Source organism: Corynebacterium sp. 51B, assembly GCF_008930785.1.
In the GTDB taxonomy this organism is placed as follows: Bacteria; Actinomycetota; Actinomycetes; order Mycobacteriales; family Mycobacteriaceae; genus Corynebacterium; species Corynebacterium megadyptis.
This window is the reverse complement of the sequence record NZ_PQMK01000002.1, coordinates 114,616-172,286: the sequence shown is the minus strand read 5'-3', so window position 1 is coordinate 172,286 and position 57,671 is coordinate 114,616. Positions and strand designations below refer to the sequence as shown.

Sequence of the window (57,671 nt, the reverse complement as noted above, 5' to 3'; positions counted from 1 at the left end):
GCCGCCGTTTTCGATATTGCGGGCAGCGCCGAGGAAACGCTTCGGCGGGTAGAGAGCATTGGAGTCCACACCACCGGAGAGGATGCGGCCCGAGGCTGGGGAGGAATTGTTGTAGGCGCGGCCCAAACGAGTGATGGAGTCCAGCAACACCACCACGTCCTCGCCCTGCTCCACCAGGCGCTTGGCGCGCTCGATGGCAAGCTCGGCGACCGCGGTGTGCTCGCTCGGCGGGCGGTCGAAGGTCGAGGCAATAACCTCACCCTTGACGCTGCGCTGCATGTCCGTGACTTCCTCGGGACGCTCGTCCACCAGCACCACCATCAGGTAGCACTCCGGGTTATTGGTGGCGATGGCGTTCGCAATGTTTTGCAGAATCGTCGTCTTACCGGCCTTCGGCGGGGAGACGATCAGGGCGCGCTGGCCCTTACCAATGGGCATGATCAGATCGATCACACGGGTGGTGAGGATCCGCTGCTCGGTTTCCAGACGCAGACGCTGGTTCGGATAGAGCGGGGTGAGCTTGGAGAAGTCCGGGCGCTGCCGAGCCTCGTCCACGCTCATGCCGTTGACGGTATCCACGCGGACCAGCGGGTTGTACTTCTGGCGGCGGTTATTGCCGCGGTTATTCCCGCCGACCTTGGCCTGGCCGGTAATGGCGTCGCCGCGACGCAGGCCGTTTTTGCGAATCATGTTCTGATTGACAAAAACGTCCTGGGTGCCGGCCTGGTAGCCGGTGGTGCGCACGAAGGCAACGTTGTTATCCACGATGTCCAGGATGCCGCCTACCGGCTGCAGCTGGTCATCATTGCGGTTGTCATTATCGTCCTGGCCGTCGTTGCCGCGATCGTTATTGCGATCATTATTCCGGCCACGGCGGTTGTTGCGATCACGACGATTGCGGCGACCGCCCCTGTCATTGCGGTCCCGGCGATTGCGGCGGTTACCGCCCTGATCGTCGTTGTTATCGTTGTCATCCCGACCGGAATCATCGCCATCGCGGTTATCGCGGTTTTTATTCCTACCGCGGTTATCGCGGTCGCGGTTGCGGTTGTCGCGGTCGCGGTCGCGACGATCACGATTGTCGTTGGAGGAGTTGTCCTCGGAGTCACCGCGCTCATTGTCGTCCTCGCCGCGGTCATTATCGCGACGCTCGCGCTGAATCTGGCGCTGCTTGTGGCGGCGGGCGCGGCGGGCCGCGGAGCGAGACTCGTAGTACACCGGCTCGTCGTCAGTCTCGGAAGACTGGGAGGAGGACTCGGCGGCCTTCTCCGCCTTCTCGTTCTTCTCGCCCTTATCGGAGTTCTTCTCGGCCTTGTGCTCGGCCTTGTTCTCATCGGCAGCGTCGTGCTGCTCTGGAGTGTGGGCCTTGGCAGTAGCGCGACGACGTCGCGAACGCGGCGAGTGATCCTCTGCCTCAGCGGAGGAATCGGAGGCGTCCTTCTTCGCCGCAGCGCGCTGAGAGCCCTGTCCCCCGTTGCCTCCGGCCGCGCCGTTCTGGGCGGCCTTAATGGCGTCGACGAGCTCAACCTTGCGCTTACCGGAGAGACCACGCAGACCCAAGTCGCGGGCCATCGCGCGGAGTTCCGGCAGCCGCAGGGAGTTCAGGTCCTTAGCGGAAGTGTCCTTGTCGGTCACAGAGTTCCTTTCATCGCTTTTCTTCATCCCCCGTGATCGCCGCGGCTGTGCAGGAAACACGCCGTATGCAGCGGATACGAACACCTGCCCTAGTCGCTAGGGCACGCATGGGCATTCGAGGTTAAAAGCTACTGTGGAGTTTGATATGGGGACTACCTGTGGATCATGATTACCCAGCGGTGAAATGTCGGCAGATAGTCTATACGCGTGGCGTAAACGCGAGGCGTCACGGAGTGCAGGCTCACGGCCGTCGACGCAACGTCGATAAGCAGTGGCGGTCAGCCGCCTCCTACAAGGGCGATCAAACAATGTGATGTGAGCCACACCACACGCACCGCAGTCTTCAATTAGCCACCGCGAAGTAGCAAAGAGTGTGCGGGGAGTGTGCGACTTCTAAAGCCTCGTTGACGCCTGTGTTCGCACCAAGAGCGTAGAGCACGATCCTCAATCATTCTTAAGTTGCGTGCTACTGACTCCCGATCATAACAGAGCTGTAACTCTCCTGCGAAGAGGCATCGCCCGCATTGTGCCATGTGGGGTTGAGCCCGCAATCAGACACAAGAGTGTCGCGGCAAGCAGTTAAGCTAGACCCTATGCGCAGCACCATGCACGATATTCCCCTGTCCTTGGCGCGAATCCTCACCTATGGCTCCACCGTGTTCGGCGACACCACAGTGACCACGTGGACGAACAATGGCCCCGAGACCACGACCTTCGCGGACATCGGTTCCCGTGCCGCCGCATTCGCCCATGCCCTGCGCGATGAGCTGGGCATCGATGGCGACCAGCGCGTGAGCACCTTCATGTTTAACTGCGCTGAGCATCTCGAGGTGCTCTTCGCCACATCCTGCATGGGGGCGGTATTTGCGCCGCTGAACAAGCAGCTGATGCACGATCAGATTCGTCACATTATTAATCACGCCGAGTCGCGGGTGATCGTGGCGGATCCTTCTCTCGCCGCGCCGCTGGGCTCTATTCTGCGTGGCTGCCCCACCGTGAGCGCGGTAGTGTTTATCGGGCTTGAGGACCACGAGCGGCTGCGCGCGCTCATTCCGGAGCATCTGCCCGTGTACTCCTATGAGGCGCTGCTCGATGGGCGCTCGGCGCACTATGACTGGCCGGAATTGGATGAGACCACGGCAGCGGCCATGTGCTATTCCACCGGCACCACGGGTGCGCCGAAGGGCGTGGCGTATTCGCACCGTTCCCTGTATATCCAGACCCTGGAGTTGCGCTCTTCCGATGCGATGGCGATTGCCCACGGCGTGCCCTTTTTATGCTGCGTGCCGATCTATCACGTGTTGAGCTGGGGTGTGCCCGTCACGGCCTTTATGTCTGGCACCCCGCTGATCCTGCCCGGCTCCGACGTCTCGGCCCCGCGGCTGGCAGAGATTATCGAGACCTGCCACCCGCGCATGGCGCATGGGGTGCCCACCCTGTGGATTTCCCTCATGGTGCATTATCTTTCCCATCCGCCGCAGCGCATGAGCCTCACCGAGCTATTCGTTGGCGGCTCCCCTGTGCCGCCGGTGCTGATCCAGCTGTGGGAGGAGCGCTATGGCGTGGATGTGGTGCACGTGTGGGGCATGACGGAAACCTCCACGGTCGGCACAGTCTCGCGCCCGCCGGTGGGCGCCTCCGGCGAACGGCGCTGGCTCTACCGCACCTCCCAGGGGCGCTTCTCGCCCTCGGTGGAATTCCGGGTGGTCAACGATGGCGCTATCCAGTCCTCCACGGACCGCAACCAAGGCGAGATTCAGGTGCGCGGCAATTATGTGACCGAGCGCTACTATGACTCCCCCACCGAGCACGGCGAAAACCCTGCCTCGGTCTTTCGCGGCGAACCGGTGGATCATGCCGCGGAACAGTTCACCGAGGATGGCTGGTTAAAGACGGGCGATGTGGGCTCGGTGACCAAGGATGGCTTCCTCACCATCGAGGACCGCGCCCGAGACGTGATTCGCTCCGGTGGCGAGTGGATTTACTCGGTGCAGCTGGAAAACATGGTGATGGAACACGACGATGTGGTCGAAGCCGCAGTGATCGGCTACCCCGACGATAAGTGGGGCGAGCGCCCCCTCTCGGTGACGGTGCTGCACCCAGGCGTCGATCCGACCCGAGAGACGGCGGAGCGGCTGCGCGATAGCCTGCGCGAGCGCCTGCCCCGCTGGATGCTGCCCGAGTATTGGACCTTTGTCGAACGCATCGACAAAACCAGTGTGGATAAGTTCGACAAGAAGGATCTGCGCATGCACCTGCGCGATGGAGATTATTCGGTGATCAAGCTGATCGGTCCCGGCGCCTCCACCCCGCAGGACAGCACACACCGCGCGGAGAACACGGAGGATAGCGGGACCAACGAGGGCCAGGATCCCGCAGTGCAGCGGTGACCGCATTGGTGGCCGCAGCATAAAACCCACGGGGCGTGCTGGCATCAGAGTCGGTGTATCTATACTCTTGTCTGCACCATGAACAATGACGCTGCCCCTCTCTCCCCTCAGCGCGAGGCCGCATCCGAGCCAACCACTCTGCTCTTGCAGGATAGGTTCGGCCGCACGGCCCGCGATCTGCGTGTGTCGTTGACCGATAAATGCAATTTGCGGTGCACCTATTGCATGCCCGCCGAGGGGCTGAATTGGTTAGCTCAGGAAAAAACGCTCACCGATGAGGAGCTGTGTCGTCTCCTGCGCATCGCGGTGGAACGCCTCGGTATTCGTCAGCTGCGTTTCACCGGCGGCGAGCCCCTGCTGCGCCGCTCCCTGCCGGAGATCATCGCTTTTGCCACCAGCTTGCGCACCGATGAAGGCCGCGCCCCGATCACCGCGCTGACCAGCAATGGACTCGGGCTAGATAAAAGGGCCGCTGAGCTTGTCGACGCTGGCCTGAATCGGGTGAATATCTCCTTGGATTCGCTCGATCGCCACCGCTATCACACCCTGTCGCGGCGCGACCGTCTCGATGACGTGCTGGCCTCCATCGATACCGCGCTCAAGGTCGGGCTCACTCCGGTCAAGATCAATACCGTAGTGATGCCTAACTCGAACGAAGGCGATATTCTGCCCCTCGCCCACTTCGCGGTGCGCACCGGCGCTCAGCTGCGCTTTATCGAGCAGATGCCCCTCGGCCCGCCCGAGAAATGGGACCGCAACATCATGATCACCGCCCAGGACATCTTGGACACCCTCGCCGAAGACTTCGAGCTCACCGCCTCCTCCACACCCCGCGGTTCCGCCCCAGCCCAGCTGTGGCATGCTGTAGAGCGCCAGCACCCGCACCACTCAGGGCAGATCGGGGTGATTGCCGCGGTGACGCATCCCTTCTGTGGCGACTGCGATCGCTCGCGACTGACCGCCGATGGCTTCATGCGTAATTGCTTATTCTCTCGCAGCGAAACGGACTTGCGGACGCTGCTGCGCTCGGGGGCGAGCGATGAAGAAATCATGGCCGCCTGGGCCGCGGGCATGGCCGAGAAGAAAGCCGGCCACGGGATTGATGATCACAGCTTCATCCAGCCCCAGCGCCTCATGTCCGAAATCGGCGGCTAAAGATACGCCGCCGCCCTGACCCAAATCGTGTGATTGTCTCAGAGGAGAACCCGCCCGTGATGTCTGATGTGAATGTTCAGGTTCGTTTCTTCGCCGCCGCCGCTGATGCTGTGGGCCGCGAGCACATTACCCTGCACCTGCCGGCAGAATCGGCGGTAGCCGATGCGCTTGCCGCGCTGCACCGCCGTTTCCCCACCGCAGCGCCCGTGCTGGCAAACTGCGCGGTGTTCATCGACGACCACCTCGAGGCGGATGAATCCCGCCAGCTGGCGACCGTAGAGAGCATGGATCTGCTGCCGCCTTTCGCCGGCGGCTAAAGTAGTGCCGCTGCCGAGTTAAGGCTTAAGCGCAGTTCGACCACTCATAGCTGCCATCGGCGAAATACTGTTTCTTCCACACCGGTAGCCGCAGCTTGACGGCGTCGACAAGCGCCGCGATGGCGGCAAAAGAGTCCTGCCGGTGCGAGGAGGATACCGCCGCGGCGAGTGCCACGTCCCCGATGCGCAAGGAGCCGGTGCGGTGATAAACGGCCAGCGCGTGCAGATCGAAGCGCTCGGCGATGTCGTCTGCCACCTCGGCAATGATGCGTGAGGCGGCCGGATGCGCGGAATATTCGAGCGCACTCACACTATGGCCGTGATCGTGATTGCGCACCCGCCCATCGAAGGTGACCACCGCACCCGCCTCGGGGCACGCGACCGACGCATGAAGCTCGGCCATATCGATCGGCTCGGTGCACATTCCGGAACTGGTGACGGCCAAGGGGCATCCTTTCTGCACTGCGGCTGACTCCGCTGCTCATCGCTACTCGCTAGACTTGCCTACTATGCCACAGATTCGCAATGTCGACGATCACCTGCGCGCCGTCGTCGAACTCGGCCAGCGCTACCTCAACGACACTGCTGCATCCACCGAGACGCGGGCGACGGAAGACTGTCGCGGCCGGGTGCTCGCCACGGACCTCCCCGCCCGCTACCCCATCCCGGTGTTTCATAACTCGGCGATGGACGGCTTCCTGGTGCATCACGCAGATCTCAGCGACGGCACCACCACCCTGCCAGTGGTCGCGGATGTGCCCGCCGGCAGTGCCCCGCAGAGCCCGCGCCCAGGCGAGGCAGTACGCATCATGACTGGCGCCCCCATCGATCTCAGCGGCTCGCCCGCAGAGTCCCCGCTGGCCGTGGTGCCGGTGGAGGCCTCGGATATGCCCATCGGGCGCAGCGACTGCCCCGCCGAGGTGCGGCTGAACGGCACGGCCGCACCTGGCCAACACATCCGCGCCGCCGGCGAAGATGTCAGCGTCGGACAGCTCGTACTCACCGCGGGCACAGTGCTCGATGCCGGCGCGATCGCCACCGCGATCTCCATCGGCTACGCCGAACTCAGCGTCTACCGCCTGCCCACCGTGGCAGTACTGTCTACCGGCGATGAGCTCCGCGGCCCCGGCGAAGAACTCGGCCCGGGCCACATTCCCGATTCCAATGGGCCGATGCTGGCGGCGCTAGTTTCCGCCCTCGGCGCCGAATGCATCCGCGTGCACAGCAGCTCCGATTCCCCCGCGGAGTTCGAAGACACCCTGCGGTCGCTGAGCGAGCGCGCCGATCTGATCATCACCTCCGGCGGAGTCTCGGCGGGCTCCTTCGACGTGGTCAAGGAGGTACTCAGCCGCCACGGAGTATGGTTCGGCCCCATCGCCCAACAGCCCGGCAAGCCGCAGGGCCTCGGCACGATCCACGACACCCTCATCACCTGCCTGCCGGGCAACCCGGTGAGCGTCTACGCGTCCTTCCACCTCTACGTAGCTCCGCTCATTCGGCTACTACGCAGCAGAGCGAGCACCCCGGATCACTGGGATCTTCCCATCATTCACGCCACCGCTGGTGGGCATTTCCCCAGCGATGCCCGGCGCGCCCGGTTCGTGCCCGTGTGTCTGGAGCGCGAGGGCTCCATCACCGATGCGACCGTGCGGGCGGTACCCGCCCATGATCGCGGCCTCGGCTCACATCTCATTAGCTCGCTCGCGATCGCCGATGGTCTGGCGATCGTCCCACCCGGGGCAGGCGAAATCACCGACGGCGCAGCTGTGTCGGTGCTCAGCACCCGGCTCTAAAGGGCTATGTGCCGGTGGCGGGTGCCGGCGAGTACGATTCGGGCGCGCGCCACCAAAGTCCACCTTCGGGCGCGCGCCACCGTGCTTTTATCCACGACTCACGTATTTTCCAAGGACGTTTCATGAGCAAAGATCTGACTTTCACCCACCTCAACGAGGCGGGCACCGCCTACATGGTGGATGTGACCGCCAAGAACCCCACCGTGCGCGAAGCTACCGCCTATGGCGAGGTGGCGTGTTCGGCCGAGGTGATGAGTGCGCTGAGGGATAACCGCGTCCCGAAGGGCGATGTGCTCGCCGTGGCCCGGATCGCCGGGATCTCGGCGGCAAAGAAAGTGCCCGAGCTTCTCCCGCTGGCCCACACCATCGGCGTGCACGGCTGCTCGGTGGAGCTGCAATTGCAGGACGATCACGTGGCCATTACCGCCACGGTGCGCACCGCTGATCGCACCGGCGTGGAGATGGAGGCACTCACGGCGGTGTCGGTGGCGGCACTCGCGGTGATCGACATGGTGAAGGGCGTGGATCGTTCTGCCTATATTCGGCGCAGTGCGATCATCGCCAAGTCAGGTGGGCGCTCCGGCGACTGGTCCCGTGAGATCCCCCAATGAGCACCCAGGTCGATGTGATCCTGCTGGCCGGGGGCCGCGGCAGTCGCATGGGTGGCCGCGATAAAGCCACCGTAGAGGTAGCGGGCCGCCGGCTGATCGATCATTGCCTCGCCGCCATCGAGGCGAGCATAACCCCCACGGCCATCTGCGCGGTCACTACCCGCCCGGTGGAGCTGCCGGAGACTATTCTGCGCGCCACCGAGCGTCCCGCCTTCGCTGGGCCGGTCGCCGCCATCGCTGCGGGTGTGCAGCGGCTACGGGCGGATCGCACGCCGAGTCCCACCACGCTTGTTCTCGCGGTGGATGCGCCCCACTCCGCCCAGCTCTATCCAGAGCTGGCCGCGGCACTCACGGCCCCCGCAGCCGGTGGCGAGAATGTGGCAGAGCACGCGCACATAGCCCACAGCGCTGAGACAGCGGGCGGCGATGTCGCTCTGGTGCGTAGTAGCGATGGCCACCGCCAGCCTTTGTGCGCTTTGTGGCGCACCGCGGCATTAGAGCAGGCGGTAGCGGCGCTAGAGGAATGTGCCGGGGCTGCCGTATCGGCGTTAATGAAGAATCAGCGCATCATTACTGTGGCGGGCGATGGCTCCGAACGCGACTATGACACGCTCGCCGCGTTGGCGGACTTTCCGCCGGCGACCACCCAGCGGCACGACTAGCGCGCGGCCAGCACGCGGCAAGTGTGGAGCACGCACAGGCAGCGCAGCGCCGATAGACGCAAGCGGCTAGTGGTGCTCCTGGTTTTCGTGCTCGCTGCTGCCATCCATTTGATCCACAATGTGGCTCAGCAGCGGGCCCACCACGGCCAGCACATCCTTCACTCCACCGCGCGAACCCGGCGCGTTGACGATCACCGCGGGACGCTGCCCAGAGCGGCGGGCGATGCCCACCAGCCCCCGCGACAATGCCGCCAGCGGAGTCTTCTCTAGCCCGCGCAACAGAATCTGGGTGGAGATTTGGCGCAGTTCCACATCGAGCAAGGGTGCCGTCGCCTCGGGGGTTAGATCCCGCGGCGATACCCCGGTGCCGCCGGTGGTCAGCACCACCCGCGCGCCTGCCTCGATCGCCGCGATGATCGCGCCCTGTACCGACTCCACGCCGTCTTCGACGACCGTGATCTCCTCCACTGTCACCCCATGCGAGCGCAAACCCTCGCGAGCGATGGGGCCCGAGAGATCCTGCCGCTGCCCGCGGGCGCAGCGATCGGAGACGGTGATCACCGCGCCGGGGATATCCGGCATGGAGGCAATGGGCTGGGGGCTGTGGTGGGTGTGCTGGTGGGCAGTGTGTTCAGTCACGATAGGGTGGCTCCTCATGCGTGTCGACGGCGGCGGTGGCAGGCGGTGTTCAGGCTGCTGCGTAGTGCCACTGTAGGTGATGCCTCAGGTGTGCGGGCAGCGCGGTCGCCCGCGGGACGCTGTGTACCATATGTGCATGCGTAAAATCCTGACGACGTTGAGTAGTGTGTTCGTCGCAGCCGGCGTGCTCAGCGCCTGCTCCTCCTCCCCCACAGATGTTCCCGGCGGAGACGCCACCCAACTCGATGTCTTCGCTGCTGCCTCGACGCGCGTGCTCAATGATGACTTCGCGAATCTCGGCTCCGAGCTGGATAACCCGGCCGAGTTGGTGATCCACAACGCGGGCTCCTCGGCGCTGGTACAGCAGCTGGTCGATGGGGCGCCTGCGGATGTGCTCATCACCGCCGATGAGCGCACCATGAACCGCGCCGTCGAACAAGGCGTAGTCGATAGCCCCGAGGTCATCGCCAGCAACTATCTGGTGTTGGTCGTCCCCGCGGATAATCCCGGCAAGATCACCGGTTTCGATGAGTCGCTGCTCGATGCCACCGTCGTGCTCTGCGATGAGCAGGTGCCCTGCGGGGCGGCATCAAAGACGCTTATCGACGCCACCCTGCCCTCTCTTCAACCTGCATCGCTGGAGTCGAATGTGACCGACACTCTGGGCAAGGTCACCTCGGGCGGGGCCGATGCCGCGTTGGTTTACGCCTCTGATGCGATTGCCGCCGGCGATGCCGTGCGCACCTTCGAGATCCCCGGCGCCGAGGCGAGCCCTAACCGCTATCTGGCCGCTGTGGTTGCGCGGAGCGAGAAGAAGCCAGAGGCCGCCGCCTTTGTCCAGGCGCTGCATAGTAGCGACGCCGATGAGGCGTGGTCCCGCCACGGCTTTAGCCCCGCCAGCTCCTAGTTTTTCTCGCAGAAGTCATCGCGATGCCTGCCGCACTCACCCCTGCCCGCACCCGCCAAACCCTTCCCATCATCGTGGCCGCGTGGTGTGGGCTCTGCGTGATTATTGCCCCTGTGCTCACCCTGCTGTGGCGGGTGCCGTGGAGCCGGGTGCCGGAGATTGTGCGTGAACCCGCCACCCAGGAATTGATCGGGGTGACTATCTCCTCGGCGCTCTGGGCCACGCTGATCTCCACTGTCCTCGGCCTGGCGGTGGCGCTGTGGGTGCACACCTTGCGGGCTGGGCGCACGATCACCCGACTGCTGGTGCTGCTTCCCTTGGCGTTGCCGCCGGTGGTGGGCGGCATGGCGCTGACCACGCTGCTCGGGGTCTACGGGGTGGGCGCACCGCTATTGAATCTTTTCGGTCTGCGCTTCGCGTTCGCCTTCCCGGGCGTGGTGGCCTCGCATGTGTTTATCGCTATGCCCTTCGTGGTGATCACCATCGAACAAGCGCTTGCCCAGCTGAGTCCCCGAGTACAGTCCTCGGCCCGCTCGGTGGGGATGAGCACGGGTGCGATCAACCGACACATCCTCATCCCCACGGTGCTGCCGGCGCTTGCTAGCGGGGCCGGTTTGGCCTGTGCCCGCTCCCTCGGCGAGTTCGGCACCACCCTCACCTTCGCCGGTTCTTATCCTGGGGTGACCCGCACCCTGCCGATCGGTATTTATCTCGAACGAGAAATCGACCCCGAACGCGCCCTCGTGCTGGCAGCGGTGCTCATGCTGCTGGCCGTGGCGGTGCTCGGGGCGGCACTGGGCGGGGCGGCTCTATGGCTGCGGCCCCGCAGCGCCGGGAAGGCCCACCAGGCGACGGTCGGCCCGATCGATGCCGCTGCCCTCTCCAGCCTCACCGCCCCCACCGAGACAGCCGCAGCGCTGACGATCGGCGAGGGCGTACACAGCACCACCTTCCCCCAGGCCCGCACCACCGCGCTGGTCGGAGAAAATGGCGCGGGCAAAACCACCCTGGCGCGCATGATCGTCGGCGAGCTCCATGGCACCCGCATCCAGCTGGGCGAGCGGATCCTCGGCCCCGCAGGTACCGCGGGCACGGTGGTACCGATGCAGCAGCGCGGCATCGTGCTCCTCACTCAGGATCCCGCGCTGCCGCCCCGGATGCGGGTGCACCGAGCGCTCACAGTAGTCTGTGGCAGCGCCGAGACCGCCACCCAGCTGCTTGCCGCGGCAGGGCTTGCGGAGCTCGCGGAGCTGCCCATCGCCGAGCTCTCGGGCGGCCAACAAGCCCAGGTGGCTCTGCTGCGCGGCCTGGCGGCTCGCCCGCATACGCTCATCTTGGACGAGCCCATGGCCGCCCTCGACGCCGCGAGCGCCAGCCGCTGGCGGGCAGTACTCGAGGCCTGCGCCCAGCAGCGCACCGTGCTCCTCATTAGCCACAACGTGGTCGATATCGCCACCTTGGCGCACTACGCAGCAGTCCTCGAGGCCGGCGAGGTCACCGCCTTCGGCCCCGTGGAAGAGATGATGCACCAGCCACCGACCGAGTTCATGGCGTATCTCGCCGGACTCAACCGGCTGCATGCCACGGTGGTCTCGCACAGCTCGGGGCTGGTGACGGTGCGCTGTGCCGGGCAGCTGATCGACGCCACCACCCAGGACCACACAGCCTCCATGCCCGAGAGCCACACCAGCCCGCTATCTCCGAATAGCGATGTCGCCGTGCTGCTCGCCCCCACTGCCGTGAGTATCGCCCCCAGCGACACCACCGCGCGCACCTCGGCGCGCAACTGCCTCCACGGCAGCGTCGTGGCCTTGGAACACAGCGGCGAACAGGTCAGTGTGCACGTGCGCGTAGCCGAGAGCACCCAGCTGCTGCGGGCCGCGGTGACCGCGCGCAGCGTCGCCGAGCTGGGGCTGAAGGTGGGCAGCACGGTCTGCTGCACCTTCAAAGCACTGGCCACCTCGGTGCACCCCATGCCCCGCACCGAGCGTTCTCAGCGCCGGCGAGCCGAGTAAACTACTCCACCATGCCCACCCCGCACGCCGAGTCGTCCCGCCCTGCGAGCAGCCCGTCACCAGGTCCCGCGCCCACGCGCGCGCTTTTCGACGATTCCCTGCCCCTGAGCGCCAAACAACGCCTCGTCCTCGAGGCGGTGCGCGCCCACACCGATGGCGCAAGCATCTCTGCCTTGGCATCCGATACCGGCATGCACGTCAATACTGTGCGCGGCCACATCGATGAATTGCTCGCCCGCGGCGCGGTGCGTAGTAGCACCACCCCAGCGACGGGCGGGCGGGGCCGGCCCAGCTTGGTGATCCACGCCCGTATCCCCGATTCCGCAGAGATCAGCACCGAGCAGATCGAGCTCGTCAATGAACTCGCCCAGCTCTTGGCCTGCACCACAGATAGCGCTGCCGCCCACCGCAATGCGGTGCAACTAGGACACCGCTGGGCGCAGCGAGTCGGCTACGGCGGCGAGCACTGCACGGACTACGCAGAACAGGTAGCAGCGCTAGTGACCCTGATGCGTCGCACCGGCTACGACCCCGATGAACCGCAGGAGGATCCCGCCGCGCCCGAGAGGCGGATCATCTCCTTGAACCGCTGTCCCTTTGTTTCCGAGTCCACCCAGCCCGATCCGCTGGTCTGCTCGATCCACCACGGCTTCGCCCAAGCCGCGCTGGGCACAGTGGCCGATCACCACACCACCTTGACCTTGGTTCCCTATGTGCGCCCAGGCCAATGCGATATTCGGCTGGACTGCGCTGCTACGCAGCAGAGTTAAGCTCCCACTGACGCAGCGAGCCCCGTTGTTGCCGCGTCTGCCGCGCAGACACAGATAACAACGGGGCTTTATGGCGCTTCTAGCAAGCTACCAGCGGCCTACAGCAAGGCTTTAGGAGCGCTCGACGCGCACCGGACCGGCTACCGGCAATTCCATCACTTTCAGCCCAGAGGCGCGGGCGTCATCGAGGATGGCGGCTTCGACCGGTTCGGTGGAGAGCACCATCACGGTCGGGCCGGCACCGGAGAGGTAGGCGGCATAGCCGCGGTTGCGCAACCGGTTGACCCATTCGGCGGTCACGGGCAGCACATCGGCCCGGTAGGGCTGGTGCAGTCGGTCGCGGGTGCCCTCCCAGAGCAGCTCGGGGTGGTGCTGCAGAGCCATCACCATCACCGCGGTACGCGAAACATTAAAGCGGGCGTCAATGTGAGTGACATCCGAGGGCAGGACCTTACGCACAGCATCGGTGGAGGCGTGGAAATCCGGTACCAAGGCGGTGGCCTGGATGGACTCGTGCACTGGCAGCGACACCGCATGATATTGCGGCTGGGTGCGCCCGTCCACGGGAATATCGGTCCACGACACCACCGCGGCGCCCAGCACGGAGGCCGCGGCGTTATCTGGATGGCCTTCGAAAGCGGAGGCCAGTTGCACAATCTCGGCGGCGCTGAGCGGCTCGCCGGCAAGCCCATTGGCGGCACACACTCCCGCGACGGCGGCGGCCGCAGAGGAGCCGAGCCCACGCGATTGCGGAATGTTGTTATGGCAGCTCACCTTCAGCCCAGGCGCACTCATCCCCGCGGCGGAGAGACCGCTGCGCAGCGCCTTCACCACCAAGTGGGTTTCGCCGCGCGGCAGATCGTCCTGGCCTTCGCCGAAGATCTCCACCTCGAGGCCTGAGGAGGTGACCTCCACCTCAACGGTGTCGTACAACCCCAGCGCCACGCCGAGCGTGTCGAAGCCCGGGCCGAGATTGGCCGAGGAGGCGGGAACGGTGACGCTGACCCGAGTGCCGGGAACCAAGTCCGTCGCCATGGTTTTTAGCGTCCTTCCAAACGGATCACGCTGCGGATGGTACGCACAGCGTCGAGTTGCTTGATGGCATCCACGGTGGCCGCCAGATCCGCCTCGGTGGCGGAGTGAGTGACCACGATCAGACGTGCATGGTCCTCGAACTCTTCCTGGCGCACGGTGCGGATCGAGATCTTGCTCTCGGCGAACTTGGTAGCGATCTCGGCGAGCACGCCCTCCCGATCCTGGACTTCCATATCCACGTGATAGCGGGTGCGCACATCGCCGAAGCTGGCGATGGGCAGATTGGCGTAGGTGGACTCGCCCGGGGCACGACCGCCGTGCACCTTGTTTCGGGAGGCGCCCACGAGATCACCCAGCACCGCGGAGGCGGTAGGCGCACCGCCGGCACCATTGCCATAGAACATGAGACGACCAGCGGCCTCTGCTTCGACGAAAATGGCGTTGAAAGACTTGTTCACACTGGCCAGCGGGTGCGAACGCGGGATCAGCGTGGGGTGCACGCGGGCGGCGATCTCCTCCACGCCCTTATCGTTGGTGAATCGCTCACACACGGCCAGCAGCTTGATGATGTAGCCGGCATCCTTGGCGGCCGCGATATCGTCAGCGGAGATATCGCTAATACCCTCGCAGTACACGTCATCCGCGGTGACGCGGGTGTGGAAAGCCAGGGAGGCCAGGATGGCGGCCTTGGAGGCGGCGTCGTGGCCCTCAACATCAGCCGTGGGATCGGCCTCAGCATAGCCCAGGCGGGTGGCTTCGGCGAGCATATCGTCGTAGTTCGCTCCCGTGGAGTCCATGCCATCGAGGATGAAGTTGGTGGTGCCGTTGACGATGCCCATCACCAGCTCCACCTGGTCGCCGGCGAGCGAGCGACGCAGCGGGCCCACCACGGGGATAGCGGCGGCCACAGCGGCCTCGAAGTACAGATCCACGCCAGCGGCATCGGCGGCCTCGGCGAGCTCGGCCGAGTGGGCGGCGACGAGCGCCTTATTGGCGGTCACCACGGACTTGCCGGCACGCAGCGCGGCGAGAACCAGCTTGCGGGGGTAGTCGATGCCACCGATAACCTCCACCACAATGTCCACATCGTCTCGGTTGATCAGAGACATAGCGTCGGTGGTGAGCAGATCCCGGGAGACGGCGTCGGCGTGCTTCTCAATATCAGAGACGGCCACGCCCTTCAGCTCCAGCGGGCCGCCGATGCGGTGCTCGAGAGCATCTGCGTCCTGCTGCATAATGCGCAGCACTTCGCTTCCGACGGTGCCGTGCCCCAGAATCGCGACGCCGACCGGTGAGCCAGCGCCCTTCCCAGGCTTGAAGGTTACGGGTGCGTTCTCAGACATGGATCGATATTCCCCTTAAGAATTATTTCTGTCTGTGGTCGGTGTTGGGCGGGTAGCTACAGCATCCGCGCTGGGCGGGCGCAGCGTGAGGCAAGTATAAACCTCCGCCGCCGCGATCGCCGTGGGTGTGTCCCAGGCCTCAAGGCCGCTGGGTGGGACGCTGCGGGCTAGACGCCGGTGGTATTTTCCAGCGCCAGGATGTCCTCCACGGTCTCACGGCGCACCATGAGCTTGGCTTCGCCGCCGCGCACGCTCACGATCGGCGGGCGCAAAAAAGCGTTATAGCGGCTGGACATCACATAGCAGTACGCGCCAGTGGCGGCGATGGCGAAGAGATCGCCACGACGCAGGTCATTCGGGTAGGAGGCTTCATTGATCAGGATGTCGCCCGACTCGCAGTGCGCGCCCACAATGCGGGTGCTGGTGTTCTCCCCCTCGGCGAAGCGGTCGACCAGGCGGCCATCATAGGCGGCGCCATAGAGAGCGGGGCGAATATTATCGCTCATCCCGCCATCGACGGCCACATAGCGGCGGGTGGTGTCCGTGTCCACGTGCACGTCCTTGACCGAGCCCACCTCATAGAGGGTGACGGTCGACGGTCCCGCGATAGCGCGACCCGGCTCCACCTTCACCGAGGGCGCAGGGATTCCCAGCTCGTCGGCGCACTCGGCCACTCGACCGATCAGGTCGGCGGCCACCTCGCGCACATTGAGCGGCTCCTCTTCTTCGGTGTAGGCGATGCCATAGCCGCCGCCGAGATCCAGCACGCGCAGCTCTGCGGTGTCCGCAGCGGGCAGCTCATCATGCAGTTGCTTGAACAGCCCCAGCACGCGCTCGGCCGCCACGGAGAAGCCATCGGCGTCGAAGACCTGGGAGCCGACATGGCAGTGCAGGCCGATAAGGCGCAGGTTTTCGGCGCGCACGGCCGCACGGGCCGCCTCCATGGCGGAGCCGGAGGCGAGGGAGAAACCGAATTTCTGATCCTCGTGAGCGGTGGCGATGAACTCGTGGGTGTGGGCCTCCACGCCGGGCTTCACGCGCACCAACACATCCTGGACGTGGCCGGAGGCGGCGCTGAGCTCATCGAGTAGTTCCAGCTCATCGGCGTTATCCAGCACCACGGAGCCCACCTTCTCGCGAATAATGGCGCGCAGGAAGGCCACAGACTTGTTATTGCCGTGGGCGGTGATCCGCGCGGCGGGGAATCCGGCTGCGAGCGCGATCTGCAGCTCTCCGAGGGAGGCCACGTCCATGCACAGCCCCTCCTCATCGACCCAGCGCGCCACGGTGGCGGTAAGTAGCGCCTTCGATGCGTAGTGCACGTTATGGCCGCCGCCGAAAGCCTCGGCCATATCGCGGCAGCGGCTCCGGAAATCGTCCTCATCGATGACATAACACGGGGTGCCATAGGTCTCCGCGATCTCGGGAAGCGGCACACCAGCAATGGTGACCACGCCGTCGTCTTGGCGCATGGCATTGCGCGGCCACACGTGGGAGGGAATGCTGTTGAAGTCGTTCATCAAGGGGGCTCTTTTACTTAAGTAGTTTGATCAGCGGCATTCACGCCCACCCCACCACCACGCCGGCGCCCCACCGCGAGGTGGGAGGCAGCGAGGTGGCGTCGATAAGCGATCGCGGCCACCTGCGGTCGGGAGTTCGTGGTGAACGAGATTACCCTACGCTACATGCGCTCCGGCGCGGTGACCCCGCACAAACCGAGCGCATTGCTCAACACCTGGCGGCTGGCGGCGGCCAGGGCCAGACGCGCGATGTGCAGCTCGGTGGTCTCCTCGCCGGCCTTAGGCAGGATCTGGCAGGTGTCATAGAAACGGTGGAAGGTGCCGGCCAGCTGCTCGGCATAACGGGCGATTCGGTGCGGTTCGCGCAGGTCAGCGGCCGAGGCGATCGCGGCGGGGAACTCACCCAAGGTGCGGATCAGATCACCCTCGCGCTCGCTATCGAGCACCGAGTAATCGATATCGGCGCCCTGCAGACTCACACCCAACTCGGCGGCCTTGCGCGCAATCGAGCACAAACGCGCGTGGCCGTACTGCACATAGTACACCGGGTTATCCGAGGAGCGGGAGGCCCACAACGCGAGATCGATGTCGAGGCTCTGATCCACCGAGGAGCGAATCATCGCATAGCGGGCAGCATCCACGCCCACGGCCTCCACCAGATCATCGAGGGTGATCACGGTGCCGGCGCGCTTAGACATGCGCACGGGTTTGCCATCGCGCACCAAGTTCACCAGCTGACCGATGAGCACTTCCACCTGCTCGGGGCGATAGCCCAAAGCGGCAGCGGCGGCCCGGAGCCGGGAAATATACCCGTGGTGATCAGCGCCCAGCATGTAGATGCACAGGTCATGGCCGCGATCAATCTTATCGGCCACATAGGCGATATCACCGGCGATATAGGCGGCATCGCCATCGGATTTGATGACCACCCGGTCCTTATCGTCGCCATAGTCGGTGGACTTCAGCCACCACGCGCCATCGGCCTGGTACAGGCTGCCATTATCCTTCAGCGTCTGCACCGCGGCATCGACTGCCCCAGATTCGAAAAGGGAGTTCTCGTGGAAGTAGACATCGAAGGTGGTGCCGAACTCCGCCAGCGAGGACTTGATGTGCGCGAACATCATCTCCACACCATGAGAGCGGAAGGTTTCCTTCATCTCCACCTCGGGCAGCTCGAGGGCACCGGGCACGCGGCGCAGCACCTCGGTCGCGATCTCGGTGATGTAGTCGCCGGCATAGCCGTCCTCGGGGGCGGGCTCATTCTTAGCCGCGGCGATCAAGGAGTTGGTGAAACGATCGATCTGGCGACCGTGGTCATTGAAGTAATACTCGCGGGTCACCTGGGCGCCGCTGGCCTCGAGCACACGGCCCAAAGAATCGCCCACGGCCGCCCAGCGGGTTCCACCCAAGTGGATGGGGCCGGTGGGATTGGCCGAGACGAACTCGAGATTCACGCGCTCACCAGCGAGGGTATCGGCGTGGCCATAACGCTCACCTGCGGCGAGGATCTCGGCGATGATCGCGCCCTGGGCAGCGGCGTTGAGGCGGATATTAAGAAAGCCCGGCCCGGCGATCTCAGCCTCGGAAATGCCCTCGTGCTGTGCTAGAGCCTCGGCCAGCCAGTGGGCAAGCTCGCGAGGATTGGCCCCCGCACGCTTGGCTACCTGGAGGGCGAGGTTCGTAGCGTAGTCACCGTGCTCCGGATTGCGCGGACGCTCGACAGTCACTGTCTCAGGAAGGACAGAGGAATCGAGGTCGTGCTCGGCAAATACGGATTCCGCGGTGCGTCGGATTAATGCAGCAAGATCGGCAGGTGTCATAGCGGATCAGTGTATCGCATACCCCCATTTGCTCCACCAATTTCTCCACGAACCCCCAGCGTAATCTTAAAAAATCCTGAATTGAGACACAGAGCACCTCAGCTTATTTTTGGATTCACGACATCCTACGTAAGAATGGTTGTGAACATCACATCCCACCTGTGGGTGTCTCATAGAACCAGTATCGGTGTGCAGAACTTCACACTGCGAGTGCACTACTGGCCCACACAGGAACACGCGCCGCACCACCCCTCAGCGGCACGGGCCAGCAGCAGAGAGGCATTTTCTGAAGCGATACAGCAGACAGACACAGGTCCACCACACTTAAGGAGTTGCGGTGAACAATACATTTACCGTGGTCACTGATGCAGTGGGAGGCAGTCTTGGCCTCTCTGCGTTAGTCGCAACCATCCCCCTAGTCACCTTTTTCGTATTGCTCCTCGGCTTCAAGGCCCGAGCACACGTCTCCGCAGCGGCAGCCACCCTCGCTGCGATTCTGGTCGCCATCTTCGGCTTCAGCATGCCCACCGAACTCGCCCTCATGTCCGCGCTCCGCGGCGGCATCTTCGGCCTCCTGCCCATCGTCTGGGTCATCGTGATGGCCATCTGGTTCTACCAGATCACGGTGGCCTCGGGCCGTTTTGAAGACCTGCGCCGCACCTTTGACAAGCTCGGCGATGGCGACGTGCGCATCCAAGCCATCCTCATCGCCTTCTGCTTCGGCGGCCTGCTCGAGGCCCTCGCCGGCTTCGGTGCCCCCGTGGCCATTACCGCCACCATGATCCTCGCCCTCGGCGTGAAGCCGCTGCGTGCCGCCACCGCCGTCCTGCTGGCCAATACCGCACCGGTGGCCTTCGGCGCCGTGGCCATTCCGATCACCACCGCCGGCGATGTGGCCGGCCGTACGGCGGAGCAAACCGCCAACATCGCCGCCATCGTCGGCCACCAGGCCCCGCTGATCGCCGTGTTCGTTCCCGTTATCCTGCTCTTCATCCTCGACGGCATGCGTGGTGTGCGCGAAGCATGGATCCCCGCTTTCGTTATCGGCGGCGCCTTCGCTATCGCCCAGTGGGCCACCTCGAATTTCTTCGCCTACCAGCTCACCGACGTGGTCGCCTGCATCGTCTCCCTCGGCGTGGCCTTCGTCTTCCTGCAATTCTGGACCCCGCGCGGCATCGAGGAGCTGCGCGAGCGCATGGATCTTCCTCCGGCCGCCGTGGCCGAGGAGCTGCCGGCTCGCCGCGTCGGAATGGCACTGCTGCCCTATGGCGTGGTCACCCTCGTCTTCGGTATCGCTAACTTGGGCTCCACCATCCCCGAGGCCCTGAAGTCCATCGCCATCAGCGTGGAGTGGCCGGTGCTGGCCGATCGCCTGGTTAATGCCCAGGGCGATCCGATCAAGTCCACCTATACTTTCGCGATCATCGCCAATCCCGGCAGCCTGATGCTAATCTCCGGCCTGATCGTGGCCGTGGTCTACGCCATCTTCGACGAGAATGGCACCTATCCGCTCAAGGCTGGCCAGGTGCTGCAGGCCTTCACCGACACCGCCTATCGTATGCGCTGGTCTGCCCTGACCATCGTGCTCGTGCTGGGGCTGGCCTATGTGATGAACTACTCCGGCCAGACCATCGCTATCGGCGAGTTCGTTGCCTCACTGGGCGGCGCCTATGCCTTCCTCGCCCCCACCTTGGGCTGGGTGGGAACGGCCGTGACCGGCTCCGATACCTCTGCCAATGCCCTCTTCGGCAAGATGCAGGTCACCGCCGCGCAGCACGCTGGACTGAACCCAGATCTCATGCTCGCGGCCAATACCTCCGGCGGCGTGGTGGGCAAGATGATCTCCCCGCAGTCGCTGGCGATTGCTGCCACCGCCGTGAAGATGGAAGGTCGCGAGTCCGACATTTTCAAGTCCGTGGTCCTGTGGTCCTTCGGCATGCTCATCGCCGTGTGCACCATTGTCTACCTGCAGACCAACGTGCTCTCCTTCATGGCACCCGTAGTCCCCTAGTACGACCGCGGCGCTTATCGACGCCGTCCCGCTGCCCCCTATTCCCCATCGGCACCTGCGCCCGCCGCGCTGGTGGTGGGGCCAGGAGTGGGCGTCGATAAGCCCCAGCACCCCATGTAAGTTAGGTAACGCTCAGCTTCCTACCCCCGTTGTCCTGTACTCGGCCACGGGGGTTTTCTCCATCCCCCTCTCCCCCACCTTGGGGTCAGCCCGGCCATCACAGCTCCAATTAGGAAACACGAGTGTTTCTTAAATATATGCAGGTGGACCGGCTTTTTTAGAAGCGCGATCGGTTCACATTCTGAGCAGATTTCGGGTAGATTAGACATATCCGAACGTAGGATGTGTCGGTGAAAGCTGGCACCGCCGTCGTTCGTTCGCGACGTGCAACTACCCCCTCACCGCGTCGGCCTCTTGACTTTGGCACGTCAGGCAGTCCAGAGCGGTAGCCCCGCCGCGAGCTCGACCTCATGCCACTCGATGTAATCGCCATTGTGCGCCAACAATAGTTAGCCAACATTAGTTAAAGGAGCGTCCGTGCGAGTCGCGATCTTTACCACCTGTATCGGTGACATTCTCGGGCCGGACATCGCTAAGGCGACCGCCCTGATTCTGTCCCGCCTCGGCCACGATGTTGTGGTCCCCGATAAACAAACCTGCTGCGGCCAGATGCACATTAACACTGGTTACCAGCGCGAAGCCGTGCCACAGATTGAAAATTATGTGGACGCCTTCTCCGATCCCTCCATCGACTGCATTGTCAGCCCCTCCGGTTCCTGCGCGGCTGCGGTGCGTCACGAACACGAGCGGATCGCGGATCGCTACGGCTCTGCAGCGCTGCGCGATGGAGCCGCAAGCACCGCCAAGAAAACCTATGAGCTCTGCGAGTTCCTCACCGACGTGGAACAGCTCGAAAACGTGGGCGCGTTCTTCCCGCACCGCGTCACCTACCACAGCTCCTGCCACTCGCGCCGCCTGCTCAAGCTGGGCGATCGTCCCTATCGGCTCTTGCGCGCCGTGGAGGCCATTGACTTGGTGGAGCTGCCCTTCTCCGAGGAGTGCTGCGGCTTCGGCGGCACCTTCTGCGTGAAGAACGCCGAAACCTCGGCCGCGATGGTCAATGACAAGACCCGCAATATCAAGTCCACCCTCGCCGAATACGTCACCTCCGCGGATTACTCCTGCCTGATGAACATCTCCGGCACCCTCTCGCGCCAGCACAGCGGTATCCGCAGCGTGCACATCGCCGAGATTCTCGCCTCCACCAAGGAGCACCCGTGGACCCCGGATTCCGCCGCTTATACCAAGGAGTTCATGCTGTGACCACCTTCCTCGGAAACCCCACCGTTCCTCCGACAGCGCCCGAAGGTGTCGGCTATCTGCGCGGCTCGCGCAGCTTCCAAAAAGGCGCCCACGATGGCCTCTACAACGCCACCCAGCGCCGCAACCTCTACAACGCCACCCACACCATCCGCAATAAGCGCGCCCAGGTCGTGGAGGAGCTTGACGACTGGCAGGATCTGCGCGAGGCCGGCTCCGGTATCAAGCGCGATGTTGCCTCCCGCATGCCGGAGCTGCTCGAGCAGTTCGAGGCAGCCGTCACCGCCCACGGCGGCCACGTGCACTGGGCCCGAGATGGCGTCGAGGCCGGGCAGATCGTGACCGATCTGATCAAGGAAACCGGCGAAACCCACGTGGTCAAGATCAAGTCCATGGCCACCCAGGAGATCGGGCTCAACGATCAGCTGCGCGATGCTGGCATCACCGCCCGCGAGACCGACCTCGCCGAGCTTATTGTGCAGCTGGGACACGACTTCCCCTCGCACATTCTGGTGCCCGCCATTCACCGCAACCGCGCCGAGATCCGAGATATCTTCGTCCGCGAGATGCCCCACACCGACGACTCTTTGCCGGCTAACCCGCCGGAGCTCGCCGAGGCCTCCCGCGTGTTCCTGCGCAAGCAGTTCATGGAAGCCAAGGTGGCCATCTCTGGCGCCAACTTCGGTGTAGCCGAGACCGGAACCGTGAGCATCGTCGAATCTGAAGGCAATGGCCGTATGTGCCTCACCCTGCCCGAGACACTCATCTCGGTGATGGGTATTGAAAAGCTGCTGCCCACCTTCCAGGACTTCGAAGTATTCCTGCAGCTCCTGCCGCGCTCCTCCACCGGTGAGCGCATGAACCCCTACACCTCGCTGTGGACGGGCGTGACCGAGAATGACGGCCCGAAGAACTACCACATCGTGCTGCTGGACAATGGCCGTACCCACGCGCTGTCGAACGAGATCGGCCGCGAGGCGCTGAAGTGCATCCGCTGCTCGGCCTGCCTCAACGTCTGCCCGGTGTATGAGCGCGCCGGCGGCCACGCCTATGGCTCCACCTACCCGGGCCCCATCGGCGCGATCCTCTCCCCGCAGCTGACCGGCATCATCGACCACAACGACCCGAATGCCTCGCTGCCCTACGCCTCCTCTCTGTGCGGCTATTGCTTCGAGGTATGCCCCGTTAAGATCGACATTCCGGCCGCGCTGCTGGAGCTGCGCCACCAGAAGATCGAAACCGATAAGCCAAAGATCGAAGGCGCCATCTTCGGCGCCATGGGCCTGGTGTTCGGCAACGCCAAGATTTGGAGCCTCGCCACCAAGTCGGCCTCTCTGGGACGAGTCCTCGGCGGCTTCAATAAGAAGATCACCCACATGCCGAGCTTCCTCGCCGGCTGGACCGATGTGCGCGATACTGCCGTGCCCGCCAAGACCTCCTTCCGCGACTGGTTCAAGTCCGAGGAGGCCCAACAGTTGCTCAAGGACGCCAAGCGCGAGGGGCTGCCCGCCGCCGCTCACGCCGGCACCGACGAAGAGGAGAAGTAGCCATGTCTACGCGTAACGACGAGGCCAAAAAGGACATCCTCAACCGCATCCGCAACGCCCAGAAGCTCTCCAATGTGCAGACCGGCGGCTACGATGTGGTGCGCAACTACATCACCGAGCACGACTATCCGCGCGAGGAAATCAAAGAAGTGCTCATCGATCGCCTGCTGGACTACAAGGCCATCGTGGAGCAAAGCAGCGAGGACGAACTCGGTGCCACCATCGTGCGCCTGCTCGAGGAGCGCGAGGCCAAGGACGTGCGCTATGCGCCCGGCCTCGACGCCAGCCTCTTTGAGGGCTTCTCCGGCAGCGCCACCCCCGACGATGTGACAAGCGATCCCCGCCTGCTCGATTCTGTGGACGTGGTGGTCACCGACTCCCACACCTCCTCCGCCCAGACCGGCACGATCTGCCTGGAATCCAATGAGACCAACGGCCGGCGCGCCCTCACCCTGGTTCCGGACTGCCACATCTGCATCGTGCGCATGGACACCGTGGTCTACGGCGTCCCCGCCATGATCAGCCGCCTCGACCGCCACCGCCCGATCACGATGATCTCCGGGCCCTCGGCCACCTCCGACATCGAGCTCAGCCGTGTCGAAGGCGTGCACGGCCCCCGCACCCTGATCGTGGTGCTGGTGGAATAGACGCACCACCCTGGGGCTCAGCGGAACGTCTGAGAGCGCCACCCGCTGCGCCCCACTCTGCTGCGTAGTAGCACCTCCAACCCGTGTTTTATCGCACGGCAGGGATAGTGCTAACATACGTACGGTGCATAGCAGCGGATAACTGCTACTACGCATATTTTTGCCCCCGTAGCTCAGGGGATAGAGCATTGGTTTCCGGTACCAAAGGTCGCACGTTCGAATCGTGTCGGGGGCACAGAAAAAGGGAGGGGCCGCAGCGATATGCTGCGGCCCCTCCCTTGTGGTCTTTTCCGCTGCCGCAGGGAAGCGGCGCGCGGCGCTCCCACACTCGCGCCCATGGCGGGTTTAGGGAGTGGGCTGAGCCTGGAGTACGTGCTTGAAGAACACCTCGAGGTGGTGGGCTTGATCATTGCTCATGTGGTCGAAGATCAGCCGGTTGACGGACTCCACGTGCATGGGCACTGCCTGCTTGAGGCGCCGCTTGCCCTCCTCGGTCATGATCACGACAACACCGCGGCCATCACCGACGCATTTAGTTTTTTCGATCAGCCCGCGGCGTTGCATGCGGGAGAGCTGGTGCGAAGCGCGGCTGCGATCCCAATTCAGGTGGGTGCAGATTTCGCGGATCCGAGCTTGTTCATCCTCCGACTCGGACAACACGACCAGCACGGCGAATTCGGGCGAGGTCAGCTCGGCTTCAGCTTGCAGAGTGTCCTCTATATCGCGCTCGAGTTTGCGTATCGCATCGAGCATGAGGCGCCAGAGTGCTTGCTGATTGTCATTTAGCCAGCGTGGCTCGTGCTGAATCACTATCCCTTATCTTCCTTAACTTTTCCGCGCGCGAGATATCTGCGCTACCGGCTTGGTGCGGACGGTCGCGGCTGTAGCCAGCCTTGATGCGACCGCAGTGGCCCGCTGCAGAGTGTGAGTGACGGCACCGCACTAGCGGCGCCTCACCCCGTAACGGGAGATGAGGGAATAGCTCGTGACGCGTAGAACACCTGCACTGCTCACGTCACTGAGTTCTTCTAAGACTAGCGTGTCACAGCAGTCACGTCATCTTTGCTTAGCTGGAACAAACTGGCTCCGCGCCGTGGCATGCGCCAGCGAACACGCGAGGAGCAGATACTCCGGACCTCGCGTGCTCCGCTGCTGCCGCGGGCCGCCTGCTGCCACACTCAGCGGTTGCTCAGCGGCGTCTCATTGGCAGCGCGCTTCAACTCCTCAACGCGATACTCTTTGCGCTTGCCAATGGCGGCGAAACGCTGGGGATCACAGGTCATGAGGAAGATCTGCTTAGAGGCTGCCTCGCGCTCGATCAACCCCGACAAGCGCTTGAGCCGCAGCACATCGGAATTGCCGAGGGCATCATCCATGATCACCGGCATCACGGTATCGACGCCGTCCGACTCCGCGTTGTTCGCCGCCAGGTTCGCGATAGCGAGCCGCAGCATCAACCCCACTTGCTCAGAGGCGCCACCAGAGAGCTCATCCACACTCAGCTGCTCTTCGCGGATGACGCGCCCGACAAGCCCGGTCTCGTCGAACTCATAGGACACATCGCCCTCATGCAGCTGGGCGGCCAAACGCTCAAGCTCCTCGCGGATCGGCTTGGCATAGCGCTGCGTGACATCGCGGTAATGCCGCTCGAGGGTATCCAGCAGCAGTTTGGCCACATCGGCCTTGTGCTGGGTACGCGCGAGAATGCTCTCCCTGCGCTCGAGCTCGGCCTTGGCGATCTTCTCCTTCTCGGCAGCGCCCTCAAAGGCGTTGATACTGCCCTTAATCTCCGACTGGCGCCGATATGCCTCCTCTAGGAGCCCCTCGGTGTTCTTCAGCAGGGTCTCATCCTGTTCCGCGGCGCGGCGCGCCTGCTCGAGACTGAGGACACTATCGTCTTCCTCCAGGTCCTGCAGAGCTGCACTAAGGGTGGCGAGGTGAGCATCGAGGCTGCGCAGTTCCTCTTCCTCGGCCTCATCGCTGTGCTCCTGCTCCGCGGCCTCGAGCGCCTGCGCACGACGCTTCTGCTCATCGATGGCGTCCTTGAGTTTCTCCCGGGCCACCGCCACGTCTTGGTCGATCCGGGAGGCCCGCGCCTCCTCGAGGTTCGTCCGCGCCTTCGCAGTGGCGGCATCGGCCTGTTCCACGGCCGTGCGCAGCTCGTGCAGGCGCTCCTCGAGAGCCTTCTCCCCTGCCTCGTCGGCGCTAATGCCCTCTGGGAGTTCCGCGGCCTGGAATTTCTCAACGGCGTCTCGGATATCATCCACGTCCCGCTTCCCCGCGTGCCGTGTCCGCGCCTTCTTCAGGCGCGCAATATCCGCAGTGATGGATTCGGCGGTCGTGGCGATCTGCTTGAGCTGCTGCACAGAGTCCACCTCGAACTCGGTGCACAGCTGATCGTGCTCGCGGATCAGCTGGTCCAGGGCATCCTTTTCGGCAGCCACATTGGCTGCCGGTTCGATCACCGCGTCGACTTCGCCGATGCGTAGTGTCGTGCGTTCGCTGACCTGCACCACCGTGGCCGTATCGCTGAGCGTCTGGGTCTCACCATTAACCGCAATCTCGGCGCCCGCGGCGGAGGATAGCGTCAGTGTCGAACTCGCCGCCGCCACCGTGGCCTGGGCGTAGACAATCTTCTCCGCGATCTCTTCCGCCCGGGCGATGTCTGCGCTGCTGGGCACATCCTCTGGCAGTTTCTTCTTCTGCTGGGAAATCTCGGCGGTGTACTCGTCGTACTGCGCCAGAAACTCCGTATCCTTCTGGTGGCGGATTCGCTCGCGCACGGCATGCTGGTGCTGCTCCCACACCCGATAATCGGCGCGGGCGCTCTGCTCGGCTTCCACCGCGGCATCGAGTGCGCTGCGGAGCCCCTCGATCTTTTCCGCATGCTCCTTGGCCTGTAGTTCGAGCTCTTGTTGCGTCCGCTCGCACTCTGTCACGCGCTGCGCGCTGGCAGCCAGCTCCTCGGCAGCGCGGGCCCGCTGCTTCTTTCGCTCCTCGATGCGCTGCTTCTTTTGCTCCTCGACATCCTTTTTCGTCTGCAGGCGTTCCCGCTCGGATTCCCGCTTTTCCGCTCGCACCACCTCGCGTTGCGACGCCTCCACCTGCTGTTTCAGCTCTGGGATCTGCGGCTTCAGCCGCGCCAACTCAGCCTCAGCGGCCTCATAGTTTTCTAGCTGGGTGCTCAAGTCGGTAATCGCCGCGCGGGCTTCGGCGTGACGCTTCGTGGCGTCTTGTACATCCTCCTGGGCCTGCTTGAGTTCCTTGGACGGCTTGCCTGTCTTGGTGTAGTAGCGCGAGACCTCATCGCGCACCTTCGCCATCAATTCGGACTGTGAACCCTGCGCGATACCGGCACCATCCCCGGCACCGGCGAGCTGCAGGGGCTTTTCCAGCTGGTTAAAGCCCACCTCCCCGAGAGTGTGGTCCAATGCGCCCTGTTTGACGAAGAGCAACTTATGCAGATTGCTATCAAGGTGCTCGTCGACGATCTGCATGAGCTCATCATTGGCCTGATCGCCGGTGTAGGTCCGCGGATTCGGGGAGTGAATGACAAGCCGAGCGGTCGGCTTGTTGAGGAACTGCTTGCTGATGGTGAAGTGCTGATCACCGATCGTGGCTTCGAGGCTGACCTGCATAGGCTCGGTGCTGCCCACCCGGCGCATGCTTTTAATCCACTTCTTTTGCGCGGTGGACTTTTCAGAGAGCACGAGGTCAATAGCTTCCACAATGGTGGACTTACCCACCTCATTAGGGCCACTGATCATGCACACACCGCTGGCCGGAATATCTCGCAGTTCGAGGTGCTCGATGGAGCGAATATTGTCGATAGTGATGGAATGAATCTGCATGGTACTGCCCTACTTCTGCTCAGAAACGATCAGCCGGTGCAGCAGCCCCACCGCGTCGCTCGCCGTGTCGTCTGTGTCTGCTTGTTCGATCAGGTCGGTCATCGCCGCCCCCACATATCCACCGAGCCCGAGATTCTCGAGCTCCTCCTCGGACGGGGCTAGCAGGAGGTTATAGGTGCGCTCGCGTCGATAGAGCGCGGCAAAGATACTCTCCAGGTCTGCCAGCTGCTCCTCGAGGTAGCGCATCGTATCGAGGGTTGCCGTGCCCACCAGGGCATATTTCACCACCGTGGTGGCCTTATCGGGATACTCCCGCAGGGCGCTAATGAAGGCCTCCGCATCCTCGTGGCTGGCTATGTCGTACTCGAGCGCATGCCACGTCCAGGTGCCGATGTGGTGCGGCTCGACCGTGACCTGCGAGGTGGAACCGGTGGCCTCGATGTCTACAACGAGAGCATTGCCGGAGTCCTTCTCGCCGCCGCCGACGGTGGAGAAATCGCGATAATCGGTAACTTCTGGGCTGCCTGAGAACCACACGCGCCCCGTGGAGCCAAGCGAGGCGGTGGAATGGGTATCGCCCAAGGCCAGATAATCAATCACCCGACGATCTACGGCACGCTCAACGGTGGCAAGGTCAATCGGGACGCTATCGTCGTCATTGCTACGCGACTCCACCTGGCCGTGCCCCACGGCGATGCGCACGCTTCCGTCTTCTGCGGGCTCGAGATCCTCCAAAGCCTCGGCCACAATATCGGTGGAGACGCGCTTGCTGAGATAGGGGGCGCCGACGAGCTCGACGCCCGGGCGAATCTCGATAGGCGCGTTATCGCGGATCACATGGACATTGTCGATCGCGTCCGTAAACCGGAAAATATTATTGGCCACTAAGGGATCATGATTGCCCGGCAAGAGATACACCGGCACAGCTAAGTTGCGCAGCACTTCCATGGTGCGGCCGGTTGTTGTGGCATTGAGACTATTGGCGTCGAATACATCGCCGGCGACGACGATGAACTCGCAGTCCTGCTCGGTGGCAAGATCACCGAGCTTTTTAATGGCCGCGAGACGATCGGCATCAAAGCGACTATGCGCCTCAGCGGGAAGAAAACCCCGCTTCATTCCGATCTGCCAGTCCGAGGTGTGAATAAATCGTGTTCGTGTCATGCATTCATTGTTAGCAAAACTACCGGACACTGCACGATGCGCTGTTCGCTCCGATGTTCTACTGCGGCTGACTTAAGAGGAATCTGGGCTCGAAGAATCCTCGTTGTGCGTGAGGAAATAGTACATATCCTCGATATCTGTAATAGCCCGCAGCTCATCAATCGAGGTATAGGACACCGAGCGCATCGCGATGTGCAAGAGACTGAGATCGGAGTCGTCGAGGGCAGGCTCCACCTTCGGATCCGGCAAGGGAGGAAGCTCGCCTCCCTGCCAAAACGCCGTGGCATCCACCTGCTGCTGGCGTTTCTGCGCGAACGAGCGGCTGGACTCCGCGGCGGCAGCAGACTCATCAAGGCTGCCGCTGCGATCAGCATCTTTGTCCCGCTCCGCCGGCGCGTCCGCCGCAGTATCCGCCGGCGCATCACCAGCCGCGTTGTGCTCCACCCGCCGCTTCACCGCCGCCTCGATATCCTGTGGATCCCAGCCGCGCAGATCAAAGATGCGCGAGCTGCGGCGGGATATTTCTGCGGCGGCGGCATGGGCTACGGCCACGATGTGTTTACACACCGAATGGGAATCCGGGCACTCACACGTGCCGGTGATGCTGCGCGGATCGGAAAAGCCGAGCAGGCGCTGCGCGCGACGATCCAGCTCACCCCTTAAAAATGCCGGCAGATAATCCGGCAGGGAGACAAGATAATCCCACAGCTCACGCTGGTCGCGGCGCGCAATGGGAGCGAAGCGCAGCTGTACCTCGAAGGGCTCCGGCCGGGAGCCACGCACCTGTGCGTTGATCAGATTCTCGCTATAGCTAAGCAGCGTCACCCGATCCTCGCGGGCATAGTCGCGACCGCGCTGCTTACGGCCTGGGTCGGTGTCGCGCTCGACAGAATCCACGATGAAGCGGGAGACTATAGGCAGCCACTCGCGGTCGTCGTTGTTCTTCTCGGCGGCAGCGGCGAGCTGCTGAGGGTCGTGCCGCTTCGCGCCAAAATTCGCATAAATGACGTTATCGCGTGAGGTATAGCGGGGCATATTAGTCCTCGTCCTCCTCGATGGTTCCGCGGTACGTCAACAGGGTCTCCAGATCCTCTTGGCTCAGCTCACTCACCCAGCCTTCGCCTTCCCCGACGATATCGCTGGCCAGCTGGATCTTGCCTTCGATAACATCCTGGATGGCTTCTTCCATGGTGCCTTCACACACCATCTTGTACACCGTCACATCCTTGCGCTGGCCGATCCGATAGGCGCGGTCCGTGGCCTGGTTTTCTACCGCCGGATTCCACCAGCGGTCCATGTGCACCACAATATTGGCCGCAGTCAGGTTCAGCCCGGTACCGCCGGCTTTGAGGCTCAGCACCATAATCGGTGGGCCCTCCGCCGATTGGAACTCGGTGACCATCCGGTCGCGCCCTTTCTGCGACACCCCGCCGTGCAGGAAGGGCACCTCGCGCCCGACGTGCTCGCTCAAGTAGGGCACGAGAATATCGCCAAAAGCACGATACTGGGTGAACACCAGCATCTTTTCCCCATTGTCGAGGGCGGCGTCGATAAGCTCCACGAGCCTGCCCACCTTACCGGAGCGGTGTACGCCCTGGTAGGTGATCGAAGAGCCATCGCCGAGGAAGTGCGCAGGGTGATTGCAGATCTGTTTAATGCGGGTCATGGCGGCGAGGATCATGCCGCGCCGCTTCATCGACGCGGTATCCTCCACCTCCTTTTTAATGCGATCCACATAGGACTTATACAAAGCCGCCTGCTCTTTACTGAGCAGCACGTGCAAGACGTTCTCGGTTTTATCGGGAAGATCGTCGATCACCGCCGGGTCGGTCTTTAGTCGCCGCAGGATAAAGGGTGCAGTGAGCCGGCGCAGCGCGTCTTTCATCTCCGGATCGTCGTAGACCTCGATAGCGCGGGCAAAGTGATTCCGGAAGAAGGAGGTGCTACCCAACATCCCGTAGTTGCAGAAATCCATCAGCGAATGGATCTCCGCCAAGCGGTTTTCGATCGGGGTACCCGTCAGCGCGATGCGATGCGCACTGGGAATCACTTTCGCCGCACGCGCCATGCGGGTAGTGGAGTTTTTGATCTGCTGTGCTTCATCCAGCACGAGATGCTGCCAGTGCAGCTCGCAGAATAATTCGACATCGCGAGAGAGCACCCCATAGCTGGTGATCACCAGATCGCACTGCTTCGCTTGGTGCACAAACTCTTCGCCTTTCGGCCGCTGTGAGCCGTGATAGACCATCACGGAGAGATCTGGGGTGAATTTCTGGGCCTCCCGCTGCCAATTCGACAGCACCGAGGTCGGCGCCACCACCATGGTGGGCGCCGTCGTGAGCCCCTCGTGTTTCTCTATCGCCAGCAGGGTGAGAAGCTGCAGAGTTTTACCCAAACCCATGTCATCGGCAAGCACCGCACCCAGCTCGTGGCGCGCCATCCAATACAGCCAATCCACGCCGCGGCGCTGATATTCCCGCAATGTGGCGTGCACGCTATCGGGAATTGTTAGGCGCACGGGGGTGGGAACGGGATCAGCGTCCGCGCTCATCAGCGAGCTAAACCAGTCGCTGCCACGGAATTCGATATAGCGTTGACCCGCGGTCTTCAGCGCCATCTCGCGCACCGCCGCGGCCGAAAGATAATTCTCCTCCGCGAGATCGAACTCATCGGCGCGGGGATCGTCTTTCTCCGCCGCGGGATCCTTCGCGCTCACGCTATGGTTTTTCACCATCTCCACATAGGCGCGCACCCCGTCGAGGCTGCGGCTATCAGCCATCACCCACGACCCGCGCAGCTCAATCAAACCGGAGGTGGACTCGATCAGACGCTGCGCTTCCTCCGGCTCCAGCTCCACCCCGCCGAGCGAGAGCGTCCAGTCATAGCTGAGCAGCTGATCCATGCCATAGGTGGAGGCAATAGTGAGATTCTGCACCTTGGAGGTATGCAGTTTGGCCGTGAGCTCATGCTCTCCCCACGACCGCGGCAGCATCACCGTATAGCCCGCGCTGCGAAGCTTCGGCACATCCTTATCCAGAAACTCCCCCAGCTGCTCTAGGGTGAGGAAACGATCCCAATCCCCGCGGGCCCCGGGCTCCTCGCCCCACGGATCATCCTGTTGTTGCTGCTCCACCTCGTGGCTGCCGAGGGTGCTCGCCACCTCGAGAAGTCGATTGTGATCATCACGCAGCCTATTCGCGAAGGCGGCGTCGATAAGCTCGGCCTGTACCGGCAGAGGTGTATCCACCCCGAAACGCACCTGAATCCGCACCGGAAAGAGCAGCTCCTCGGCGTCGGCCTCGGAGTCTGCGAGATCGGAATGGGTGGGGGCGTCTTCCACAATCACCATGAGCTCGACCCGGGAGCTATTAATGGAATCCTTCCACTCATTGAGTTTGCTCGCGAGCGTCGGACCGCCGCGACGCAGCGACTCGGAGTTAAGCAAGGTGCGCGAGAAGGTATGCAGCTCGCGGGAGCGGGGCTCGTCGATGAAGTCCTGCAAAATATAGGAGGCAATCCAGTGCGGCAGCTCCTCGGCCATGTCATCGGCCACGGCGGCGCTACCATTGGCGGTGAGCACCTGCGGAATCGCTAAGTGCATGCGCCCCATCCACACCCGCTCCCGCCCAGAGGGCAAGAGCTGCCATTGCGGCCACCAATGATCATCTGCCCAGCGAACCCGCAGCACCACCCGCCCGGCGCGCACGAACTGCTTCAGCCCCCGATAGAACTGAATAATCCACAGCAGATCGGGCGCTAATTGCGTAACGACGCTATCTCCCTGCTCCCCATCGAGCAGGCCGATCAATTCCTCAATGATCTCCACGGCCTTCTCGGGATAGCAGCGGGCGACGGGGATGGGCAGCCGCACACGCCGCCCTTTGGGCGTGCTCAAGTGCGCAGTGAAACGATGGCCGAAGTTGAGAGGGCGAATGAGCGCGAGAAGCTCCGGGCTAAAAGCACCGGTGGGAAGCTGTTCGGGGATGAGGATTTTATGTCCCTCCACCTGCTCGATCCACAGAATCAATCCGCTTTCGCGGTGCCAGAAACCGTGCACGAGATGCGTCACGTCCGTCCCCCTCCTTTCCTTAGTCCTCGTCTTTGTCCTGTGCTCACCACAATGTCGGCGGTGGTTGATCCGCGGCCGCGGATCGTGTCGTTGCCGGATCAGCTTCTCAGCCCTAAGCGATCGATTCTAGTCTTTCTCCGCGCCTCGTGCGGCTACGCCCAGCTGACACGGTCCGACGCTGCTGCGCACGTCTATGGCGCTACCCGCAGCCGCTCAGGCTGGACAGTGCCCGTCCCCCTCATAAGAGCCTAGCGAGCAACCTGAATAAGACATGAGAGCACAACCTCTGTACTATCGGCCAACGCACAACGGCCACGTGGTGTATGTGGCAGCTACCCCGATGCTCGACGACAACGGTCTGAGTGAGCGCGCCGGTCTCCGCCCTGGAGTGTGAGTGGCGCGCCGAGATTGGGCTGTGCGCGGGCGAGTAATGCCTTGAAGAAGCGTCGAAGATGACGCCCCAGCCCTGTGCTGGTGCCTGCGCACAGGCACGACAAGCTGCGTAGCATCGGAGAAAACGAGAATGGAGTGCACGACTTGAGCGAAAATACTTGGTTTATTCTCGCGATCATCATCTACATGTTGGCGATGCTCGCGATTGGTTATTGGAGCTATAAGCAAACAGACGAATACGACGATTATGTGCTCGCTGGTCGCGGCCTGAATCCTTTCGTTGCCGCCCTCTCGGCGGGAGCCTCGGATATGTCCGGCTGGCTGCTTATGGGCCTGCCGGGCGCACTATTCCTCACCGGCTTCTCGGAGCTGTGGATCGCCATCGGACTGCTGATCGGCTGCTGGGCGAACTGGACATGGGTGGCGCCGCGTCTGCGCTCCTATTCGGAGATCGCGAATAACTCGATTACGGTTCCGAGCTTCTTGGAAAACCGTGTGCAGGATAAGTCCCGCATCCTCCGGATTGTGTCCGCCGTGGTGATCATCCTCTTCTTCACCTTCTATGTCTCCTCCGGCATGGTCGCCGGCGGCAAGTACTTCGAGTCCACCTTCGGTGGCAGCTACCTGGACGGCATGCTCATCGTGGCAGCCGTGACGGTGGCCTATACCTTCATTGGTGGTTTCCTTGCTGTGTCCTACACCGATGCCGTGCAGGGCACCATCATGTTCGCCGCACTGATCGTGGTGCCGATTATGGCGCTGCTCACACTGGACGAGCCGACCAGCATCTTCACCTGGGCCGTCGAGCAGCCCTATGGCCCCTATGACGCTGGCAATCCCTCCTATTTCAACATGATCTCTGGCGTCTCGATTACCGCGATCATCGGTAACCTCGCCTGGGGCTTGGGCTACTTCGGCCAGCCGCACGTGATCGTCCGCTTCATGGCGCTGCGCGCACCCTATGAGGCTAAGGCCGGTCGCTGGATTGGTGTGGGCTGGATGCTGCTGTGCATCATCGGCGCGACCTTCGCCGCCTTGGTGGGCACTGCCTTCTTCGGCCAGGATCCCTCCATTCTGGTCACCGACCGCGAGGCCTTCGAGACGATCTTCCTGGACATGGGCCGGATCCTCTTCCACCCGCTGCTCGCCGGTCTGCTGCTGACCGCCGTGCTGGCAGCCATCATGTCCACCCTGTCCTCGCAGCTGCTGGTCACCTCCTCTGCTCTGATCGAGGATCTGACCAAGATCGTCTACAAGCGAAAGCTGCCGGACAATATCCTGGTGAACCTCTCGCGCACCGCCGTGGTGGCCGTGGCCGTGATCGCCGCAGTGCTGGCCATCAGCCCCTCCGACTCGATTCTGGGGCTGGTGGGCTTCGCATGGGCGGGCTTCGGTTCCGCCTTCGGCCCGATCATTCTCGCCTCTCTCTACTGGCGTCGACTCACCGCCGGCGGAGCGATTGCCGGCATGATCACCGGCGCGGTCGTCTCCTTCGCTTGGGGAATGTCGCCGTTGAGTGACACCCTCTACGAGATGGTGCCCGGCTTCTTCGCCGCCACCGTCGTGATGGCCGTGGTCTCGATCATGTCCAAGGGACCCAGCCAGCAAGTGCTGGATGAGTTCGACAGTGCGTCGAAGCTCGCCACTATCGCCGAGAAGGAACCCAAGATGGATATCGAGACTGCCGCCGAGCAGCTCGAGACCAAGGGCTAAATCCTCTCGACTACGCACAAAGGGAACCTCATTGAGGTTCCCTTTCGTCATTGAGAGGTATGGCTCTCTCTTCCCGCCGCGGCTGGTTTATCCTTTTATGCTTATCGACGCTTCTCTGGCTTCTTATCGGCCTGATAGCACGGGTGCCTGCGCATCCGCCCACCGAGCCGCAGCTACCGGGATTACACAGCACACTGCCTCAGGTAAGCGTCGTCAAAGCGCGTACCCGCCACCCTGGATACCGGCGAGAATTCTTCGGGCCGGGCTGGCGGGCCCAGCCCAGCCTGGGCGCAGGCTGTACCACTCGGGATCGCGCGCTGCGCGCGGCGGGAGTGCAGGCGCCATGCATGCGCGGGCCCCGCGGGGTGATTCAGGATCTCTATACCGGCGAGCGGATTGACGCCGCCGTCGATGAGCTCCAGATCGATCACGTATTTCCGCTTGCGGCCGCGTGGGATATGGGGGCGGCCACCTGGCCGCGGGCCAAAGCGGAGGACTTTGCCAATGATCCACTCAACGTGGTGGCTGTGAGCGCCGCCGCCAATCAAGACAAAAGCGACGCCCTGCCCGCGGCATGGATGCCTCCCTACCACCGGCATCGCTGCTGGTATTCCCAACGTCTCGCCGCTGTGTCGGCGCGGTATCAGCTGGCGCTATCCCAGCCGGATATTACGCGCATGAAGCGTAGTTGCTGGGTTAGCGAAGTTCTAGGACTTTCACTAAAATCGCAGTTTGCGCTGAGTTATCCGGTTGGGCACCCACAGCGTGGCCAGCGCGGGAGGCCTCGGCGTGATGTTTCTACCACCCAGTAATAGTTCACCCCTTAGTGAAAGAGGACTCACCATTTCTACTGTGATGCTGGCACTCCACGTGCTCTCCGCCGTGCTCTTCTTGGGCCCGGTCACCGTGGCTGTATCGACCTTCCATGTGCAAGCAGCCCATGCACATAACGGCAACGATAAGGCCAAGGGTTCCGCCGCGCTGCTCTACCGGATCAGCAACACCTACGGCTTGCTCTCGCTGCTGGTGCCGCTGCTGGGCTTCGGCGTGATGTTCTCCAACCTCGATGCATGGATCAAGGAAGGTCTGCTGCACACGTCCATTCTGCTGTCCGTCATCGCATGGGCCGTGTTGTACTTCTTGATTCTGCCCCGCCAGAAGGCCATGGCTGCCGAACTGGGCATTCTCGACGCCGACGATATGCCGGAGAATGCCACTGTGCAGGATTGGGACAAGGCAAAGTCCCAGCTGTCGATGTTTGGCGGCATCTTCTCGCTGCTGTGGATCATCATCTTCGCTTTGATGATGACGATGTAGCGGCACGCTTTATCACTGCCTCCTCGCTGCCTCCGTGGCAGCGAGGTTTTCTTATGTCTTCGTGCTGCCCGCTGTTTTAGCGGTGCCGCTCGGCGCGACAGGCGGCGTTGCGGGCGGCGCGGCGGCGCAGCGGCTCGGAGACGCGGCGTGTGCGAGTGCCCCATGCAGTCGCCACAAGAGAAAACACCACCTCGCTGGAAGATCCAGCGAGGTGGTGTGGTGTGTGAGCCCTGAGAGCTCAGAAAGGATTAGTAGCGATCGTCCCGGCGACGGAAGCTGCCACGGCGATCACCGCGGTCTCCCCTATCGCGACGGTCGAAGCCACGGCCACCGCGGCCACCATCACGGCCACCGCGATCGCCACGATCGAAACGTCGACCGCCATCGCGACCGCCACGGCCACCGCCGCGACCACCACGGTCACCATAGCCGCGCTCCAGGGAAGCATCGGGGGCAGACTCGATATTGATCAGCTGGCCAGAAATGCGGGTATCTTCCAGCCGGTCGAACACATCGCGGGGCAGATCCTTGGGCAGCTCGACCAGGGTGTGATCCACATTGATCACGATGCGGCCGAAGTCCTTGGAATTCAGCCCGCCTTCGTTTGCCAGCGCGCCCACGATGGAACCGGGACGCACATGCTGCCGCTTGCCCACGGCGAGGCGATAGATGCTCATGTTCTGATTAGAACGCTCGAAACGCCCACCGCGGTCGCCGCGGTCACGGCCACCACGATCGAAGTCGCGCTCGCGACGATCGGAGCGGTCCTTACGCTTATCGCGCGGCGGCTCCTTCATCAAGAACTCGTCGCTGGCCTGAGCCTGCGTTGCCAACGCTGCCGCGATATCCACCATCGGAATATCGTGCTCATCAGAGTATGTCTGCACCAAGGAACGGAAGATATTGACCTGAGAGTCCTCCAGCGCCTCGGTGATGGAATCGGCGAACTTCTCCTTGCGGGATTCATTCACCTCATCAACGGTCGGCAGATCCATCTCGTTCAACGGCGCGTTAGTTGCGCGCTCGATAGAACGCAGCATGCGGCGCTCACGCGGGGTGACGAAGAGAATAGCCTCGCCGGAGCGACCGGCACGGCCGGTACGGCCAATGCGGTGCACATAGGACTCGGTGTCATGCGGGATGTCGTAGTTCAGCACGTGGCTGATACGTTCTACATCCAAACCGCGGGCAGCCACGTCGGTGGCCACGAGAATATCGAGGCGACCATCCTTGAGCTGGTCCACGGTACGTTCGCGCTGGGCCTGCGGAATATCGCCGTTGATGGCCTGCGCGGAGAACCCGCGAGCACGCAGCTTTTCGGCGAGCTCCTCGGTCTCGAACTTGGTGCGCACGAACATGATCATCGCTTCAAACTCGGTGACCTCGAGGATACGGGTCAGAGCATCGAGCTTGTTGCGGTGCGCCACCATCAGATAGCGCTGGTTGATATTGGTGTTGGTGCGGCTGGTCGAACGGACGGTGATTTCCTGCGGCTCATTGAGATACTGCTGGGAAATCTTGCGAATGCCATTCGGCATCGTGGCCGAAAACAGTGCCACCTGCTTGTCTGCAGGGGTATCGGCCAGGATGCGCTCGACATCCTCCTGGAAGCCCATTTGCAGCATCTCATCGGCCTCGTCAAGCACGAGGTAGCGCAGACCGGAAATATCCAGCGAGCCCTTCTGCAGGTGGTCGATCACACGACCCGGGGTGCCCACAACGATGTGTGCACCGCGGCGCAGACCCGACAGCTGAATGCCATAGGACTGTCCACCATAAATCGGCAGCACATTGATGCCGCCGAGGTGATCGGCGAAGGACTGGAAGGAATCAGCAACCTGCAGCGCGAGCTCGCGCGTCGGTGCCAATACCAGTGCCTGCGGAGAGCGCTCGTCCTTGTTTATGCGCGCCAAAATAGGCAGCGCAAAGGCGGCGGTCTTGCCAGTACCCGTCTGCGCGAGGCCTACGACATCGTGGCCTTCCATAAGAACGGGAATGGTTTGTTCTTGAATAGGGGACGGCGTTTCAAAGCCAACCTTGGTGACTGCCTCCAACACATCTGAGGGTAAGTCCAAGCTTTCAAAGCCGGTGGGTGAGCCGGTGTCCTCAGAAGTGTTCGCATCCCTGGTGCTGTGCTGATCGGCAGACTGTGCTGCCGCACCTTGCGAAGTATCCTGAGAGTCCGACGAAACGATATGATCCGGACTGTCCACGTCTCCGGTGACGTTATCGGTGTTACTCATTGCCCCACCACGTTACGCTGCGCGGCGATGCATAGCCAATTGCAGCGGGCTTATCCCTTACGACAAGGGCTTTCAGCGGCGGTGTCATCGCGGGGTTCAAGGGACTCACGCGCTCCCAGCCACACCACTGCGGCAGCTAATCCAATCAACCCGCAGGAGGCGAAGGCCCAGCCATAGCCGGCCCAGCCCGCCAGCGCACCCACCACAATCGGGCCGGTGATCGTCCCGAAATCTTGGGCCATTTGGAAGTTGGCGAGGACGCGGCCACCGGAACGCTCCCGCCCCACCACATCGGCCAGCGCCGCCTGCTGGGCGGGATTGAGACAGCCCGCCCCAAAACCGGCGAAAACAGAGACGGTCAGCAGCGTGAGCGGCTCATGAGTCAGACCAATGCTGGCCGTAAATACCGCATTAATCACCAACCCCGTAATCACCAGAGGTTTGCGGCCCCATTGATCGGACAATCGCCCAGAAAATTGCAGGGCGAGTGCGTTGCCGGCGGCGAAAAAGGCGAGCGCAATACCGGCGACGGCACCTGCCTGGTGGAACATCGCGGCAGAAAAGAGAGGAATGATGGCCACCCGCACGCCGAAGTTGGACCAACCATTGGCGAAGGCGGAGACCAGCGCTGCCCGATAGGCGGAATCACGCCACGCCTCGGAAAAGGTCATCGGGGCTAGGGTGTTCGTGTTCTCATAGGAGCCCATCGCCTCGGCGGAGAGCATCACATACACCACTGCCGCGGCCAGCAGCACGGTGGCGCCATAGATGAAAAATGGCGCGCGCATGCCCATAAAGGACAAGGCGGCACCCACCACTGGGCCCACGATATTGCCCACGAGGAATCCAGTGGCATAGATAGACGAGGCCTTGCCGCGCACCTCGGGCGGCGCCATGCGCACAATCAGCCCCATGGCCGAGACCGTGAACATGGTCGAGCCAATACCGCCGATACCGCGCAGCACCAGTATCTGCCAATAGTCGCTCACCGCACCGACGAGACCCGTGGTGATCGCCACGGTGATCAGACCAGTGAGATAGACTTTGCGGGAGCCGAGGCGGTCAATTGCCCGCCCAGAAACTGGGGCGAAGAGAAGCCGCGAGCCCGCGAACACGGAGACGACAGCACTCGCCGCAGCGAGGGAGACATCAAAGCTGCGGGCGAATTGCGGGATGATCGGCGCCACGATGCCGAAACCGACGGCAATAATAAACGCCGCCGCGACGAGCGCCCAGATCTCCTTGGGCAGCGGCGGGACAGGACGCTTCTCCTTATCCCGCGTGTGTGCTAGTCGACGCATCACGCGCCTCACTCCTCCTTCGATACCCCACCCCAAACTTTTCGCACATGTGTTCGCTTCTTGTGTGGGGGTGTCTCAGCCGCTCTTTAGAATGCGGGCCATGCGAAACATTAACAGCAACACTAAGCCCCAATTCTTTAATCCCGCACAGCGTTATAGCAGCTCCAGCCGCTCTGGGCAGCGGCCAGTATCCACTGCCACAGCGCTGGCCTTAATCAGGCGTGACCATCCCGACATCGTGGAGCGGGTGGCATCCACGATCCATCATCCTCGCTCTTTAGCACGTACCCCCAGCACGTGGCGGCCACCAACACTCACCCTTCCCACGGTGGAGATCGCCGGTGTTCCCGAGTTGAAGCTGAATATCACTCGCTATCGGGCGAACCCAGCCATGGCGGCAGCGCTCGCCCAGGGACCGCACTCCCCCACTCCGGCCTATGCCGTCATCGCGCGCTTTACAAATCCTCGCGGCGATAGCGTTCCTGCCAGCGTGAGCGAGGCGTGGATGCGCTCATTCATCCCCGCGGAGGCATCGTCGATGGTGCACGAGATCCTCACGCCCACCGCCCCCACATACTGCTGGGTCGTCGACAGCACCTATACACCGCTGCCCTCGCCGGTGTCCTTTTTTGTCCAACACACCAGCGCCGCTTAAAGCGAGCGGCGCCGCCTACGGCATGACTGCCTAGCTGTCGTCCTCGTCGAGGTCGAAATACTCTTCGTCCTCGGTGTCATAGAGTCCGCCGAGGGCGGCGCGCCGCTGGGCGGCATCGTGATCGTCCTCATCGATGGGTGCGAGCTGATCCTCCCAGTCCTCGGCTTGATCCGCGGCGAGGCTGATGACATCGAAAAGACGGTCATAGTCAGTGAAGGAGCCAAGGCTGAGGATTTCGTCATCCCACGCCTCATCATCGTCTCCCAGGGCGATGAACTCCACCGTTGCCGTGGGCACGCCCTCCTCGAGGTCCACGCGGACGAGGATCTCGGAGTTGGCTGCCACCTCGGCGCGCACGGTGTGGGCATCGTCCTCGTCTTGGAAGAAGTCCAGATCCGCAATGCGATCATCGGTGCCGCTGAGCACATCCCGCAGGATGGTGACCACCTGGTCGGTGGCGATATGCTCACTCACGGTGGCAACAGCATCCTCTACCGAGAACACCACCGCCACCAAGACGGCCTCGAAATCCTCATCTTCCTCATCCACATCGGCGGCAGCAATGTAGACATTGGCGGCAGGAAAGTCAGGGTCGATGTCCACAAAGTGGATCTCCACCTCGGAGGTGATCGGCACAAAGAGAGTGCAGTCGTGAGCACGCGACTCGATGCCCGCATCGTCTAGTGCCGCTGCAATATCCTCTAAGAAACTCATGGAGGCAGGCTTTCCTTCCACATAGATGGTTACGTGACACCCCGCCACAAGCGGCGGGGCTGCCGCTCTACAGCCTAGTTGGCCCGCCGCAGAATCGCCGCAGGGTGATTCATGGATATCGAAGCGACAGGCGAGGCGCTTCTTAGAAGCTAGCGAGCGCCGCACACTGCTGCGCCATGCGTTCGCGCTTGATATCGGGTTTTTGTTTAGGGCACGACACGCACACACCGCAGCCAGGAGAGTGAAAAATCATGCAGCACGTCAGCCGTTTAGTGCTCAGCACCACATCATCATCAGGCTCATCCTCGCGGAGGGCCATCTGCACATCGCTGGGGCGAAACTCCCCATCGACATAATCGAAGAAGCGCGGTTCCACCACGCGGGCGCGATCCTGCAGCGTTGCGCGCATCCCCTCGAGCACCGCCAGACAGGCGGCGATGCCCTCATAGGGGGCGAAAGCCTCATTGCCCGCTGTGGCTGCCGCCATGGATACCGCATCGCTGACCACCGCCCATAACGCGGCGACAGAGACATCCGTGATCTCCGCGAGACCGCCCACAATCGGCTCGAGAAGCTCCGCCCATCCCGCCCCGAGCTGCCGGTAGCTATCTTCAGAGGGTTCGAGCACATGGTTCGGGTGGTAGCCATACCAAAAACCCGCACCATGCCCGGTGGGGGTGTGTACGAACATGGTGGCGGGATGCTCCGCGTCGCAGATCGCCACGAGATCGTGATCGAGGGCGAGCATCATTGTCGGCTCAATGAGAGTGGTGACGAAACTGTGAAACCACAGCTGTGCACAGTGCTTGTCCTCGTCCATGGGAAAAAGCTCATGGGTGGCGGCGATGGCCTGGCGCAGGCGGTCGAGGAGGGCGGCGTCGATAAGCTGCGTAGAAAGTAGCTGCTCCGAGTCCTCATTTAATGGCACTAGGGCTTGGCTGAAGCGGGGATGCTCGTGGATCAGCAGCGACCAGTGCGACGCAGGACTAAAACTCATCTTCCTCATTCCTCCTGAGACGCCGAGCTTTGGGCAGTACGGGGCAGAATCGACTCGAGTAGCGCGAGCGTCTTTGCCACCCGAGTGGGGCTGGTGAGATCGGGCTCATCACTACCCCACTGCCGCAGATCATAATTATCCCACGCTTGGCGACGCTGTGAGCGCGGATCATACACCACCGTCGATGCGCTATCGAAGACTTTGGTGGCCCGGCGCGGCATGCGATCCGCCACTGCGGCGCGATAGCGCGGCCAGCCCGAACCGACCTGGGAGTGGTGAATGAAGTTGCCCCAATAGGCCTGCAGCTCGGTGGTGAGCGCCGCGAACTCGGCGGCGCCTCCGAGTTTATTGAGGCCAGAGACGCGCGAGGCCTCCATATCGCCGAAGACGGCGGTGAGTTCGAGCGAATGCATCGCCCCGATGCCGAGGCGGCGCAGTGCCGCGGGGGCGAAGTCGAATCGATACATCCAGGTATCGGCGATGCGCGCATGGGCCTCGGCGAGCCGCACCGAAGGCACCCAAAACACAGCATCGGTGAGCAGGTCCGCAAAATCCTCGCGGCTAAACGCGGCCGAATACTCGCGCAGTACCTCGTGGGCGCGTTCGGTGTCGAAGGCGGTGAGCATGCGGTGTGCCGAACGCGAGCGCGCGGACTCGCGAACGTAGAGGGCCTTGGCTACCGAGGCTTCGTCATTATTCGTACCGATCAAAAGCGGCACCGGCGCCTGGCGCCCCTGTGCGAAGGCATCCAGCGGGTGCTGCGGCAGCACATGGCCGTCCACCACCGGGCCATAGGGCGAGTTGAGATTGAGCATGTCGCGCAAGCGCAACTGGGACAGACTGCCGGCGCGCACCAGATCGGCGGGCGGCAGCGCCCGGAGCACGGACATATCGGCGAGGTCGTGCAGTTTAAGATTGTCGACCAGCGCCCGCGCCCAGCGCCGCGACTGCTCCTGGGAGTGAAACGAGGCTGCCGGTGCGGACTGGGCAATAGCCTTATGAAATAACCCCCGCGCCGCCGGCGAGGCCAGCAGCGAAATCACGCTCGCGGCCCCCGCAGATTCGCCCATGATGGCAATATTGCTGCTATCGCCACCGAAGGAAGCGATATTCTTTTTCACCCAGCGCAACGCCGCCAGTTGATCGTGCATCGCCGGGGTGGGCACGCATTGGCCACCGATCTCCGATAAGTCGAGATAGCCGAATACCCCCAGCCGGAAGTTCAAAGACACATAGACCACATTCAGGGCGCGCACAAAGTTGTGCCCGCGCAGCATGGTTTCATGCGAGGAACCCACCAGATAGGAACCGCCGTGAAAATACACCACCACGGGCAGCTGCTCGTCAGTATCTGGGCGCACGATATCGAGGTTGAGGCAATCCGGCCCGCCCGCCAATTTCGTTCCCCATAAACTGGCCGGCTGCCACGCCTTGGCACCATATTCGGTGCAGTCTTTCACGCGGGACCACGGTTCGACGGGATGGGGCACCCGCCAGCGGCGTTCGCCGTCGACAAGCCCCGCATAGGGCACTCCTCGCCACGTCAGCAGTCCGGAGCGCGCCACTCCTTTGACATAACCAGCGGTGGTTCGGACCAGCGTTTCCATATCCTCCACGGTAGTTGCTCCGCGTAGTCGGTGCGGGCTACTACGCAGCAGAGTTCTTACGTCCCCGCCGCGCGCAGCCCTTCGATTATCAGACGCGTGTGGAGAAGAGATCACAGTGGCCGCAGCAGGCCCGTGCGGAATATAAATTATGCGCCGTTGTCGTTTAGTGTTGTCTATATCCGGCGGTGCAGTACAACCACTACACTGGGCAACAATGCCCACCAGCCCTGATATACAGCGCCCTCGCCAGAATGAGGCAGCACGGGGCGGGCATTCCTAGCACTCTGATAATTCCTTACCGCCGATTATTTTCCCCATTATGAATTTCTACTAAGGAGATCTCTTACTATGTCTCAATCCAGCTCGCACGAACCGACGTATGACATCACCGATGCATTGGGATCTGATCCCGAAACCTTGCACGAGCGCACCGGAGCATCCGGCAAGCTGCTCATTAAGGCTCTGAACCATGTGGTGAAGATGCAGTCGTCTTCTATCACCAGCTATGTGAACTGGCTACGCAAGCGCAACCCAGAAGCCAGCCCGGCTGATATTCAGAAGATGCTGGACCAGCACATCACCTATCTGGCCACCGGCTCCGGGGCCTCTGCCGGCATGGCCGCTGCCGTCCCAGGCATCGGTTTTATCACCGGCGCCGCCGCCGTGGGCGCGGAATCGCTGGTATTTCTCGACGCCGCCGCCTTCTACACCATGGCCTCGGCCTATCTGCGCGGCGCGGATATTTCCGATCCCCAGCGTCGAGAAGCGCTCATTCTCGTGGTGATCATGGGGTCCTCCGGCACCGCACTCGTCGATACAGCCGTGGGCGATCTGGGCGTTGAGGGAGGCGCATCGACGATCTCTACCCTCTCCCGTTTCTCCGGTCCGTCGATGAGCAAGATTAATAACCGCCTGCTCAAGCAGGCGTTGAAGCAGACCAATAAGCGGCTGCGCGCCGCGTGGATCGGCAAGGTGATGCCCTTGGGTATTGGCGCTGTGATCGGCACCGTCGCCAACCGCAAGCTGGCCAAGAAGCTCATCGGCAACACCTATGACTCCCTGGGCTCGGCACCGGCGGAGTTCCCCTCCCTGCTGCCTGCCCTCGAGGAGATTAAGGATGAGGACGTCAGCGCCATGGACAAGGAAGTCACCGACGCCGTCACCAAGGCCCACCAGAACGAGGGCCTGGCTGCCCGCAGCTGGGAGTTTGTCAGCTCCACCGCCAGCAACGTCGGCAGCAGCGTCGCTGATGCCGACGTTGCTGGAGGCGTGTCCGGTGCAGTGCGTAAGCTTCCTTTCGTACCGAAGAAGAAGGACGCCACCGACGGCGAGGCCTAACCTCGTGCGCTAAAACGCACCTGCCGGTGCACCGCTGCCCCTCGAGGCAGCACTCGGCCCCGCCACCTGTGCTGGCCCGCCGCTTCATGCGGTCGACGCAGGTGGCGGGGCTTTCCTGCATCGACAGCTCGAGCCCGCCAAAGGCGATACACAAGTAGATCGGTATATAGAGCAGGAGGAGCAGAACCGTGACCGCTTCGCAGTCCGCGAACTCTGAGACGGAGCGCGCCGGCATCACCGAGCGCGGCAGCTCTCGCACCTCCTCAGCTCAGCACCGGTCCGCTCAGTCCCAGCGCGGCTTTCCGGCCCTGCGGCGGCTGCTCAGCACCGCCTGGGAGCTGAAGTCGGTCAGCCTCTTTGCCATCGTCTGCACCCTCGCCGAGGTTGTGGCCGAGCTCAGCGTGCCCCTGCTGACCGGTAGCGCGGTGGATATCGCCACGGGCTCGCGCGAGGGCACCTCGTGGACAGAGTTCGTCCATCGCTCCGGCATCTTCTCCCCCTTCGGCGTATCCGGAAGCGCCGATGCGCTGCGGATCGTGGTGATCTCCCTTATCCTCGCCGCCCTGATTCGCTTCGTCTTCCAAGCGGGGCGCCGCTACTCCGCAGGCAGGTTATCCATCTCCGTTCAGCACCTGCTGCGCATACGTATTCTCTCCACACTCTCTCGCCTCGACGGCCCCGGCCATGACCGCATCCGCACCGGCGAGGTGGTCTCGCGCTCTATCTCGGATCTCAACCAGATCCAAGGCATTCTGGCCATGACCCCCTTGGCGCTGGGCTCGCTGCTGAAAATCCTTGCCGAGCTCGCCGTCATGCTCTGGCTTTCTCCCCTGCTGGCGCTGGTGGCGGTGATCTCGCTGCCGGTGGTGATCGTGGCCGCGGCGGTGTCGCGGCGCCCGCTCTACGCCGCCACGTGGACCGCCCAACAGCAAGCCGCGGAGGTGGCGAGCCACGTGGAGGAAACCGTCAGCGGTATTCGCGTGGTCAAGGCCTTCACCCAGGAAGACCGCGAAAGTACTACTCTCGCCGCTGCCAGCCGCCGGCTTTTCGCCCTGCGCATGCGCGTCGCCCGCCTCACCGCCCGCAGCATCCCCTTTATTGAACGCCTCCCGCAGGTCGCGCTGGTGGCCAATGTCGCCCTCGGCGGTCTCTTAGTGCTCAACGGCACGATCACGCTCGGAATCTTTGTCACCTTCTCCTCCTACCTAGTCTCCCTCACCGGCCTCGCCCGCGTCTCCTCCGGCATGCTCATGCGCATCTACATGGGCTTTTCCTCAGTGGAACGCGTATTTGACGTTCTCGACCAGCGCCCCGCACTGCCCGATACCACCGATCCTGTGTCCCTGCCCGCCAGCCGTCTCGGCCTCGACGTGCACAATGTGCACTTCAGCCAGCCGGAGACTGGGCGCGCCGTACTCAACGGCATGTCGCTGCGCATTCCCCCTGGCACCCGCATGGCCATGGTGGGCCCCGGCGGCTCAGGGAAAACGATGCTTACCCAGCTCGTGGGCCGTTTCTACGACCCCGACGAGGGCAGCATTGCGCTTATCGACGCGACCTCCCGGCGTTATGACCTGCGCGATATTCGCCGCGCCGAGCTGCGTGAGCGGGTGGCCATCGTCTTCGACGATCCCTTCTTGTTCTCGGATTCCATCCGCAACAACATCACCGTCGGGGCGGATATCCCGGAGGAGGAACTCCGCACCGCCCTCGAGGCTTCCTGTGCCGCCGAGTTTGTGGATGAGCTCGACGACGGCCTCGACACCGTCTTAGGAGAGCGCGGCCTCGATCTCTCTGGCGGTCAGCGCCAGCGCATCGCCCTTGCCCGGGCCTTGGCGCGGGGCGCGGATGTGGTGGTGCTCGACGACGCCACCTCTGCCATCGACGCCATCACAGAGGCAGCGATCTACGCGGGCATTCGCCGCTACTACCCCGACCTGACGATCCTCGCTATCGCCCACCGCGCCTCCACCCTGGAGCTCACCGATACGGTGGCGCTTGTGGATGAAGGCCGCGTCAGCGCCTGCGGCAGCTTGGAGGAGATCTCGGCGAATCAGGACTTCGCGCACCTGATGGATCTCAGTTTCCAGCAGCGCCCCAGCGAAGACGAGCCCGTGCCCTTCGACTCGGAGGTCCGGCCCAGCGATGAGCAGCTCTGGCCTGCAGAGCCGGTGGGGCGGCGGCCACACGAGCGCGGCACAATTGCCAAGTCGCAGGCCACCGCTATTAGCGGGCGCGGCGCGCTGATGTCGCAGCCGCTGAATGATCGCCTCGCCGCCGATATCGCACGCCTGCCCGAGGCTACCGAGCAGCCGCAGCTCACCGTGTCGAATACCGAGGAGGGCTTTAGCCTAAAGCGGCTGTTCCGCCCCGTGCGCGGTCTCATCCTCACCAGCATTGTGCTGCTGGTGATGGGGGTGCTCGCCGATATCGCCCTGCCCACCCTCATCCGCTATGCCATCGACCGCGGCATCAGCGAAAATAACCTGCGCATGCTGGTGCTCATGGCGCTTGCCGGGCTGGCGGTGATCCTGCTCAGCTGGGCGGCGGCGGTGGCCCAAACCATCGTCACCGCCCGCACGGGCGAGCGCCTGCTCTACGGGTTGCGCGTGCGTTCCTTCCGCCACATCCTGCGACTGTCCATGGACTTTTTCGAACGCACCCTCTCGGGCAAGATCATGACCCGCATGACCACCGATATCGATGCGCTGAGCTCTTTTCTCCAAACTGGGCTGGCGCAAACCGTGGTGGCATTGAGCACGCTGGTGGGTATCTCCGTGATGCTTCTGGCCACCGATGTCCAGCTCTCGCTGCTGGCCTTCAGTGCGCTGCCGATCGTCGCAGTGGCCACCGTGGTGTTTCGCCGCATCTCCTCTCGGCTCTATCGCCGCAGCCGGGAACAGATATCGGCGGTCAACGCCGAGTTTCAGGAATCGGTGGGAGCACTACGCACCAGCCAGATGCACGGCGCCGTGGATCGCAGCCTCGCAGAGTTCACGGCCGCAGCAGCAGAATACAAGCGGCTGCGCATCGCCTCCCACACCGCTGTTTCTCTCTATTTCCCCGGCATTAATGCCATCTCCCAGCTCGCCCAGGCGGCCGTGGTGGGTTGGGGCGCCATGATGGTGCTCGAGGGGGAGATTTCTGCGGGCGTGCTCGTTGCCTTCGTTATGTATCTCAGCGCACTCTTCGGCCCGATCCAACAGCTCTCCCAAGTCTTTGACAGCTATCAACAGGCCTCGGTGGGCTTCAACCGCATCCGCGATTTGCTCACCACCCAACCCAGCGTGGTGTCCACGGGCACGCGGGACGACGCCGCCCGCGCCGCCAGCGGCGCCCTAGCCCTCGATGATGTCAGCTTCAGCTATAGCCCGGATACCCCTGCGGTCACCGAGCATCTATCCTTCGAGCTCGCCCCCGGAAGCACGGTGGCGGTGGTGGGCCAGACCGGGGCGGGCAAGTCCACCATCATCAAACTCGCGGCCCGCTTCTACGACCCCGCCTCCGGCGCGGTGCGCGCCCGTGGGATAGACATCCGCGACTTTCCACTCGCCGCATGGCGGGGCCAGATCGGCATGGTCCCCCAAGAGGCGCACCTTTTTAGCGGCACCATCGCAGAGAACATCGCCTATGGTCGCCCCGAGGCCACCCGCGCTGAGATCACCGATGCCGCCGCTCGTGTCGGCGCGCTGAGCGCGATCGCCAGCATCCCCGGCGGATTCCGTGCCTCTCTCGGAGAAAAGGGCCGCGGCTTGTCCTCGGGCCAACGCCAGCTCGTCGCGCTCGCCCGCGCCGAGCTGACTCGACCGTCCCTGCTGCTTCTCGACGAGGCCACCGCCACCGTGGATCCCGCCACGGAAAACACCATTCTGCAGGCCTCAGACCGCGTCACAGACGCCCGCACCAGCGTGGTCGTGGCCCATCGCTTGAACACCGCCGCGCGGGCGGATCGGATCATTGTGATGGATCATGGCCGCATCATCGAGGACGGCACCCACGAGAACTTACTCAACCAAAAGGGAACCTATTGGCGCATGTGGACTTCCTCTTAGGAGGGTGCACTCGGCGCCAGGAGTGGTTAGCCCGCTCACACCCGCGACCGTGGTGGTCAGATCTCGCACGAGAGGTGCGTAATTTCTGCCCAGATTTAGGCGACAAAAGGGGTGGACCACCGTTAGTCTGGTCCAATACCACTAAACTGTGTATGAATCACCCAATAACCCAAGGAAATGAGGCGAGCACCTGCCGTGAGCAGCGCTAGTACTTTCGGCCAAAATCAGTGGCTGGTAGACCAGATGTTCCAGCAGTTCAAGGAGGATCCCTCCTCCGTAGACCAGGAATGGCGCGAGCTGTTCGAAAAGGAGGGCAGCCCCGCAGAGCCCACCCCCGCGAACACCCCCGCATCCTCGTCCAAGAGCTCCAAGAAGGCCGCCCCCAAGGACACCGAGGGCTCCGGCCCTAAGGCCCCTGCAGCGCCGAAGAACACCGCAGGTCCGAAGAATAAGGCCCAACACAGCGAACCACAGCCCATTGCTGAGAAGGCCCTGAAAGCAGCCACCGATCCCAATACCAAGATTGCGCAGGCTCGCGAGGCCGACAAGGAGAAGAAGCGTCAGGCAGCTCAATCGCCTCTGACTAAGATTCAGGACAGCCCCGAGGCCGGCAATTTCCCCATGAAGGGTGCTGCCAAGGCCGTGGCAAAGAACATGGACATCTCTCTCGAGCTGCCGACCGCCACCTCGGTGCGCGATATGCCGGCTCGGTTGATGTTCGAAAACCGCTCGGTTATTAACAATCACCTCAAGCGGACTGTGGGCGGCAAGATCTCCTTCACCCACATCATCGGCTACGCCATGGTGAAGGCAATCATGGCGCACCCCGATATGAATAACTCCTACGAGGTCATTGACGGCAAGCCGAACCTGGTGGTGCCGGAGCACATTAACCTCGGTCTCGCCATCGATATGGTGGGCAAGGGCGGCGAGCGTTCCCTCGTGGTCGCCAAGATCGCCGAGTGTGAAACCCTCGACTTCAAGCAGTTCGTCGAGGCCTACGAAGATGTGGTCGAGCGCGGCCGCACCGGCAAGCTGAAGATGCCGGACTTCCAAGGCATCACCTGCTCGCTTACCAACCCGGGCGGCATCGGTACCCGCCACTCTGTGCCCCGCCTCACCAAGGGCCAGGGCCTCATCGTGGGCGTGGGCTCCATGGACTACCCCGCCGAGTTCGCTGGCGCCTCCGAGGATCGCCTCGCCGAGCTGGGCGTGGGCAAGCTCGTGACCATTACGTCCACCTATGATCACCGCGTGATCCAAGGCGCCGAGTCCGGCGAGTTCCTGCGCACCATGTCCCAGCTGCTGGTGGATGACACCTTCTGGGATGAGATCTTCACCTGCATGTCCGTGCCCTATGCGCCGATTCGTTGGCGCCAGGATCAGCCCAACACCGGCATGGACAAGAACACCCGTGTGATGCAGCTGATCGAGGCCTACCGCTCCCGCGGCCACCTCATCGCCGATGTGAATCCGCTCAACTGGCATCAGCCCGGCATGCCGATTCCGGATCACTCCGATCTGCAGCTGGAGAGCCACGGATTGACCCTGTGGGATCTGGACCGCACCTTCCACGTGGGTGGCTTTGACCAGCGCGAAACCATGACCCTGCGTGAGGTCGTCACCAAGCTGCGCGCCGCCTACACCCTCAAGGTGGGCTCCGAGTACAACCACATCTTGGATAATGACGAGCGCACCTGGCTGCAGGACCGCCTCGAGGCGGGCATGCCCAAGCCCACCGTCGCCCAGCAAAAGTACATTCTGCAGAAGCTCAACGCCGCCGAGGCTTTCGAGAACTTCCTGCAAACCAAGTACGTGGGCCAAAAACGCTTCTCCCTCGAGGGCGCCGAGTCCCTGATCCCGTTGATGGATGCCGCCATCGATACCGCCGCCGGCCAGGGCCTGGACGAGGTTGTTATCGGCATGCCTCACCGCGGCCGTTTGAATGTGCTGGCCAATATCGTGGGCAAGCCGCTGAGCCAGCTCTTCAAGGAGTTCGAGGGCAACGCTGACCCGGCAGCTGCCGGTGGTTCCGGCGACGTGAAGTACCACCTCGGCGCCGAGGGCAAGCACATCCAGATGTTTGGCGACGGCGAGATCAAGGTGACGCTCACCGCTAACCCCTCGCACCTCGAGGCTGTTAACCCGGTCATGGAGGGCATCGCCCGCGCGAAGCAGGACATCCTGGACAAGGGCGAGGCCGGCTTCTCTGTCATGCCGCTGCTGCTGCACGGCGACGCCTCCTTCGCAGGCTTGGGCGTGGTGCAGGAGACCCTGAACTTGGCCCAGCTGCGCGGATACACCGTCGGTGGCACCGTGCACATCGTGGTGAATAACCAGATCGGCTTCACCACCACCCCGGATTCCGGTCGTTCCAGCCACTACGCCACCGATCTGGCCAAGGCCTATGGCTGCCCGATCTTCCACGTCAATGGCGACGACCCGGAGGCTGTGTACTGGGTCGGCCAGCTGGCCACCGAGTACCGCCGTCGCTACGGCAAGGATGTCTTCATCGACCTCATCTGCTACCGCCGTCGCGGTCACAACGAGGCCGATGATCCCTCGATGACCCAGCCGAAGATGTACGACCTGATTGACGGCCGCGAGACCGTTCGCGCCCGCTACACCCAGGACCTGATTGGTCGTGGCGATCTGAACAAGGATGACGCCGAGGCTGCCGCCCGCGACTTCCACGATCAGATGGAGTCGGTGTTCAACGAGGTCAAGGAAGCCAAGAAGCGCGACGCCTCCGGCCAGGAGGGCATCACCTCCTCCCAGGAGCTGCCGCATGGTTTGGACACCTCCATCACCCGCGAGGAACTCGTGGAGATGGGCCAAGCCTATGTCAATGTTCCCGAGGGCTTCGAGATCCACAAGCGCGTCAAGCCGGTGGCCAAGAAGCGTGCCCAGTCCGTCAAGGAAGGCGGCATCGACTGGGGTTGGGGCGAGCTGCTCGCCTTCGGCTCCTTGGCCATCGGTGCGGAACGCACCGTGCGTCTCGCCGGCGAGGATTCCCGCCGCGGTACCTTCACCCAGCGCCACGCCGTGATGTTCGATCCGAACACCGCCATTGAGTACAACCCGATCGATCACATCGCTCGCGAAGGCGGCGAGGGCAAGTTCATGGTGTACAACTCGGCTCTGACCGAGTTCGCCGGCATGGGCTTCGAGTACGGCTACTCCGTGGGCAACTTGGATGCTGTGGTGGCATGGGAAGCCCAGTTCGGTGACTTCGCCAATGGCGCCCAGACCATCATCGATCAGTACCTCTCCTCCGGTGAGGCAAAGTGGGGCCAGCTGTCCAAGCTGATCCTGCTGCTGCCCCACGGCTACGAGGGCCAGGGCCCGGACCACTCCTCCGCCCGCATCGAGCGCTTCTTGCAGCTGTGCGCCGAAGGCACCATGACCGTGGCCCAGCCGACCACCCCGGCGAACCACTTCCACCTCATCCGCCGCCACGCCCTGAGCGAGTTGCACCGCCCGCTCGTGGTCTTCACCCCGAAGTCCATGCTGCGCAACAAGGCCGCTGTGTCTGCCGTGGAGGACTTCACCGAGGTGAGCAAGTTCCAGTCGGTGATCAATGACCCGAACCAGTTCGATCGCAACGGCGAGCAGCTGGGCGATCCGGAGAAGGTCAAGACGATCCTGCTGTGCTCCGGCAAGGTCTACTACGACTTGGAGAAGCGCCGCGCCTACGACGGCCGCGACGATGTGGCTATCGTCCGCCTGGAGATGCTGCACCCGATCCCGCACAACCGCCTCAACGATGCCTTCGAGTGCTACCCGAACGCCGAAGAGGTGCGCTTCGTGCAGGACGAGCCGGCCAACCAGGGCCCCTGGCCCTTCCTGGCCCTGCACCTGCCGGACCTGCTGCCGGATATGCCGAAGCTGCGCCGCGTGTCTCGCCGCGCCCAGGCCTCTACCTCCACCGGTATGGCCAAGGTGCACCAGTTCGAGCAGAAGCAGCTCATTGACGAGGCCTTCGCCGACTAGACGCCTGCAAGCTGAGCCCACATAGCGAACGGGCTCAGCACAGTGCTACTACGCATCAGCCCCAGGAACCGAGTGATCTCGGTCCTGGGGCTGATGCGTTCTCTGCGTTATTGCTGCCGTGGCGTAGCTTTTAGTCCGCGCCGTTGGAGAGCACTCGGTTGGAGGACAAGAAGGTGGTGTAGACCTCATTTTGATCCTCGCCGCTATTGAGCTCCTCAGCGATCTCCTTCAAGGAGGCCTCGGAGATTGCGCCATTGACCACGTTGAGCTTGTCCCATTCCTTACGGTTGAGCAGCGGTCGCTGGTAGAGCACGATAAAGTTCTGCGGAAGTTTCAGATCTTCACTCTCTGCGCAGCCATGGGTGGGAGAAAAGTTCGAGTTGTGCACGGTGCGCGGCAGCGAGCCCAAGAGGCTATCGAGCACCGTCTCAGAGAAATCAATATCGGTCGGCGTGATCTCACCGGCATCAATCTTCGCCGTGTATTCCTGCGATAGTTCCTTGGCGCGGGCGGGATTAAGTGCTTCGAGGGCCGTACCAAGGCAGACCACCACGACATCGGCGTGGTGGGTTTCCACCGCCTGAATCCGCTGGGCGGTACCGATGTCATACTCGAAGTCCACGAAGGTTTGGCGGCCACGAGAGGCAAGCGCCCGTGAGTACAGCTCCCCCATGATCACTTGTTCTTGATCGGAAGAGTCCACCATCACTTGCACGGGTGACACCTCTACCTCATTGACTTGGCGGTAGGGCTCGGCGACGCAACCACTGCTCACCGCCCCCACCAAACCGAGGGCGCATACAGTGCGCACGGTCGCTGGGGCGCTGGGGTGGAACTGCCGAGGCATCGTGGTGGTCATAGTGCAAGCAGGCCAATCTAGCTAGGCAAATACGACTGACGGTGGGCCATGCACAGATCACGACGCATACAGCGCACCCGCGCGGCCGCACCACCGCTGATTCTAGCGCAGCTACCCATAGAGCCCGCGCCGCTACGGAATTGCTGATATCGCCTCGAGCGGCGGTACACTTGCCTGCGGTCCACACCACAGTGCTGGGCGTGTACGTCAAGGAGGTTCTCGCATGGTTGATCCACTTCGTTTGCCGCGTAAGCGTGGCGAGCACACTGACGCCCAGGAGCACCCTGTGGGCTCTCGCCTGCGCGTACCCGTGGAACGGGCCGTGGATCGTTGTCGCGTGATCTACCAAGGACGCGAGCTGAACCAAGAGTTCTCCTACGAGAATGCTCTGCACTACGCCACTGAGCACGAAGACTGCTACGTTCTCCTGGAGCTCTCCGAACCTGATGAGCAGCAGATGGAGCACATTGCCGCGATCTATGGGGTGGATGAACTGATCGTGGAAGACACCGTGACCGCCCATCAGCGGCCCAAGGTGGAACGCTACGATGATCAGCTCTTCTTTGTGTTGCGCACCGTGGTGTATCAGGAGCATGAGCGCGTGCGTGATGCCAAGGAGATCATCCAAACCGGTGAACTCCAGATGATTCTGGGGCCGAACTTCATCATCGCTATCCGGCACGGAGTGCTTACCGGACTGAAACGCTGGCGCCGCGAGCTGAGCGAGTGGTCCGAGCAGCTCGAGCTGGGCCCTGTGGCATTAGCGTGGCAGCTCTCTGACCTCGTGGTGAACGAGTACGTGCGCATTGCCGGCGAGCTCACCACGGATGTGGACGAGATCGAGGAAGAAGTATTCACCCCGAACTCCCCGGTCGATATTTCCCAGATCTACATGCTCAAGCGTGAGATTCTGGAGATGAGGCATTCGGTCGATCCGCTCAGCACCGCGCTGCGTATTCTCACTCAGAACCACAAGGATGTGCTGACTAAGCCGCTGCGCTCCTACTTCCGTGACGTGCTGGACAATCAGCTCATTGCAGCCGACTCCATCGCCTCTCTCGATGAGCGACTCACCGCCTTGATCGATGCTGCCGTGGCGAAGGTGACCATGCAGCAAAACTCGGACATGCGTAAGATTTCCGCTCTCGTCGGCATGGCCGCACTGCCCACCATGATCGCCGGCGTGTACGGCATGAACTTCGATCACATGCCGGAACTGCACTACGAATACGGCTACTACGTAGTGCTCGGCGTCATGATTGCCGCTGTGGTTCTCATGTGGTGGGTGCTGAAGAAAAACCACTGGCTCTAACCTCAGCGCCGTGGGGCGCAGGCTAGAGCCAGTGGCTCTCATCGTGCTTCATGCACGGCTTTAGCTTCGCGGAAACTCCGAATTATCCGAGGGCTCGTCCCACGACTGTTCCTGTTGCGGCTGCTGCGGCTGCGCAGGTTGTTGCGGCTGCGGTTGCGCAGGTTGTTGCGGCTGCTGCTGCTCACGAGGTGCGGGCCATCCACCTTGGGGCTGCTGCGACGCCCCCTGCGGCTGCTGCTGCACCCCCTGTTGCGAATTCTGCGGCGCCTGCTGTTGCTGCGGGTTCTGCGGCGCCTCCTGCTGCTGCACAGGCTGCTGCGACCAAGCCCCGCGGTCGTTAGTACGGGGCCGAACGATCTGGCCGCGGGCAATCGAGTCACGGGCTTGGCGGGCGGTGTGCGGCTCGCACAGAATGTCATAGCGCCCGGCCACAATCTGGGTGCTCGACGCGAAATCGCGTTTCCCCTTCGAGGCGGCATAGGGCACGCTCACGGACACGAGCCCGAAAATCACACCGAGGATCGCGCCTGTCAGCAGCGGCACCAGCCAATTTTCATAAAACAGCCCGAAGAGCAGCCCGAAAAACAGGCCTGCCCACGCGCCGGATACTGCGCCGCCTAAGAGCACCTTGCCCCAGGTCAAGCGACCTTGAACGCGCTCGACTTCCATAAGATCGACACCCACGATGGTGAGGTCCTTTACCGGAAACTCCTGATCAGAGAGCATATCTACGGCGGCCTGCGCCTGTTCATAGCTCTCGAAACTTGCAACCGGCCACCCTTCCGGGCGCTTCTTCATCGCCATCGCCTTCACGTTGTTCGCGGGGGATGTCATAGCAGTATCTACCAACTTCTTTGCATCTACGGGCAGCACAGCGCCGCCTGGGAATCATTCAGAGCTCGCTTAAGCCGCGCCATCTGGGCTGGCTCATTTTCGGGCCTTCACTAGCCCTAACGCCCGAAGCCCGCGGAAGGTTCCCGAACAATACGTTCCACTACCTGGTCCGTGGGGTTTCCCATGCGTAGTACGCTTATCGACGCCCACCTCGCGCCACCTCCCCTCATGCCGCAGGTCAACACCCAGCATCAGCCAGCCCCCGGCAGCAGTAGCAGGATCTGTGCAGCTGACCGTTACAATATCTAGTTATGAATGCAGTGACGAGAGTGTATGCCGGCCGACTGGCCGGAATGGTGGTGCGTAGCCCAGACGCCGAACCCATTGGTCGTGTCCGCGACGTTGTCGTGATGATGCACGGGCTCGAACGTGACTCTCGCGTACTCGGCCTGATCGTGGCGCTTCCCTCCAAGCGTCGCATCTTCCTGCCGATGCTGCGCGTAGCCACCATCGAACCCCAAGAGATCGTCCTTGCCTCGGGGCAGGTGTCGATGCGCTCCTATCAGCCGCGCGAGGGCGAGACGACTATCTCCCAGGACATCATCGGTGCCAAGGTACACGTGGATGATCCCGAGCTGGAGAATCTCCATGGCAAAGCCGTGGAGGTCGCCGATGTGGAGCTGACCCGCACCCGCACTCGCGACTGGGTGATCTCCAAGATCGCGGTGAGCGCCAATAAATCCACCTTTGGCCGCCGCCCCACGCTCTATGTCACTCCGTGGAAGTATGTGCATGGTCTGGGAGAAACCGCGACCAGCCACGAGCAGGAAACCGCGAAGCTGCGCTCCCAATTCGAGGAGATGCGCCCTGCCGACGCGGCGCCGCTGTTCTACAACCTCAGCGCCTCCCAGCGTCGTGCCGTCACCAGCGGCCTGAACGACGAGCAATTGGCCGATATTCTCCAGGAGCTCTCTGAGGAACGCCAGGCCGAGCTGATCGAGGAGCTGGCCATCGAACGCGCCGCGGACGTGCTCGAGGAGATGGACCCGGACGACGCCGCCGACCTGTTGGAAGAGCTTCCCGACGCCACCGCCGACGTGCTGCTGGAACTGATGGATCCAG

41 protein-coding genes, 1 tRNA gene and 1 pseudogene (2 of these 43 only partly in view) are annotated in these 57,671 nt (G+C 62.9%); 24 read left to right on the top strand and 19 right to left on the bottom strand.

Going from position 1 to position 57,671, the window contains the following annotated elements; genetic code table 11:
• Positions 1-1,635, bottom strand: partial view of a transcription termination factor Rho gene (rho, locus tag GBB14_RS03735; RefSeq protein WP_151529949.1) — the 5' portion only. The gene continues 363 nt to the left of window position 1, outside the view; 1,635 of the gene's 1,998 nt are visible here — the first part of the coding sequence; the start codon lies at positions 1,633-1,635; its stop codon lies beyond the left edge, outside the window.
• A gap of 593 nt (positions 1,636-2,228) precedes the next feature.
• Here rho and GBB14_RS03730 point away from each other — a divergent pair.
• From GBB14_RS03730 to GBB14_RS03720, 3 genes are all read left to right on the top strand, one after another.
• A complete protein-coding gene (locus GBB14_RS03730; protein ID WP_225976606.1) occupies positions 2,229-4,025 on the top strand; it encodes a long-chain fatty-acid--CoA ligase in 1,797 nt (598 codons plus the stop codon).
• Between the two features lie 78 nt (positions 4,026-4,103).
• Complete coding sequence (gene moaA / locus GBB14_RS03725; RefSeq protein WP_151529948.1) at positions 4,104-5,180, top strand: GTP 3',8-cyclase MoaA; 1,077 nt, start codon at positions 4,104-4,106, stop codon at positions 5,178-5,180.
• Between the two features lie 59 nt (positions 5,181-5,239).
• Entirely contained in the window at positions 5,240-5,497 is a 258-nt protein-coding gene (locus tag GBB14_RS03720; protein WP_151529947.1) for a MoaD/ThiS family protein, read from the top strand.
• Between the two features lie 25 nt (positions 5,498-5,522).
• Here the strand turns inward: GBB14_RS03720 and GBB14_RS03715 are convergent, their stop codons facing one another.
• Positions 5,523-5,942, bottom strand: coding sequence for a molybdenum cofactor biosynthesis protein MoaE (locus tag GBB14_RS03715; protein WP_370451588.1), 420 nt, complete (start codon positions 5,940-5,942; stop codon positions 5,523-5,525).
• 64 nt (positions 5,943-6,006) lie between these two features.
• Between GBB14_RS03715 and glp the strand changes: the two genes are divergently transcribed.
• The 3 genes from glp to GBB14_RS03700 all read left to right on the top strand — a co-directional run bounded on the left by glp (position 6,007) and on the right by GBB14_RS03700 (position 8,563).
• The gene (glp, locus tag GBB14_RS03710) at positions 6,007-7,290 is read left to right on the top strand and encodes a gephyrin-like molybdotransferase Glp (RefSeq protein ID WP_151529946.1); all 1,284 of its coding nucleotides are present in this window, start codon (positions 6,007-6,009) and stop codon (positions 7,288-7,290) included.
• Positions 7,291-7,424: 134 nt separating this feature from the next.
• Positions 7,425-7,901: a cyclic pyranopterin monophosphate synthase MoaC gene (gene moaC, locus GBB14_RS03705; RefSeq protein WP_151530004.1), complete on the top strand. Its 477-nt coding sequence runs from the start codon at positions 7,425-7,427 to the stop codon at positions 7,899-7,901.
• Positions 7,898-8,563 (top strand): molybdenum cofactor guanylyltransferase, encoded by a 666-nt coding sequence (locus tag GBB14_RS03700; RefSeq protein WP_151529945.1) that lies wholly within the window; start codon positions 7,898-7,900, stop codon positions 8,561-8,563. Before moaC ends, GBB14_RS03700 begins: the two co-directional genes overlap by 4 nt.
• A gap of 66 nt (positions 8,564-8,629) precedes the next feature.
• Here GBB14_RS03700 and GBB14_RS03695 read toward each other — a convergent pair whose 3' ends face one another.
• Entirely contained in the window at positions 8,630-9,202 is a 573-nt protein-coding gene (locus GBB14_RS03695) for a MogA/MoaB family molybdenum cofactor biosynthesis protein (protein ID WP_342447791.1), read from the bottom strand.
• Between the two features lie 136 nt (positions 9,203-9,338).
• Between GBB14_RS03695 and modA the strand changes: the two genes are divergently transcribed.
• From modA to GBB14_RS03680, 3 genes are read left to right on the top strand one after another with little or no spacing between them, the layout of a single operon-like run.
• The gene (gene modA / locus GBB14_RS03690) at positions 9,339-10,109 is read left to right on the top strand and encodes a molybdate ABC transporter substrate-binding protein (protein WP_192796157.1); all 771 of its coding nucleotides are present in this window, start codon (positions 9,339-9,341) and stop codon (positions 10,107-10,109) included.
• Between the two features lie 23 nt (positions 10,110-10,132).
• Positions 10,133-12,124, top strand: coding sequence for an ATP-binding cassette domain-containing protein (locus tag GBB14_RS03685; protein WP_151530483.1), 1,992 nt, complete (start codon positions 10,133-10,135; stop codon positions 12,122-12,124).
• Between the two features lie 11 nt (positions 12,125-12,135).
• Positions 12,136-12,894: a metalloregulator ArsR/SmtB family transcription factor gene (locus GBB14_RS03680; protein ID WP_151529942.1), complete on the top strand. Its 759-nt coding sequence runs from the start codon at positions 12,136-12,138 to the stop codon at positions 12,892-12,894.
• Between the two features lie 111 nt (positions 12,895-13,005).
• Here the strand turns inward: GBB14_RS03680 and thrB are convergent, their stop codons facing one another.
• The 4 genes from thrB to argS form a co-directional block, all read right to left on the bottom strand.
• On the bottom strand, positions 13,006-13,929 hold the full coding sequence (gene thrB / locus GBB14_RS03675) for a homoserine kinase (protein WP_151529941.1): 924 nt from the start codon (positions 13,927-13,929) through the stop codon (positions 13,006-13,008).
• 5 nt (positions 13,930-13,934) lie between these two features.
• Entirely contained in the window at positions 13,935-15,272 is a 1,338-nt protein-coding gene (locus GBB14_RS03670) for a homoserine dehydrogenase (RefSeq protein ID WP_151529940.1), read from the bottom strand.
• Between the two features lie 167 nt (positions 15,273-15,439).
• Positions 15,440-16,792 (bottom strand): diaminopimelate decarboxylase, encoded by a 1,353-nt coding sequence (lysA, locus tag GBB14_RS03665; protein ID WP_151529939.1) that lies wholly within the window; start codon positions 16,790-16,792, stop codon positions 15,440-15,442.
• Positions 16,793-16,953: 161 nt separating this feature from the next.
• The gene (gene argS / locus GBB14_RS03660) at positions 16,954-18,612 is read right to left on the bottom strand and encodes an arginine--tRNA ligase (RefSeq protein WP_151529938.1); all 1,659 of its coding nucleotides are present in this window, start codon (positions 18,610-18,612) and stop codon (positions 16,954-16,956) included.
• A 337-nt stretch (positions 18,613-18,949) separates the two neighbouring features.
• On the opposite strand from argS, the gene GBB14_RS03655 reads away from it, so the two are divergent.
• The 5 genes from GBB14_RS03655 to GBB14_RS03635 all read left to right on the top strand — a co-directional run bounded on the left by GBB14_RS03655 (position 18,950) and on the right by GBB14_RS03635 (position 24,372).
• A complete protein-coding gene (locus GBB14_RS03655) occupies positions 18,950-20,623 on the top strand; it encodes an L-lactate permease (RefSeq protein ID WP_151529937.1) in 1,674 nt (557 codons plus the stop codon).
• Positions 20,624-21,160: 537 nt separating this feature from the next.
• Positions 21,161-21,946, top strand: a complete 786-nt coding sequence (locus GBB14_RS03650) for a (Fe-S)-binding protein (RefSeq protein WP_151529936.1) — start codon at positions 21,161-21,163, stop codon at positions 21,944-21,946.
• Positions 21,943-23,490, top strand: coding sequence for a lactate utilization protein B (locus GBB14_RS03645; protein ID WP_151529935.1), 1,548 nt, complete (start codon positions 21,943-21,945; stop codon positions 23,488-23,490). The genes GBB14_RS03650 and GBB14_RS03645 overlap by 4 nt, the downstream gene beginning before the upstream one ends.
• Positions 23,491-23,492: 2 nt before the next feature.
• Positions 23,493-24,137, top strand: a complete 645-nt coding sequence (locus GBB14_RS03640) for an LUD domain-containing protein (RefSeq protein ID WP_151529934.1) — start codon at positions 23,493-23,495, stop codon at positions 24,135-24,137.
• A gap of 162 nt (positions 24,138-24,299) precedes the next feature.
• Positions 24,300-24,372: transfer RNA gene (locus GBB14_RS03635), tRNA-Arg, on the top strand.
• A gap of 110 nt (positions 24,373-24,482) precedes the next feature.
• On the opposite strand, the gene GBB14_RS03630 is transcribed toward GBB14_RS03635, so the two are convergent.
• The 5 genes from GBB14_RS03630 to GBB14_RS03610 form a co-directional block, all read right to left on the bottom strand.
• Positions 24,483-24,890 carry a MarR family winged helix-turn-helix transcriptional regulator gene (locus tag GBB14_RS03630; RefSeq protein ID WP_225976605.1) on the bottom strand — a complete coding sequence of 136 codons (408 nt, stop codon included), beginning with the start codon at positions 24,888-24,890 and terminating at the stop codon, positions 24,483-24,485.
• Positions 24,891-25,315: 425 nt separating this feature from the next.
• A complete protein-coding gene (locus GBB14_RS03625; protein WP_151529932.1) occupies positions 25,316-27,988 on the bottom strand; it encodes an ATP-binding protein in 2,673 nt (890 codons plus the stop codon).
• A 9-nt stretch (positions 27,989-27,997) separates the two neighbouring features.
• Complete coding sequence (locus GBB14_RS03620; protein WP_151529931.1) at positions 27,998-29,152, bottom strand: DNA repair exonuclease; 1,155 nt, start codon at positions 29,150-29,152, stop codon at positions 27,998-28,000.
• A gap of 72 nt (positions 29,153-29,224) precedes the next feature.
• Entirely contained in the window at positions 29,225-30,187 is a 963-nt protein-coding gene (locus tag GBB14_RS03615; protein WP_151529930.1) for an SWIM zinc finger family protein, read from the bottom strand.
• 1 nt (position 30,188) lies between these two features.
• On the bottom strand, positions 30,189-33,221 hold the full coding sequence (locus GBB14_RS03610; RefSeq protein ID WP_151529929.1) for a DEAD/DEAH box helicase: 3,033 nt from the start codon (positions 33,219-33,221) through the stop codon (positions 30,189-30,191).
• Between the two features lie 271 nt (positions 33,222-33,492).
• On the opposite strand from GBB14_RS03610, the gene GBB14_RS10735 reads away from it, so the two are divergent.
• From GBB14_RS10735 to GBB14_RS03595, 4 genes are all read left to right on the top strand, one after another.
• Complete coding sequence (locus GBB14_RS10735) at positions 33,493-33,615, top strand: hypothetical protein (RefSeq protein WP_255443837.1); 123 nt, start codon at positions 33,493-33,495, stop codon at positions 33,613-33,615.
• Positions 33,616-33,758: 143 nt separating this feature from the next.
• The gene (gene putP / locus GBB14_RS03605; protein ID WP_151529928.1) at positions 33,759-35,327 is read left to right on the top strand and encodes a sodium/proline symporter PutP; all 1,569 of its coding nucleotides are present in this window, start codon (positions 33,759-33,761) and stop codon (positions 35,325-35,327) included.
• A 347-nt stretch (positions 35,328-35,674) separates the two neighbouring features.
• Entirely contained in the window at positions 35,675-36,139 is a 465-nt protein-coding gene (locus tag GBB14_RS10580; protein ID WP_192796156.1) for an HNH endonuclease family protein, read from the top strand.
• A 31-nt stretch (positions 36,140-36,170) separates the two neighbouring features.
• A complete protein-coding gene (locus GBB14_RS03595; RefSeq protein WP_151530002.1) occupies positions 36,171-36,644 on the top strand; it encodes a DUF2269 domain-containing protein in 474 nt (157 codons plus the stop codon).
• Positions 36,645-36,892: 248 nt separating this feature from the next.
• On the opposite strand, the gene GBB14_RS03590 is transcribed toward GBB14_RS03595, so the two are convergent.
• Positions 36,893-38,887, bottom strand: coding sequence for a DEAD/DEAH box helicase (locus GBB14_RS03590; RefSeq protein ID WP_151529926.1), 1,995 nt, complete (start codon positions 38,885-38,887; stop codon positions 36,893-36,895).
• 50 nt (positions 38,888-38,937) lie between these two features.
• Positions 38,938-40,188: an MFS transporter gene (locus GBB14_RS03585; RefSeq protein WP_151529925.1), complete on the bottom strand. Its 1,251-nt coding sequence runs from the start codon at positions 40,186-40,188 to the stop codon at positions 38,938-38,940.
• Between the two features lie 100 nt (positions 40,189-40,288).
• On the opposite strand from GBB14_RS03585, the gene GBB14_RS03580 reads away from it, so the two are divergent.
• Positions 40,289-40,843, top strand: coding sequence for a hypothetical protein (locus GBB14_RS03580; RefSeq protein WP_151529924.1), 555 nt, complete (start codon positions 40,289-40,291; stop codon positions 40,841-40,843).
• Between the two features lie 30 nt (positions 40,844-40,873).
• Here GBB14_RS03580 and GBB14_RS03575 read toward each other — a convergent pair whose 3' ends face one another.
• The 3 genes from GBB14_RS03575 to GBB14_RS03565 all read right to left on the bottom strand — a co-directional run bounded on the left by GBB14_RS03575 (position 40,874) and on the right by GBB14_RS03565 (position 44,161).
• Complete coding sequence (locus tag GBB14_RS03575) at positions 40,874-41,557, bottom strand: hypothetical protein (protein WP_151529923.1); 684 nt, start codon at positions 41,555-41,557, stop codon at positions 40,874-40,876.
• 142 nt (positions 41,558-41,699) lie between these two features.
• Positions 41,700-42,554 carry a (2Fe-2S)-binding protein gene (locus tag GBB14_RS03570; protein WP_192796155.1) on the bottom strand — a complete coding sequence of 285 codons (855 nt, stop codon included), beginning with the start codon at positions 42,552-42,554 and terminating at the stop codon, positions 41,700-41,702.
• 5 nt (positions 42,555-42,559) lie between these two features.
• A complete protein-coding gene (locus GBB14_RS03565; RefSeq protein WP_151529921.1) occupies positions 42,560-44,161 on the bottom strand; it encodes a carboxylesterase/lipase family protein in 1,602 nt (533 codons plus the stop codon).
• 348 nt (positions 44,162-44,509) lie between these two features.
• On the opposite strand from GBB14_RS03565, the gene GBB14_RS03560 reads away from it, so the two are divergent.
• The 3 genes from GBB14_RS03560 to GBB14_RS03550 all read left to right on the top strand — a co-directional run bounded on the left by GBB14_RS03560 (position 44,510) and on the right by GBB14_RS03550 (position 53,544).
• The gene (locus GBB14_RS03560) at positions 44,510-45,499 is read left to right on the top strand and encodes a hypothetical protein (protein ID WP_151529920.1); all 990 of its coding nucleotides are present in this window, start codon (positions 44,510-44,512) and stop codon (positions 45,497-45,499) included.
• Positions 45,500-45,807: 308 nt separating this feature from the next.
• Complete coding sequence (locus tag GBB14_RS03555) at positions 45,808-49,551, top strand: ABC transporter ATP-binding protein (RefSeq protein ID WP_370451589.1); 3,744 nt, start codon at positions 45,808-45,810, stop codon at positions 49,549-49,551.
• Positions 49,552-49,746: 195 nt separating this feature from the next.
• Entirely contained in the window at positions 49,747-53,544 is a 3,798-nt protein-coding gene (locus GBB14_RS03550; protein WP_151529919.1) for a multifunctional oxoglutarate decarboxylase/oxoglutarate dehydrogenase thiamine pyrophosphate-binding subunit/dihydrolipoyllysine-residue succinyltransferase subunit, read from the top strand.
• A 130-nt stretch (positions 53,545-53,674) separates the two neighbouring features.
• On the opposite strand, the gene GBB14_RS03545 is transcribed toward GBB14_RS03550, so the two are convergent.
• Complete coding sequence (locus GBB14_RS03545; protein ID WP_151529918.1) at positions 53,675-54,403, bottom strand: hypothetical protein; 729 nt, start codon at positions 54,401-54,403, stop codon at positions 53,675-53,677.
• Positions 54,404-54,626: 223 nt separating this feature from the next.
• Here GBB14_RS03545 and GBB14_RS03540 point away from each other — a divergent pair, with 223 nt between their 5' ends.
• Positions 54,627-55,715 carry a magnesium and cobalt transport protein CorA gene (locus GBB14_RS03540; protein WP_151529917.1) on the top strand — a complete coding sequence of 363 codons (1,089 nt, stop codon included), beginning with the start codon at positions 54,627-54,629 and terminating at the stop codon, positions 55,713-55,715.
• 366 nt (positions 55,716-56,081) lie between these two features.
• Here the strand turns inward: GBB14_RS03540 and GBB14_RS03535 are convergent.
• A pseudogene (locus GBB14_RS03535) lies at positions 56,082-56,549 on the bottom strand (general stress protein); the annotation flags it as partial.
• 311 nt (positions 56,550-56,860) lie between these two features.
• Between GBB14_RS03535 and GBB14_RS03530 the strand changes: the two are divergent.
• On the top strand, positions 56,861-57,671 hold the 5' portion of the coding sequence (locus GBB14_RS03530; RefSeq protein WP_151529916.1) for a magnesium transporter MgtE N-terminal domain-containing protein. The gene runs 494 nt beyond the window's last position; only the first 811 of its 1,305 coding nucleotides appear in the window; its start codon is at positions 56,861-56,863; the stop codon falls past the right edge of the window.

Coding starts and splice junctions, on each gene's coding strand:
- GBB14_RS03615 (WP_151529930.1), bottom strand. CDS start 30,187: ATGCCCCGCTATACCTCACGCGATAACGTCATTTATGCGAATTTTGGC.
- GBB14_RS03640 (WP_151529934.1), top strand. CDS start 23,493: ATGTCTACGCGTAACGACGAGGCCAAAAAGGACATCCTCAACCGCATC.
- GBB14_RS10735 (WP_255443837.1), top strand. CDS start 33,493: ATGAGAGCACAACCTCTGTACTATCGGCCAACGCACAACGGCCACGTG.
- GBB14_RS03590 (WP_151529926.1), bottom strand. CDS start 38,887: ATGAGTAACACCGATAACGTCACCGGAGACGTGGACAGTCCGGATCAT.
- GBB14_RS03585 (WP_151529925.1), bottom strand. CDS start 40,188: ATGCGTCGACTAGCACACACGCGGGATAAGGAGAAGCGTCCTGTCCCG.
- argS (WP_151529938.1), bottom strand. CDS start 18,612: ATGACACCTGCCGATCTTGCTGCATTAATCCGACGCACCGCGGAATCC.
- GBB14_RS03570 (WP_192796155.1), bottom strand. CDS start 42,554: ATGAGTTTTAGTCCTGCGTCGCACTGGTCGCTGCTGATCCACGAGCAT.
- GBB14_RS03565 (WP_151529921.1), bottom strand. CDS start 44,161: ATGGAAACGCTGGTCCGAACCACCGCTGGTTATGTCAAAGGAGTGGCG.
- GBB14_RS03720 (WP_151529947.1), top strand. CDS start 5,240: ATGTCTGATGTGAATGTTCAGGTTCGTTTCTTCGCCGCCGCCGCTGAT.
- GBB14_RS03700 (WP_151529945.1), top strand. CDS start 7,898: ATGAGCACCCAGGTCGATGTGATCCTGCTGGCCGGGGGCCGCGGCAGT.
- GBB14_RS10580 (WP_192796156.1), top strand. CDS start 35,675: ATGCGCGGGCCCCGCGGGGTGATTCAGGATCTCTATACCGGCGAGCGG.
- GBB14_RS03730 (WP_225976606.1), top strand. CDS start 2,229: ATGCGCAGCACCATGCACGATATTCCCCTGTCCTTGGCGCGAATCCTC.
- GBB14_RS03685 (WP_151530483.1), top strand. CDS start 10,133: ATGCCTGCCGCACTCACCCCTGCCCGCACCCGCCAAACCCTTCCCATC.
- GBB14_RS03670 (WP_151529940.1), bottom strand. CDS start 15,272: ATGTCTGAGAACGCACCCGTAACCTTCAAGCCTGGGAAGGGCGCTGGC.
- GBB14_RS03560 (WP_151529920.1), top strand. CDS start 44,510: ATGTCTCAATCCAGCTCGCACGAACCGACGTATGACATCACCGATGCA.
- moaA (WP_151529948.1), top strand. CDS start 4,104: ATGAACAATGACGCTGCCCCTCTCTCCCCTCAGCGCGAGGCCGCATCC.
- GBB14_RS03680 (WP_151529942.1), top strand. CDS start 12,136: ATGCCCACCCCGCACGCCGAGTCGTCCCGCCCTGCGAGCAGCCCGTCA.
- GBB14_RS03545 (WP_151529918.1), bottom strand. CDS start 54,403: ATGACCACCACGATGCCTCGGCAGTTCCACCCCAGCGCCCCAGCGACC.
- GBB14_RS03540 (WP_151529917.1), top strand. CDS start 54,627: ATGGTTGATCCACTTCGTTTGCCGCGTAAGCGTGGCGAGCACACTGAC.
- GBB14_RS03630 (WP_225976605.1), bottom strand. CDS start 24,890: ATGCTCGATGCGATACGCAAACTCGAGCGCGATATAGAGGACACTCTG.
- glp (WP_151529946.1), top strand. CDS start 6,007: ATGCCACAGATTCGCAATGTCGACGATCACCTGCGCGCCGTCGTCGAA.
- lysA (WP_151529939.1), bottom strand. CDS start 16,792: ATGAACGACTTCAACAGCATTCCCTCCCACGTGTGGCCGCGCAATGCC.
- thrB (WP_151529941.1), bottom strand. CDS start 13,929: ATGGCGACGGACTTGGTTCCCGGCACTCGGGTCAGCGTCACCGTTCCC.
- GBB14_RS03575 (WP_151529923.1), bottom strand. CDS start 41,557: ATGAGTTTCTTAGAGGATATTGCAGCGGCACTAGACGATGCGGGCATC.
- modA (WP_192796157.1), top strand. CDS start 9,339: ATGCGTAAAATCCTGACGACGTTGAGTAGTGTGTTCGTCGCAGCCGGC.
- GBB14_RS03620 (WP_151529931.1), bottom strand. CDS start 29,152: ATGACACGAACACGATTTATTCACACCTCGGACTGGCAGATCGGAATG.
- GBB14_RS03625 (WP_151529932.1), bottom strand. CDS start 27,988: ATGCAGATTCATTCCATCACTATCGACAATATTCGCTCCATCGAGCAC.
- GBB14_RS03580 (WP_151529924.1), top strand. CDS start 40,289: ATGCGAAACATTAACAGCAACACTAAGCCCCAATTCTTTAATCCCGCA.